The 56,973-nt window shown below is 70.0% G+C and carries 54 protein-coding genes (2 of these 54 running past the window's edge); 35 read left to right on the top strand and 19 right to left on the bottom strand.

Translation table 11 applies throughout. The features are described from left to right. On the bottom strand, positions 1 to 1,002 hold the 5' portion of the coding sequence (locus tag NS3_RS12150) for an alpha/beta fold hydrolase (protein ID WP_067858395.1). The gene continues 66 nt to the left of window position 1, outside the view; the window shows 1,002 of its 1,068 coding nt (coding positions 1-1,002); the start codon lies at positions 1,000 to 1,002; its stop codon lies beyond the left edge, outside the window. A 309-nt stretch (positions 1,003 to 1,311) separates the two neighbouring features. On the opposite strand from NS3_RS12150, the gene NS3_RS12155 reads away from it, so the two are divergent. Together NS3_RS12155 and NS3_RS12160 are read left to right on the top strand one after the other, a co-directional pair. Further along, positions 1,312 to 1,800 carry a DUF2752 domain-containing protein gene (locus tag NS3_RS12155; protein WP_067858799.1) on the top strand — a complete coding sequence of 163 codons (489 nt, stop codon included), beginning with the start codon at positions 1,312 to 1,314 and terminating at the stop codon, positions 1,798 to 1,800. A 43-nt stretch (positions 1,801 to 1,843) separates the two neighbouring features. Further along, the gene (locus NS3_RS12160) at positions 1,844 to 2,113 is read left to right on the top strand and encodes a hypothetical protein (RefSeq protein ID WP_373865296.1); all 270 of its coding nucleotides are present in this window, start codon (positions 1,844 to 1,846) and stop codon (positions 2,111 to 2,113) included. 25 nt (positions 2,114 to 2,138) lie between these two features. Here the strand turns inward: NS3_RS12160 and NS3_RS12165 are convergent, their stop codons facing one another. From NS3_RS12165 to NS3_RS12175, 3 genes are all read right to left on the bottom strand, one after another. Then, positions 2,139 to 3,527, bottom strand: a complete 1,389-nt coding sequence (locus NS3_RS12165; RefSeq protein WP_067858806.1) for a M1 family metallopeptidase — start codon at positions 3,525 to 3,527, stop codon at positions 2,139 to 2,141. Then, positions 3,527 to 7,537 carry a Pls/PosA family non-ribosomal peptide synthetase gene (locus tag NS3_RS12170; RefSeq protein ID WP_067858398.1) on the bottom strand — a complete coding sequence of 1,337 codons (4,011 nt, stop codon included), beginning with the start codon at positions 7,535 to 7,537 and terminating at the stop codon, positions 3,527 to 3,529. The genes NS3_RS12165 and NS3_RS12170 overlap by 1 nt, the downstream gene beginning before the upstream one ends. 239 nt (positions 7,538 to 7,776) lie before the next feature. Further along, complete coding sequence (locus NS3_RS12175) at positions 7,777 to 8,244, bottom strand: flavin reductase family protein (protein WP_084495458.1); 468 nt, start codon at positions 8,242 to 8,244, stop codon at positions 7,777 to 7,779. Positions 8,245 to 8,560: 316 nt separating this feature from the next. Between NS3_RS12175 and NS3_RS12180 the strand changes: the two genes are divergently transcribed. Together NS3_RS12180 and NS3_RS12185 are read left to right on the top strand one after the other, a co-directional pair. Next, positions 8,561 to 9,382 (top strand): crotonase/enoyl-CoA hydratase family protein, encoded by an 822-nt coding sequence (locus NS3_RS12180; protein WP_067858403.1) that lies wholly within the window; start codon positions 8,561 to 8,563, stop codon positions 9,380 to 9,382. A 290-nt stretch (positions 9,383 to 9,672) separates the two neighbouring features. Beyond that, positions 9,673 to 9,927, top strand: coding sequence for a hypothetical protein (locus tag NS3_RS12185; protein WP_067858404.1), 255 nt, complete (start codon positions 9,673 to 9,675; stop codon positions 9,925 to 9,927). 164 nt (positions 9,928 to 10,091) lie between these two features. Here the strand turns inward: NS3_RS12185 and NS3_RS12190 are convergent, their stop codons facing one another. Continuing rightward, a complete protein-coding gene (locus tag NS3_RS12190; RefSeq protein ID WP_067858406.1) occupies positions 10,092 to 10,583 on the bottom strand; it encodes an inorganic diphosphatase in 492 nt (163 codons plus the stop codon). 182 nt (positions 10,584 to 10,765) lie between these two features. On the opposite strand from NS3_RS12190, the gene NS3_RS12195 reads away from it, so the two are divergent. From NS3_RS12195 to hpt, 4 genes are all read left to right on the top strand, one after another. After that, positions 10,766 to 12,241, top strand: a complete 1,476-nt coding sequence (locus NS3_RS12195; RefSeq protein WP_084495460.1) for a D-alanyl-D-alanine carboxypeptidase/D-alanyl-D-alanine-endopeptidase — start codon at positions 10,766 to 10,768, stop codon at positions 12,239 to 12,241. A gap of 13 nt (positions 12,242 to 12,254) precedes the next feature. Further along, positions 12,255 to 13,379, top strand: a complete 1,125-nt coding sequence (locus NS3_RS12200; protein ID WP_084495427.1) for an Rv3626c family coenzyme F420 biosynthesis-associated protein — start codon at positions 12,255 to 12,257, stop codon at positions 13,377 to 13,379. A gap of 94 nt (positions 13,380 to 13,473) precedes the next feature. After that, the gene (gene tilS, locus NS3_RS12205; RefSeq protein WP_245649582.1) at positions 13,474 to 14,490 is read left to right on the top strand and encodes a tRNA lysidine(34) synthetase TilS; all 1,017 of its coding nucleotides are present in this window, start codon (positions 13,474 to 13,476) and stop codon (positions 14,488 to 14,490) included. A gap of 36 nt (positions 14,491 to 14,526) precedes the next feature. Beyond that, the gene (gene hpt / locus NS3_RS12210; RefSeq protein ID WP_067858410.1) at positions 14,527 to 15,084 is read left to right on the top strand and encodes a hypoxanthine phosphoribosyltransferase; all 558 of its coding nucleotides are present in this window, start codon (positions 14,527 to 14,529) and stop codon (positions 15,082 to 15,084) included. A gap of 3 nt (positions 15,085 to 15,087) precedes the next feature. On the opposite strand, the gene NS3_RS12215 is transcribed toward hpt, so the two are convergent. The 3 genes from NS3_RS12215 to NS3_RS12225 form a co-directional block, all read right to left on the bottom strand. Beyond that, positions 15,088 to 17,463 carry a protein kinase domain-containing protein gene (locus tag NS3_RS12215; protein WP_067858412.1) on the bottom strand — a complete coding sequence of 792 codons (2,376 nt, stop codon included), beginning with the start codon at positions 17,461 to 17,463 and terminating at the stop codon, positions 15,088 to 15,090. Next, complete coding sequence (locus NS3_RS12220; RefSeq protein ID WP_373865299.1) at positions 17,460 to 19,502, bottom strand: serine/threonine-protein kinase; 2,043 nt, start codon at positions 19,500 to 19,502, stop codon at positions 17,460 to 17,462. The genes NS3_RS12215 and NS3_RS12220 overlap by 4 nt, the downstream gene beginning before the upstream one ends. A 1,286-nt stretch (positions 19,503 to 20,788) precedes the next feature. Next, positions 20,789 to 21,685, bottom strand: coding sequence for a LysR family transcriptional regulator (locus tag NS3_RS12225; RefSeq protein ID WP_067858415.1), 897 nt, complete (start codon positions 21,683 to 21,685; stop codon positions 20,789 to 20,791). A 68-nt stretch (positions 21,686 to 21,753) separates the two neighbouring features. Between NS3_RS12225 and NS3_RS12230 the strand changes: the two genes are divergently transcribed. After that, on the top strand, positions 21,754 to 21,984 hold the full coding sequence (locus NS3_RS12230; RefSeq protein ID WP_157101290.1) for a hypothetical protein: 231 nt from the start codon (positions 21,754 to 21,756) through the stop codon (positions 21,982 to 21,984). Positions 21,985 to 22,146: 162 nt separating this feature from the next. Here the strand turns inward: NS3_RS12230 and NS3_RS12235 are convergent, their stop codons facing one another. Next, positions 22,147 to 23,676: an aldehyde dehydrogenase family protein gene (locus NS3_RS12235; RefSeq protein WP_373865300.1), complete on the bottom strand. Its 1,530-nt coding sequence runs from the start codon at positions 23,674 to 23,676 to the stop codon at positions 22,147 to 22,149. A 350-nt stretch (positions 23,677 to 24,026) separates the two neighbouring features. Between NS3_RS12235 and NS3_RS12240 the strand changes: the two genes are divergently transcribed. Further along, a complete protein-coding gene (locus NS3_RS12240; RefSeq protein ID WP_084495431.1) occupies positions 24,027 to 25,418 on the top strand; it encodes a PucR family transcriptional regulator in 1,392 nt (463 codons plus the stop codon). Here NS3_RS12240 and NS3_RS12245 read toward each other — a convergent pair. Then, positions 25,349 to 25,612 (bottom strand): DUF2277 domain-containing protein, encoded by a 264-nt coding sequence (locus tag NS3_RS12245; RefSeq protein WP_067858422.1) that lies wholly within the window; start codon positions 25,610 to 25,612, stop codon positions 25,349 to 25,351. The genes NS3_RS12240 and NS3_RS12245 overlap by 70 nt on opposite strands. A gap of 141 nt (positions 25,613 to 25,753) precedes the next feature. Here NS3_RS12245 and NS3_RS12250 point away from each other — a divergent pair, with 141 nt between their 5' ends. Continuing rightward, positions 25,754 to 26,689, top strand: a complete 936-nt coding sequence (locus tag NS3_RS12250) for a DUF1266 domain-containing protein (RefSeq protein ID WP_245649583.1) — start codon at positions 25,754 to 25,756, stop codon at positions 26,687 to 26,689. A 1-nt stretch (position 26,690) separates the two neighbouring features. Here NS3_RS12250 and NS3_RS12255 read toward each other — a convergent pair whose 3' ends face one another. Then, positions 26,691 to 27,644, bottom strand: coding sequence for a hypothetical protein (locus NS3_RS12255; RefSeq protein WP_067858425.1), 954 nt, complete (start codon positions 27,642 to 27,644; stop codon positions 26,691 to 26,693). 324 nt (positions 27,645 to 27,968) lie between these two features. Between NS3_RS12255 and ftsH the strand changes: the two genes are divergently transcribed. The 17 genes from ftsH (at position 27,969) to NS3_RS12340 (ending at position 45,395) form a co-directional block, all read left to right on the top strand. Continuing rightward, positions 27,969 to 30,410, top strand: coding sequence for an ATP-dependent zinc metalloprotease FtsH (gene ftsH, locus NS3_RS12260; RefSeq protein ID WP_067858428.1), 2,442 nt, complete (start codon positions 27,969 to 27,971; stop codon positions 30,408 to 30,410). 72 nt (positions 30,411 to 30,482) lie between these two features. Then, positions 30,483 to 31,157 (top strand): GTP cyclohydrolase I FolE, encoded by a 675-nt coding sequence (folE, locus tag NS3_RS12265; RefSeq protein WP_067858436.1) that lies wholly within the window; start codon positions 30,483 to 30,485, stop codon positions 31,155 to 31,157. A 74-nt stretch (positions 31,158 to 31,231) separates the two neighbouring features. Next, positions 31,232 to 32,071, top strand: a complete 840-nt coding sequence (folP, locus tag NS3_RS12270) for a dihydropteroate synthase (protein WP_067858820.1) — start codon at positions 31,232 to 31,234, stop codon at positions 32,069 to 32,071. Beyond that, positions 32,068 to 32,499 (top strand): dihydroneopterin aldolase, encoded by a 432-nt coding sequence (gene folB, locus NS3_RS12275; RefSeq protein ID WP_084495433.1) that lies wholly within the window; start codon positions 32,068 to 32,070, stop codon positions 32,497 to 32,499. The genes folP and folB overlap by 4 nt, the downstream gene beginning before the upstream one ends. Further along, positions 32,496 to 33,047 carry a 2-amino-4-hydroxy-6-hydroxymethyldihydropteridine diphosphokinase gene (folK, locus tag NS3_RS12280; RefSeq protein WP_067858439.1) on the top strand — a complete coding sequence of 184 codons (552 nt, stop codon included), beginning with the start codon at positions 32,496 to 32,498 and terminating at the stop codon, positions 33,045 to 33,047. Before folB ends, folK begins: the two co-directional genes overlap by 4 nt. Next, positions 33,044 to 33,511, top strand: a complete 468-nt coding sequence (locus NS3_RS12285; RefSeq protein WP_067858823.1) for a DUF3180 domain-containing protein — start codon at positions 33,044 to 33,046, stop codon at positions 33,509 to 33,511. Before folK ends, NS3_RS12285 begins: the two co-directional genes overlap by 4 nt. A gap of 70 nt (positions 33,512 to 33,581) precedes the next feature. After that, positions 33,582 to 34,769: a DUF6779 domain-containing protein gene (locus NS3_RS12290; RefSeq protein ID WP_157101291.1), complete on the top strand. Its 1,188-nt coding sequence runs from the start codon at positions 33,582 to 33,584 to the stop codon at positions 34,767 to 34,769. 135 nt (positions 34,770 to 34,904) lie between these two features. Next, the gene (locus tag NS3_RS12295; RefSeq protein WP_067858445.1) at positions 34,905 to 35,852 is read left to right on the top strand and encodes a Rossmann-like and DUF2520 domain-containing protein; all 948 of its coding nucleotides are present in this window, start codon (positions 34,905 to 34,907) and stop codon (positions 35,850 to 35,852) included. Further along, on the top strand, positions 35,849 to 36,805 hold the full coding sequence (gene panC, locus NS3_RS12300) for a pantoate--beta-alanine ligase (protein WP_174550465.1): 957 nt from the start codon (positions 35,849 to 35,851) through the stop codon (positions 36,803 to 36,805). The genes NS3_RS12295 and panC overlap by 4 nt, the downstream gene beginning before the upstream one ends. 13 nt (positions 36,806 to 36,818) lie before the next feature. Next, positions 36,819 to 37,238, top strand: a complete 420-nt coding sequence (gene panD, locus NS3_RS12305; RefSeq protein WP_067858451.1) for an aspartate 1-decarboxylase — start codon at positions 36,819 to 36,821, stop codon at positions 37,236 to 37,238. A 47-nt stretch (positions 37,239 to 37,285) separates the two neighbouring features. After that, complete coding sequence (locus NS3_RS12310) at positions 37,286 to 38,080, top strand: type III pantothenate kinase (RefSeq protein WP_067858826.1); 795 nt, start codon at positions 37,286 to 37,288, stop codon at positions 38,078 to 38,080. Between the two features lie 370 nt (positions 38,081 to 38,450). Further along, positions 38,451 to 39,011, top strand: a complete 561-nt coding sequence (locus NS3_RS12315; RefSeq protein ID WP_084495462.1) for a cysteine dioxygenase — start codon at positions 38,451 to 38,453, stop codon at positions 39,009 to 39,011. A gap of 5 nt (positions 39,012 to 39,016) precedes the next feature. Further along, positions 39,017 to 39,439, top strand: a complete 423-nt coding sequence (locus NS3_RS12320) for a rhodanese-like domain-containing protein (protein ID WP_084495464.1) — start codon at positions 39,017 to 39,019, stop codon at positions 39,437 to 39,439. A gap of 226 nt (positions 39,440 to 39,665) precedes the next feature. Continuing rightward, complete coding sequence (gene lysS / locus NS3_RS12325) at positions 39,666 to 41,132, top strand: lysine--tRNA ligase (RefSeq protein ID WP_067858831.1); 1,467 nt, start codon at positions 39,666 to 39,668, stop codon at positions 41,130 to 41,132. Positions 41,133 to 41,281: 149 nt separating this feature from the next. After that, complete coding sequence (locus tag NS3_RS12330; protein WP_067858458.1) at positions 41,282 to 41,641, top strand: histone-like nucleoid-structuring protein Lsr2; 360 nt, start codon at positions 41,282 to 41,284, stop codon at positions 41,639 to 41,641. Positions 41,642 to 41,930: 289 nt separating this feature from the next. Beyond that, a complete protein-coding gene (locus tag NS3_RS12335) occupies positions 41,931 to 42,554 on the top strand; it encodes an FHA domain-containing protein (RefSeq protein WP_067858461.1) in 624 nt (207 codons plus the stop codon). Between the two features lie 291 nt (positions 42,555 to 42,845). Further along, positions 42,846 to 45,395 (top strand): ATP-dependent Clp protease ATP-binding subunit, encoded by a 2,550-nt coding sequence (locus tag NS3_RS12340; protein ID WP_067858464.1) that lies wholly within the window; start codon positions 42,846 to 42,848, stop codon positions 45,393 to 45,395. Positions 45,396 to 45,491: 96 nt separating this feature from the next. Here NS3_RS12340 and NS3_RS30565 read toward each other — a convergent pair whose 3' ends face one another. Both NS3_RS30565 and NS3_RS12350 read right to left on the bottom strand, forming a co-directional pair. Further along, positions 45,492 to 45,734 (bottom strand): winged helix-turn-helix transcriptional regulator, encoded by a 243-nt coding sequence (locus NS3_RS30565; RefSeq protein ID WP_373865301.1) that lies wholly within the window; start codon positions 45,732 to 45,734, stop codon positions 45,492 to 45,494. Between the two features lie 244 nt (positions 45,735 to 45,978). Beyond that, positions 45,979 to 47,391: a sensor histidine kinase gene (locus NS3_RS12350; RefSeq protein WP_084495437.1), complete on the bottom strand. Its 1,413-nt coding sequence runs from the start codon at positions 47,389 to 47,391 to the stop codon at positions 45,979 to 45,981. 70 nt (positions 47,392 to 47,461) lie between these two features. Between NS3_RS12350 and NS3_RS12355 the strand changes: the two genes are divergently transcribed. Next, a complete protein-coding gene (locus tag NS3_RS12355) occupies positions 47,462 to 47,914 on the top strand; it encodes an SRPBCC family protein (RefSeq protein WP_067858467.1) in 453 nt (150 codons plus the stop codon). Positions 47,915 to 48,102: 188 nt separating this feature from the next. Beyond that, a complete protein-coding gene (locus NS3_RS12360) occupies positions 48,103 to 48,543 on the top strand; it encodes an OsmC family peroxiredoxin (protein ID WP_067858841.1) in 441 nt (146 codons plus the stop codon). A 111-nt stretch (positions 48,544 to 48,654) separates the two neighbouring features. Here the strand turns inward: NS3_RS12360 and NS3_RS12365 are convergent, their stop codons facing one another. From NS3_RS12365 to NS3_RS12375, 3 genes are all read right to left on the bottom strand, one after another. Beyond that, on the bottom strand, positions 48,655 to 49,452 hold the full coding sequence (locus NS3_RS12365) for a CbtA family protein (RefSeq protein ID WP_067858469.1): 798 nt from the start codon (positions 49,450 to 49,452) through the stop codon (positions 48,655 to 48,657). Further along, entirely contained in the window at positions 49,443 to 49,640 is a 198-nt protein-coding gene (locus NS3_RS12370) for a CbtB domain-containing protein (protein ID WP_067858472.1), read from the bottom strand. Before NS3_RS12370 ends, NS3_RS12365 begins: the two co-directional genes overlap by 10 nt. Positions 49,641 to 49,885: 245 nt before the next feature. Then, positions 49,886 to 50,209, bottom strand: coding sequence for an antibiotic biosynthesis monooxygenase family protein (locus tag NS3_RS12375; protein WP_067858475.1), 324 nt, complete (start codon positions 50,207 to 50,209; stop codon positions 49,886 to 49,888). 35 nt (positions 50,210 to 50,244) lie between these two features. Between NS3_RS12375 and NS3_RS12380 the strand changes: the two genes are divergently transcribed. Beyond that, entirely contained in the window at positions 50,245 to 51,039 is a 795-nt protein-coding gene (locus tag NS3_RS12380) for an alpha/beta fold hydrolase (protein WP_067858478.1), read from the top strand. 64 nt (positions 51,040 to 51,103) lie between these two features. On the opposite strand, the gene NS3_RS12385 is transcribed toward NS3_RS12380, so the two are convergent. Next, positions 51,104 to 52,015, bottom strand: coding sequence for an HhH-GPD family protein (locus NS3_RS12385; protein WP_084495439.1), 912 nt, complete (start codon positions 52,013 to 52,015; stop codon positions 51,104 to 51,106). A 112-nt stretch (positions 52,016 to 52,127) separates the two neighbouring features. On the opposite strand from NS3_RS12385, the gene NS3_RS12390 reads away from it, so the two are divergent. Together NS3_RS12390 and NS3_RS12395 are read left to right on the top strand one after the other, a co-directional pair. Beyond that, positions 52,128 to 52,751, top strand: a complete 624-nt coding sequence (locus tag NS3_RS12390; protein ID WP_067858846.1) for a carbonic anhydrase — start codon at positions 52,128 to 52,130, stop codon at positions 52,749 to 52,751. 123 nt (positions 52,752 to 52,874) lie between these two features. Continuing rightward, the gene (locus NS3_RS12395; protein WP_067858485.1) at positions 52,875 to 53,528 is read left to right on the top strand and encodes a hypothetical protein; all 654 of its coding nucleotides are present in this window, start codon (positions 52,875 to 52,877) and stop codon (positions 53,526 to 53,528) included. A 79-nt stretch (positions 53,529 to 53,607) separates the two neighbouring features. Here NS3_RS12395 and radA read toward each other — a convergent pair whose 3' ends face one another. Both radA and NS3_RS12405 read right to left on the bottom strand, forming a co-directional pair. Further along, a complete protein-coding gene (radA, locus tag NS3_RS12400; RefSeq protein WP_067858488.1) occupies positions 53,608 to 55,002 on the bottom strand; it encodes a DNA repair protein RadA in 1,395 nt (464 codons plus the stop codon). A gap of 98 nt (positions 55,003 to 55,100) precedes the next feature. Continuing rightward, complete coding sequence (locus NS3_RS12405) at positions 55,101 to 55,739, bottom strand: copper chaperone PCu(A)C domain-containing protein (protein WP_169811637.1); 639 nt, start codon at positions 55,737 to 55,739, stop codon at positions 55,101 to 55,103. Positions 55,740 to 56,125: 386 nt separating this feature from the next. Between NS3_RS12405 and carD the strand changes: the two genes are divergently transcribed. Together carD and ispD are read left to right on the top strand one after the other, a co-directional pair. After that, entirely contained in the window at positions 56,126 to 56,614 is a 489-nt protein-coding gene (gene carD, locus NS3_RS12410; RefSeq protein ID WP_011206964.1) for an RNA polymerase-binding transcription factor CarD, read from the top strand. 19 nt (positions 56,615 to 56,633) lie between these two features. Beyond that, positions 56,634 to 56,973: the 5' end (the start) of a 2-C-methyl-D-erythritol 4-phosphate cytidylyltransferase gene (gene ispD / locus NS3_RS12415; protein WP_067858491.1), read on the top strand. 347 nt of this gene lie beyond the right edge of the window; the window shows 340 of its 687 coding nt (coding positions 1-340); it begins with the start codon at positions 56,634 to 56,636; the stop codon falls past the right edge of the window.

Consider the following 56,973-nt stretch of genomic DNA (forward strand, 5'->3'; position numbering starts at 1 on the left):
GTCGGCGGCCTCGACATTGGCCAGATGCCCGGTCGGCCAGATCTGGTAGTCGGCCAGCGAGCCGGTGGAGTGCAGCGCGTCCACGATCGGGCGGTTCATCCGCTCCGGCAGGAGCTTGTCGTGCAGGCCGGAGATGACGGTGGTCGGCACCGTGATGTGCTTGGCCGCATCGCCGAGGTGCATCATCGCCAGCGCGGCCGCGTGCAGGCCGCGGGTCAGTGGGCGGCACGACCGGACGATGTTCATCGCGAAGGCGACCTCGTCGGCGGTGGCGTGCTTGCCCACCACCCGGCCGCGCATCGCGTTGTGGAGCAGCGGGTTCACCAGCGGACCGCCCGGCATCGGCACCGGGGCCGACAGCAGGGTCTCGCCGACGACGAGCGGCAGCCGCAGATCGCGGCCGAGCAGGGTGATCGGCCTCTTGCCCACCACCAGGGGCTTGTTCAGCAGCGGAATGAGATCGGTTTCGCCGCGGATGTTCTGGGCGGCGGTGTTGGCGAGCACGACCGAGGCGGCGCGCTCGGCGACCTGCTCGGGGTAGCGTGCGGCCCAGGCCTGCACGGTGAGGCCGCCCATGCTGTGCCCGACGAGCACGGCGCGGCGGCCGCGCGGCAGGGTGGCGTCGAGGACGGTGTGGAGATCGTCGGCGAGGGTCTGCTCGCTGGGCGCGATCCGGCCCAGGCTGGATTCGCCGTGTCCGCGCTGATCGTAGGCGACCACGCGGAACCGATCGGCCAGCGCGTCGATCTGCGGGTTCCAGTACTCGATGCAGCAGCTCCAGCCGTGGATGAGCACGATGACGTCGCCGTCGGCCGGACCGTAGCTGCGCACCCGCAGACGCGCGCCGTCGACAGTGGTGACGCGGGTCTTCTCCGAGGGTGTGCTCGGCTTGTTCAGCGCGGGCGTCGAGTACTTCCGGGACCGCAGGGCGGCCCGGTAGGCAGCGGTCAGCGGCTCGGCGTCACGCACCCCCGCCAGAGTCTTCATCGACGTCACCAGCATCGCACACTCCTTTGTGTCTACGGTCACGGTACCGCGCGAGCAGGGGTGCTTGCTAGTGCAAGCGCTCGGTCCCGGAAAACCTGACCTCCGATACTGGGGTACCCGATAATCGGTCCTTCGAAATTTCCGATCAGCCCACAATTTGTCCGGTGGTTCGATGGCGTTCCCCAATGGTTCATCGTGGCGCGGTTCCGCGGTGCTACCGGCCGTCCGACGACTGTTACCGAGTCGTGAGCGCCGCGGTGTCGCGGTTTCGGGACACGCGCGGTCGGTGGCGCCCGGCCCGGACGCCCGGCTACCGTGGGGGAGGTGGAGCCCCCCCTCGAATCTCTTGCCTTCCAGTCACCGGAACCGCAGCCGTGGGGTTCCGCGGGTCGGTCGGCGCCGGAGGGCCGGGGCGGCTGGAAATCGCTGAGTCTGCCGTTGCTGACCGGCGCCGCGGGCGTGGGCGCGCTGGTGCTGCTGCACGTGCGCGACCCGCATGTCGAGAACTCCTACGGCATCTGCCCGACCTGGGGACTGTTCGGGGTCTACTGCCCGGGCTGTGGCGGAATGCGCGCGGTGCACAACCTCACCGACGGTCGCGTGCTCGATTCGTTGCACAGCAACCTGCTCGCGCTGCCGCTGATCGTGCTGTTCTTCTGGTTCGTCGTGGACTGGGCGATCCGGGCCCGGCGCGGCCAGGGGCCTCGGCTGCCCGCCATCGACCGCACCGTCACAGTGTCGATCTTCGTGTTCATCGCCGCGTACGCGGTACTGCGCAACACCCCGTGGGGGACCTGGCTCACCCCCGTGTAGAGCACCTCGCACACACCTCGACCAGAGGAAGGATCGCTCGCCCATGAAGGATTCCGTCGAATCCCGGTCCGAGGACCCCGCCGCCGAACCCGCCGCGATCAACGGCCACGAGTTCGCCGACGGCGCGGCCGACTCGCTCCGGGAGCGGGTGCGGGCGAAGCTGCTGCGACAACTGCGCGAGGACGGGCCGCCCGACACCGAACACGACGATCCGCGCCGCATCTCGGTGGAAGCCGATCTGGACGCCCTCGACAGTGTGGCCGACGGCGACCCGCTGATCGAGGAGCTCGCCGAGCGCTACCTGGTGTTCTGAAGCCGCATCCCCCGAAAGCCGCGCGCTAGCGGAACGCGCGGGTGCCCGTCCCGCCGTGCGGCGGGAGTTCGGGCAAGGCGAATTCGCTCAGCCACGCGTCCCACAGCGGGCGCAGCGGCAGGCGGCTGTAATGCCCGGCCAGATCGGTGAACTCCACGGTGGTGACCGAGGAATGCCGATAGCGGCGGGTCCACTCCCTGAGCAGATCGAAGAACGCGACATCGCCCAGCTCGGTGCGCAGGGCGTGCAGGGTCAGCGCGCCGCGCTTGTAGATCCGGTCGTCGAACATGAGCGCCGGGCCGGGGTCGCCGAGCAGGATGTTCTGCGGCTCGCGCGACAGATTGTGCCGGGCGGCGCGGGCCAGCCGGTCCGCGCTCGGCCCGCCGGAGGCCTCCGACCACAGCCATTCGGCGTAACAGGCGAAGCCCTCGTGCAGCCAGATGTCGCGCCACTGCCGGATGGTGAGGCTGTTGCCGAACCACTGGTGCGCGAGCTCGTGGGCGACCAGTCGTTCCGAACCCCGTCTGCCGTCGCAGTGATTGGCGCCGAAGACCGAGATGCCCTGCGCCTCGATGGGGATCTCGAGCTCGTCGTCGGTGACCACGACGGTGTAGGCGGCGAAGGGATAGGGACCGAACGCCTCGATGAAGACCTCCATCATGCGCTGCTGGCGGCCGAAGTCGTGGTCGAAGGCGCTGCGCAGGCGGGGCGGGAGCACCGCCTGCATGGGCACCGGGGACTGGGCGGTGCCGATCCGGTGCTTGCGGTAGGGCCCGATCTGGATGGTCGCCAGATAGCTCGACATCGGCTCGGCCTGCTCGTAGACCCACGTCGTCTGGCTGGCCTTGATCTGTTTGCGCACCAGCTCGCCGTTGGCCAGCGCGAAGTAGGGGCTGTCGGTGGTGATCGAGATGCGGTAGCTGGCCTTGGAACTGGGGTGGTCGTCGCAGGGGAACCAGGACGCCGCGCCGTTGGGTTGGCTGGCGATCAGCGCGCCCTCGGTGAGTTCCTCCCAGCCGACCTCGCCCCACGGGCCGCGCACCGGCCTGGGCGTGCCCGCGTAGAGCACCGTCACCGAGAGCACTCCGCCGGCGGGCACCCGCTGTTGCGGAGTGAAGACCAGCTTGCCGTCGCGGTGGGTGTAGCGAGCGGCCTTGGCGCCGTTGACGAACACCTTCGACACGCTCAGCGACTGCGCCAGGTCCAGCGCGTAGCGCGGCCGCACCGAGGTGGTCACCGCGGTGATCTCGGCGCGCCCGCTGAGCCGGTTGCTCGCGACCTTGTAGATCAGCTCCAGCTCGTAGCGCGAGACCCGATAGCCGCGGTTGCCGTTCTGCGGGAGATAGTCGTCGATCGGGTCGTCGTAGAACTTCTCACCGGTCGAGTACTTCTCGTCGGTCGACTTGCCACCCATCAGCGTCCCGGCTCCGGCGCGGAGGCCTCCGGGTGCGAGCGGGCCCACGGCGCGATCGGATTGCCCCACCAGCTGGTGGACGCGGGCACGGTGTCACCGCGCATGACCAGCGAGGCCGGGCCGACGGTGGCGCCGGCGCCGATGGTCGCGGCGGGCAGGGCGACGCAGTGCGGGCCGAGGGTGGCGCCCGGTTCCAGGACGACGGTGTCCATGGCCATGATGCGGTCGTGGAACAGATGGGTCTGCACCACGCAGCCGCGTTCCACGGTCGCGCCGTCACCGAGAGTCACCAGGTCAGCCTCCGGAAGCCAATAGGACTCGCACCATACCCCGCGCCCGATCGTCGCGCCGAGTCCGCGAAGCCACAGATTGAGCACCGCGGTACCGGTCGCGGCGCGGGCGAACCAGGGCGCGGCGACGGTCTCGACGAAGGTGTCCGAGACCTCGTTGCGCCACACGAACGAACTCCACAACGGATGTTCTTCGGCTCGGATCCGGCCCACCAGAAGCCATTTCGCCGCCACCGCGATGGCACAGGCCACCGCGCCCGCGACCAGCAAGGTCACCCCGCTCAGCAGCGCGGCGACCGGATGACCGAAGGTCCCGGCCAGCCAGGCCAGCGCGAACAACACGCCCAAGCCGATGGCGAAGGTCACCACGACCGGGATCAACCGGCAGGTCTCCACGATCGCGCGCGCCACCTTCAGCCGCGGCGACGGGTCGAAAGTGCGCCGGGTGTCGGCGGATTCGGCGGCGCGGCGCAACCGCACCGGCGGACTGCCCACCCACGACGAACCTGCCTTGGCCTTGGAGGGCGCGGCCGAGAGCACCGCGACCAGACCGTTCTTCGGCACCCGGCGACCGGGCGCGGTCATCCCGGAATTGCCGAGGAAGGCGCGCTTTCCGACCTTGGCCTCGCCGATGCGCAGCCAGCCGCCGCCGAGTTCGTAGCCGGCAATCATGGTGTCGTCGGCCAGGAACGCGCCGTCGGCGACGGTGGTGAACTTCGGCAGCAACAGCACCGTGGAGGCCTCCACGTGCTTGCCGACCTTCGCGCCGAGCAGCCGCAGCCAGATCGGGGTGAGCAGGCCCGCGTAGAGCGGGAAGAGGAACGTCCGCGCGCCGTCGAGCAGCCGTTCGGTGGCCCAGACCTGCCATCCGATGCGGCTGCGCACCGGATGGTAGCCCTCGGTCAGGCCGAGGGAGAACAGCCGCACCAGCACGATCGTCACCCCCGCGTACCCGGCCAGCGTGATCAGCACCGCGGGCGGCAGCGCCCCGTACGCGCCGAGCAGCGCGTCCTCGAGAGTGGTGGTGTCGCGCACGCACCAGGCCAGCCAGCCCGCACCCGCGACCAGCGCCAGTACGGGCAGCGACGCCAGCCCCATCGAGGTCAGCGCGAAGACGACGATCCAGTGCCTGGCGCGGGCCGGGGTCTCCTCCGGCCAGCGATGGCGGGCCTTGCCGACCTTCGCCGCGGGTGAGCCCGCCCATTCCTGCCCGCCCTTGATCTTGCCCGCCACCGCCGAGCCCGGCGCGATCTCGGCGCCCTTGCCGATCCTGGCGCCGGGCATCACGATCGAGCGGGAGCCGACGACCGCGCCCGCGCCGATCTCGATCGGGCCGATGTGCACGATGTCGCCGTCGATCCAGTACCCGGACAGGTCGACCTCGGGTTCCACGCAGGCGCCGTCGCCGAGTTCGAGCATGCCGGTCACCGGCGGCAGGGTGTGCAGATCCACGCCCCTGCCGACCCGGGCGCCGAGCGCCCGCGCGAACGGCACCATGAACGGCGCGCCGGACAGGCTCTCCGCCCCGCTGGCCTCCGACAACCGCACCGCCGCCCACAGCCGCAGGTGCGTCGAGCCGCCGCGCGGATAGCGGCCGGGCCGCACGCCGCGCAGGAGCAGTCGCGCGCCGAGCACGCACAGCGTCATCCGGCCGATCGGAGTGATGAACACCAGGAACGCCAGCAGCGCCCACCACCACGACAGCCGGGGCAGCCAGGGCAGCGAATGCGACCAGGCCGCGACATTGCCGACGATGGCCAGCCAGGTGAACCATTGCAGGCCGGTCAGCGTGGTCAGCGGCACGGTCGCCAGCAGCTGGACGAGCTGGGCGCGGCGCGGTGTCGGTTCGACCGTGCGCGTCTCGACCGCCGCCGCGGGGGCGGACTGCTCCAGAAAGGTCACCAGCGCGCCGAACCTGGGATGGTCGTAGAGGTCGGCGACGGCGACGGTGGGGTAGCGCTCGCGCAGCGCGGTGACCAGTTGCGCGGCCGCCAGGGAACCGCCCCCGAGGTCGAAGAAGTCGGCGTCGGGATCGGCGACCTCGGCACCGAGGATCGCGTCCCATTGCGCGGCGACCCAACGGGCCGTCTCGGAGAGCCCGCCGTCGTGGTCGCGTTCGCGTCGCGGCAACGGCCAGGGCAGGGCGTCGCGGTCGACCTTGCCGGAGGTGCGGGTCGGCATGTCCTCGACCAGCGCCAGTCGCGGTACCAGCGGCGCGGGCAGCTGTCCGGCCAGGATCTCGCGGGCCGCGTGCAGGTCGTAGTCCTGGTCCGGGCCGGTGAGGTAGCCGATGAGGATCTTGTTGCCCGCCTTGGTGGTTCGGATCGCGGCGGCGGCGGCGGTGACGCCGGGCAGATGCTGCAGCGCGTTGTCGATCTCGCCGAGTTCGATGCGACGACCGCCCAGCTTGATCTGGTCGTCGGCGCGCCCGAGGAAGACCAGGCCCGCGGCCTCGTTGCGCACCATATCGCCGCTGCGGTAGGCGCGGTCCCAGCCGAGTCGCGGTGCGGGGGCGTACTTCTCGGCGTCCTTGGCCGGATCGAGGTAACGGGCCAGGCCGACGCCGCCGATGACGAGTTCGCCGGATTCGCCCTCCCCGACCGGGGCGCCCTCGGCGTCGACCACCGCGAGATCCCAGCCGTCCAGCGGCAGGCCGATGCGGACCGGGCCCTCGCCGGTCAGCGGCGCCGCGCAGGCCACTACGGTCGCCTCGGTGGGGCCGTAGGTGTTCCACACCTCGCGGCAGGTGTCGCCCTCACCCACGACCCGCTCGGCGAGTTCCGGTGGCACGGCCTCGCCGCCGAAGATCAGCAACCGCACGGCTTCCAGCGCTTCCGGCGGCCAGGTCGCGGCCAGCGTCGGCACCGTCGAGACCACGCTGATCTCGCGGCGCACCAGCCACGGACCCAGATCCGCGCCGGTGCGCACCAGCGTGCGGGGCGCGGGCACCAGGCACGCACCGTGCCGCCAGGCCAGCCACATCTCCTCGCAGGAGGCGTCGAAGGCCACCGACAGGCCCGCCAGCACGCGGTCGCCCGGGCCGATCGGCGCGTCCGGCAGGAACAGTCGCGCCTCGGCGTCGACGAACGCCGCGGCGCTGCGATGGGTGACGGCCACGCCCTTGGGGGTGCCGGTGGAACCGGAGGTGAAGATGATCCAGGCGTCGTCGTCGAGGGATGGGGGCGCCGGTTCCGGCACGCCGGAACCGACGGCAGGGCGGTCGGCGGGCCGGGAGTCGCCGGCCGCCGCGGCGCCGTCCCGCCGGGTGTCGATGTGCGTGGTGTCGAACTGCCGGATCTCGGAACCGGTGACCAGGACCCGGACGCCGGCCTCGCCGAAGACGAGCGTCGCGCGCTCCTCGGGGTCGTCGGCGTCGACCGGGACGTAGGCCGCGCCCGCGGAGAGGGCGGCGAGAATCGTGACGTAGAGGTGGCGGCTGCCCGAGGGCATCCTGATGCCGACGCGGTCGCCGCGACGGACCCCGGCTTCGGCGAGTTCCTTTGCCCTGGAAACGATTTCGCTGTGCAGTTCGGCATAGGAGAGAACGGTGTCGCCGTCGTCGATCGCGGGTGCGTCCGGGTGCGCGGCGATGGTGGCGTCGAGGATGTCGACCAGCGTGCGCGGAGCGGGTGCGCACGCTGCGCGCGAGAGCGGGTCGGGCCGTGACCCCGGCTCCTGCGGCGCCGCTTCCGTCGCCGCATCGACCTGTGGGTGGAGCATCACGTCCTGCCTGCCTCTCCTGAAAACGGTTCGCGTTGTCGTGATCCTTGCGTGCTCTTGTTGTTCCACAGCAGGGTTACCGAATGGCAAACAGCATGATGGCCCTCTGCCACGGTACCCGTGACGTCTTCGGGAAACAGCCTGCGACCTGGTGTTTTGACACGCAGATCACAGATCCGCGAGTCTCGGAGAGGGCAGGAGTGCGGACCGGTGGGACGGACCGGCAGGCAGCTGGGGGCTCAGCCCTCCAGTTCGGAGGGCCGGTGGTAGCGGCCGTTGTAGTACAGCAGCGGAGAGGCGGCGGGGCGCTCGCCGGTCTCGTCGTGCACGCGGGTGACCAGGCCGATGAAGATCGTGTGATCGCCGATCGCGATGCGCTGATGCACCGCCGCGCGCACCCAGATGGGGGTGCCGTGCAGGACCGGCTCGCCGCTGTCGAGCGTCGTCCACAGCGAGGTGTCGGAGAAGCGCTCGGTGGCGGCGCGGGAGAAGCGCTGGGCGATGTGGCGCTGGTGCTCGCCGAGAAAGTGGATCACCACCGACTCGGCGGCCAGCAGGGCCGTCAGGCTCGACGAGGTGTGCGCGATGTTGAACGACACCAGCGGCGGCTCCAGCGACAGCGACGCGAACGAGGTCGCGGTGAAGCCCACCGGTCCGTTCGCCGAATCGAGGGTGACGACCGTGACGCCGGCCGGGTAGTGCCGCATCGACGCCCGGTACTGGTCGGCGGTGATGCCGCTGACATCGTCGGGGACTGTCAGGCCCGTCTCGGGCGGGGGTACTTCACTCACATCACGAAAGCTACGCCGGTTGCCGTGGTCCCGGACGAACCCCGTGTGCTCCGGCCGTCGCCTGTGGCGTCGGTATCGTCGCGCCGACCTCGGCGGACGCGTCCGGCGCTGCCGTGCGTCGAGGATTCGATCCACGCGGAAGGAAAACCACCCGCAGCGGCGTGGGGTGCGGGAGTCCGTGGCTGCGGGAGTCCGCGTTTGTACGCCGTCAGGCAGCCGATACGCTGGGCGGATGACTGATTGGCAGGCTTTCACCGTCGAGATCGACGGTCATGTCGCCCGGGTGACCTTGACCGGCCCCGGCAAGGGCAACGCGATGGGACCGGACTTCTGGCGCGAACTCCCCGAGATCTTCGGCCGGCTCGATGCCGACCCGCAGGTGCGCGCGGTGGTCCTCACCGGCAGCGGCAAGCACTTCTCCTTCGGGCTGGACCTGCCCGCGATGTCGGGCACCTTCGGCCAGTTGCTGGCCGACCGGGCGCTGGCCGCGCCGCGCACCGACTTCCTCAAAGAGATCCGCAGGATGCAGGGCTCGATCAACTCGGTCGCCGACTGCTCCAAGCCGGTCGTCGCCGCGGTATCGGGCTGGTGCATCGGCGGCGGCGTCGACCTGATCTCGGCCGCCGACATCCGGCTCGCCAGTGCCGACGCAAAGTTCAGCATCCGTGAGGCGAAGGTCGCCATCGTCGCCGACGTGGGCTCGCTGCAGCGGCTGCCCGGCATCATCGGCGAGGGCCACCTGCGCGAGCTGACCTACACCGGCAAGGACATCGACGCCGCGCGCGCGGAGAAGATCGGCCTGGTCAACGATGTGTACCCGGACTCCGAAGCGCTGCTCGAGGCCGCGCACGCGCTGGCGAACGAGATCGCCGCCAACCCGCCGCTGGTGGTCCAGGGCGCCAAGGACGTGCTCGAACAGCGGCGGGTGAACGAGATCGCCGAGGGCCTGCGCTACGTCTCGGCGTGGAACGCGGCGTTCCTGCCCTCGGAGGACCTGACCGAGGCCATCCAGGCCGTGTTCGAGAAGCGGGCCCCGGAGTTCAAGGGCCGCTAGGGTTTTCGCGCGCCGGGCGGCCGGCGTGCAGTGCCGTGCCGAGCCGAGCCGAGCCGAGCCCGCCGGGGTTTCTCCGGCGGGCTCGGCACGTGTTCGAGGTGTGGTGGGGGACGCTCGGAAGGGGACCGCGGGGTGGTTCCGGGGCCGCCCGAGGGTGGGGGTGGTGAGTACCGCCAGGGTGTGCCCGAACGCCACCTCGGGGTGGCTGTGCAGGGCCTGTCCGCTCCCTAACGTTGTTCTCAGCAAGCCGAGATCGACAACTCACCGAGAACACCACCCAGGAGCACGACATGCGCATCAAATCCTTCATCGCCGCCGCCGCGCTGGCCACCGCGACCGTCGCCGGGGTGTCGACGGCCGCGACCGCCACCGCCGCCGCGCCGATCGAGACCACCTACCAGGCCGCCTACTACGGCGGCACCTACATCGGCACCTACGCCACCCTGGAAGCCTGCCGCGCCGACGGCGTCTCGCCGAGCACCGGCGGCTACTACTGGGAGTGCATCGAGAACTGGGACGGCTGGGACCTCTACATCTACTACTGATCCCCAGCTCTACCGAAAGACCCTCTCGGCCACCGAGCACGGTTCCCCCACCACCGTGCTCGGACAAAGGGAAAGGGACGTCCGGCACCGTGCCGGACGTCCCTTTCGCCGTTCAGGCCGAGCGCCGCTCGCGAGGAGGGAGCTCGGTTCGCGCCAAAGGGGGCTCAGTGGCCGCCCTTCTCCTCCAGGCGCTGGAAGGAAGCCGTGACCTCGGCCTCGGCCTCGGCGCGACCGACCCACTCCGAGCCCTTCACGTACTTGCCCGGCTCGAGATCCTTGTAGCGCTCGAAGAAGTGCTTGATCGCGGCCAGCTCGAACTCCGGGACGTCGGCGAGGTCCTGGATGTGGTCCCAGCGGGGGTCGCCCGCGGGCACGCACAGCACCTTGGCGTCGCCGCCCGCCTCGTCCTCCATCTTGTACATCGCGACCGGACGGGCCTCGACGATCACGCCGGGGAACACCGAGTCCGGCAGCAGGACCAGCGCGTCCAGCGGATCGCCGTCCTCGCCGAGGGTGTTCTCGATGAAGCCGTAGTCGGCGGGATAGGCCATCGACGTGTAGAGGAAACGGTCGAGACGGACCCGGCCGGTCTCGTGATCGACCTCGTACTTGTTGCGGGAACCCTTAGGGATCTCGATGGTGACGTCGAACTCCACGCCATCTCCTTCTGTGCTGCATCTAGGGGCGCGAGCAGGCGCGCTGCCGACTCGCCCGACTGTCGGGGAGAACGGTAGCCGAACACCGATAGTGTGAGTGGTGCGGATACGGGTGCGCCGGGCGGGTGCGCGGTGGGTGGAGTCAGGGAGACGACGGGCACGTGGTTGGGAACGACAAGAGGATCGGGGACTTGGCCACCCGCAGGCGCAGACGCCTGTGGATCACGGTGGTCACGACCTTCGCCGTGATCGCGCTGCTGGCGGGGACGGTACTGCTGGTGGTCCGGCCGTGGACACCGGAATTCCGGCACGGCGGACTGACCATCGCCGAATCGCCCGCGCCGGTGAAGGCCTTTCCCCGGCTGCAGCCCGCCGACGACAACGGCGCGCCGAGTCCGGCCGGTGTGGCGGCCGCGCTGGCGCAGCCGATCACCGATCCCGACCTCGGTGATTTCTCCGGCGTGGTCACCGACGCCGAGACCGGGACGACGCTGTGGAGCTCGGACGCCGACGAGCCGCGCATCCCGTCCTCCACGAACAAGATCCTGACCACCGCGGCCGCGCTGCTCGCGCTGCCCGCCGACCAGCGGGTGATCACCAAGGTCGTCGCGGGCGCGGCGCCGAACGAACTGGTGCTCGTCGGCGGCGGCGACCCGACGCTCACCGCGCAGCCCGACGGCAAGGGGTATTACCCGAATTCGGCCCGGCTGTCGGATCTGGTCGGGCAGATCCAGTCCTCCGGCCGCGCGGTCGACACCATCGTGGTGGATACCTCGCTCTACGCCGGTCCGACGATGGCCCAGGGCTGGGAGGACATCGACGTCCCGCAAGGATCGATCGCGCCGATCGAATCGGTGATGATCGACGGCGGTCGCGCCGAGGCGCTGGTCGAGTACTCCCCACGCACCGTCACGCCTGCGCTGGACGCGGGTCGCACGCTGGCCGCCGCCCTGGGCCTGGACCCGAATCGGGTGCGGACCGGAACCGCCGACCCCGCGGCCGCGGAGGTGGCTTCGGTGCGCTCGGCGCCGCTGGGCGATCGCCTGCACGCGATGATGCTGCACTCGGACAATGTCCTCGCCGAGACCATCGGCCGTGAGATCGCGCTGGCCACCGGTCACGAACCGTCCTTCGCCGGCGCGGCGACCGCGGTGCGCGCCACCCTCGAGGGCGCGGGCTTCGATCTGACCGGAGTGGTGCTGCACGACTCGAGCGGCCTGTCGACCGACGACCGGCTGCCCGCCCGGCTGCTCGACGACATTCTCGCCGCCGCCGCCCGGGCCGGGGGCGAGGTTCCCGAGAGCGCCGAGGACAGTGACAAGAGCGGCAAGGCCGGTGCGACCGGCGCGGCCGGCAGCGGCGCGGACGAGGGAGCCGCCGACTACGCCGCGCTCTCCCCGCTGCTGGACGCCCTTCCGGTCGCGGGCGCCACCGGCTCGCTGAGCTCGCGCTATGTGCAGCAGAACCGGGAGGGCGCGGGCTGGGTGCGGGCCAAGACCGGAACTCTCACGGTTGCCAGCACGTTGGCCGGGTATGTGCTCGACAGAGATGGACGGGTGCTGACCTTCGCGTTGATGTCGAACGATCGGCCGCCGGAGCTGAGCCGACCGGCGCTGGACGCCATCGCGCGCACATTACGCAACTGTGGATGCTCGTGACGGGTGGTTGACCATGTTCGAAGGCGCTGACGGGGCAGACGAGACGACGGCGGGCGCGGCAGACTCCGGGCCGACGGTGCCCGGCACACGCGGACCCGGCCTGTCCGCGCCGGTCGACTGGCGGCTGGCCGCGCGCACCGGCGCCGCCTTGGTCCCGGCCGGGCCCAGCACGACCAGAGCGGCCGCCGAACAGGTGGTCGCCGAACTCGCCGCGGCTTCGGTGCGCGCCGAACAGCCGGTGCGCGAGGTGAGCGGACTGCTCGACGACCAGCCGATTCCCGAGGCCAGGATCGTGGACCGGCCCGGCTGGATCAGCGCTGCCGCCGACTCGATGGCGGTGCTCACCGGTCCGGCCGCGACGCCGACCGGCTTGCAGGCCAAGCTCACGGGCAAGCCCGCGGGCGTGCAGGCGGGCGCGATGCTGGCGTTCCTGTCCACCGCCATCCTCGGCCAGTACGACCCGTTCACCGGGCCGGACGGCACGCTGCTGCTGGTCGCGCCGAACATCGTCGCGGTGGAACGCACCCTGCGCGTCTCGCCGAGCGACTTCCGGTTGTGGGTCTGCCTGCACGAGGTCACCCACCGGGTGCAGTTCTCCTCCGCGCCCTGGCTGGCCGACTACATGCGCGACACCGTCGATGTGTTCGGCGACATCGGCGACGACACCGTGACCCAGATGCTCTCACGGCTGCTCGACGAGGTGCGCGACCGCAGGCGCGGCCTGGTCTCCGAGGATCCGGCCTCACGCGGTGTCATCGGCCTGCTGCGCGCGAGCCAGGCGCCGCCGCAACGCGAGGCGCTCGACCGCCTGCTGATGCTCGGCACGCTGCTGGAAGGGCACGCCGACCACGTGATGGACGCGGTCGGCCCCGCGGTGGTCCCGACCGTCACCCAGATCCGCGCTGCCTTCGACCTGCGCAGGCAGCGCCCGGCCAATCCGGTCCAGCGGCTGTTGCGGGCGCTGCTGGGCATGGATGCCAAGATCGCCCAATACGTGCGGGGCAAGGCGTTCGTCGACCACGTGGTGGGCCGGGTCGGGATCGTCGAGTTCAACGCGGTGTGGACCGACGCGACGACACTGCCGCGCACCGACGAGATCGAGGATCCGGAGCGGTGGATCGCCCGAGTGCTCGGATGACCCGACCCGATGCTCGACGCCGCGGATCCCCGTGTGCTCGGCCGTCTTGTCCGGATGCCTCGCCCCGCACGGCAGCTCGGACGAGTAGCGCGGCGTGAGCGGCGCGTCGTTCCGGTTGCCCGAGACCCCGGCGGCACTGGTCCTACGCCGTGCCGTGCGGTCCTGGCTGGCCGAGTTCCTGCCCGCCGACGCGCCCGCGGTGGCGGTCGCCCTGTCCGGTGGCCCTGATTCGCTGGCGCTGACCGCCGCGACGGTCGTGGAGGCGGCCGCGAGAGATCTCCCGGTGGACGCGCTCGTCGTGGACCACGGATTGCAGGCGGGCTCCGATCGGGTAGCCGCGGAGGCCGCGGCCACCGCCCGCACCCTGGGCGTCCGCGAGGCCCGGGTACGCACGGTCCGCGTCGGCACCGAGGGCGGCCCGGAAGCCGCCGCCCGCACCGCCCGCTACACCGCCCTCGAATCCGCCCGCGACGGCTGCCCGGTCCTGCTCGGGCACACCCTCGACGACCAGGCCGAGACCGTGCTGCTCGGGCTGGCCCGCGGTTCCGGCGCCCGTTCGATCCAGGGCATGGCCGCCTGCACGCCGCCGTGGGGCAGGCCGCTGCTCGGTGTGCGCCGCGCCGACACCCGCCGCCTGTGCGCGGACCTCGGGCTCGTCCCGTACGACGACCCGCACAATGCGAGCGCGGAGTACACCCGGGTGCGGATACGCGCCGAGGTCCTGCCGCTGCTCGAGGAGGTGCTCGGCGGCGGGGTGGCCGAGGCGCTGGCCCGCACCGGCGCCCAGCTGCGCGAGGATTCCGCGGTCCTCGACGCGCTCGCCGCCGAGTTGCTGGCGCGGGCGAGCGACGATACGGGCGCGCTCTCGGTCGAGATCCTCGCCACGGCGCCCGCCGCCCTGCGCCGGCGGGCGCTGCGGACCTGGCTGCTCGCCGGTGGCGCGAATGCCCTGACCGGCAAGCACCTCCACGCCGTCGACGCGCTGATCGCCGACTGGCGCGGCCAGGGCGGCGTGGCCGTGGGCGGAGGCACCCCCCAGGCGAGGTTGGTTGCCGCGCGCGAACATGGCAGGCTGACACTGCGCAGGCACGACCGATCGCCCGCGCGGTGAACGTGCCGCGAACACAGGGAAGGGAAACCATTACACGTGTACGGGGACGACATCGCATCGGTGCTGATCACCGAGGAACAGATCGCCGCCAAGACCGGTGAGCTGGCCGAGCTGATCGCCAAGCGCTACCCGGAGGGCTCCTCCGCGGACGACCTGCTGCTGGTCGGCGTGCTCAAAGGCGCCATCTTCTTCATGACCGACCTGGCCAAGGCGCTGTCGATTCCGACCCAGATGGAATTCATGGCCGTCTCGTCCTACGGGTCCTCCACCTCGTCCTCCGGCGTGGTGCGGATCATGAAGGACCTGGACAAGGACATCGCGGGCCGCAATGTGCTGATCGTCGAGGACATCATCGACTCCGGTCTGACGCTGTCGTGGCTGATGCGCAACCTGTCCACCCGCAACCCCGCGTCGCTGGAAGTGGTCACCCTGCTGCGCAAGCCCGACGCGCTACGCACCCAGGTGGAGGTCGCCCACGTCGGCTTCGACATTCCCAACGAGTTCGTCGTCGGCTACGGCTTGGACTACGCCGAGCGCTACCGCGACCTGCCCTACATCGGCACCCTGAACCCCAGGGTCTACGGCGGGGCCTGAGCCTCATACCCGGACGGTGAGAGCGCCGGTGTCCAGCGTCGGCGTCATCACCCGTTCCAGCGCGGCCAGATCGCGTTCGATCGCGCGGAAGAGCAGATAGCTGGCCACGAACATCACGATGCTGCCGATGCACAGCATCCGCACCACCACGATGATCTGCCCGATGTCGGCGACCGGCAGCAAGGTCACGCCCGCGACCGCCAGCAACGGAATCGACGCCGCGACCAGCAGATATCCCACGCAGCGTCGCTGCAATCCGCGCAGCAGCGCCACATCCGCTTCGCCGGGCGCGTCGTATCCGAGCAGCATCGGGTACACGCAGCGCACGATGTAGAAGCCGACCAGGAAGAACGGGTACGCCAGCGCGATCGCCCCGCACACCGCGTGCGAGGCCAGGAAATGCGCGAAGGCGTGCGGCGCGAGTTCCTCCCCGGCCAGCGACACCCCCACCGGGTAGCTCGCGGCGCTGATCATCCAGAAGGCGAACGCGACCAGCACGCTGCGATCACCCAGCAGGATCGCCGCCTTGCGCGCCCGCGCCAGCTCGCGGGGCGAGTACTCCACACCCCGGCTCAGCCCGTGCGGGACCGTGACGACCCGGCGTGACCAGTACGTCAGCAGGATCGTGGCCAGCCCGAAGAACAGCACGTTGGTGATCAGCGTCGACACGGCGAACAGTTCCTGGGTCCGCTGCGACAGCCGTCCGGTGACCAGCGACTGGTTGTGGTCGATGTTGTAGAGCGATGCCAGCAGATTCGGCACCGCCACCGCGGCGGCCACCAACGGCACCCGCCACGCCCGCAACCGCCGCCGCCAGCTGTCCCGGGGCGGGTCGACCAGGTCCCTGGCCCGCTGATCCAGGCACAGATCCAGTTGCCGGGCGAGCACCCCCGCGTTCGCCCAGCGACGTCGCGGATCGGGTTCGAGACAGGTCGACAGCACCCGGCGCAGCGCGGGCGGGCAGTCGGCGGGCACCCGCCGGGAGGCATCGGCCGCGACCGTCCGGCTCGTCTGCGCGCGGTCGGAATCGGAACCGTCCGCACGACAGGGCGATTCGCCGGTGAGTAGTTCCCACAGCAATCCGCCGAGCGCGTGGATGTCGTCCTCGGCGCCCGGCGGTGTGTCGTGTGCGGGCGTCGAGTGCCGTGCGCTCGTGGGCGGCCGGATCTCGTCCCGGACCCCGGTGGGTCCGGGGGCGACGCTCGGAGTCCGCACCGCGACGTCGGCGAGCGCGGGCTTCGGCTGCGGTGCGTCTGCGGACGACCGGTGAGGGGCCGGCAGGGCGAAATCGGCCAGCTTCGGCACACCCTCGGCGGTGAACACGATATTCGCCGGTTTGATGGCGCGATGCGCGGTGCCGTGCCGGGCGGCGTAGTCGAGGGCGGTGGCCAGGCCCCGGCCGATCCATGCGACGGTCTCCGGCCAGCTGAGCTCGGCGAGCGCGCGACGGACAGGCGAATTCGCCGGGGGGATCTCGCCTTTCGACTCCATCGCGGCATCGACCGCCGCGAGCAACAATTCGCCGCTCGCCGGTTCACGGCATCGCCTGCGCAGTGCGAGCAGTTCTTCGGCGGTGCCGCCGGGCAGGTACTGCATCCACACCAGTGCGGCGGTGTCCGCGACGGGCAGCCGCTGATCGAAGACGCGCACGATGTGTGGATGGTCGAACCGAGCCATCGTGCGCGGCGCCCCACCGGCCCGGTCGGTCAGCCGCAGCGCGACCAGGCGTTGCATGGAGATCTGCCTGGCCAGAAAGACCCGACCGGAGGCGCCGGCGCCCAGTTCGGTGCGCAGTTCGAAATCGTCGATCCGATCGCCGGGGCGCACGTGGGCGATGTCCTCGGCCCTGAGTTCCGATGCCGCCTCCGTCGTCCCGGGTGCCGCCGGACTCGAACTCTTCGGCCCGGCATCCGCTACTGCGGTATCCACCGGATCGGCTGTGCCCGAGACCGCTCGCTCCCGAGTGTCCGGAGGCGTCGTCCACCCGGTCGCCTCGCCGGATGCGAGGGACCGACCGGGAGACGTGCGGGTTGTCGCGTAGAGGCCGGTCGCCTCGCCGGGAACCGCGTGCGCGGTGGGGTCCTCGTGCGGAGCCGGGGAGGCGGGGTGGGGCGGGTGCTCGTGGAGCAGGTCGAGCAGCGCGGAGGGGCCGGACAGTTCGGGGAAATCGCGGCGGTAGTCGTCGATGTCCTTGGCGAGTCCGGGACGAGCGGCGCGCTCGCGTAGGTCGGCGCGGATGAGGGCGATCAGGACCGCTCGGCGGACGCGGGACGCGGGGGGGACGAAATCGGCCGGGCGGGGTGGCTCGCCCCCCTGGCGAAGGTACTCGCGCCACTGCTCGTGGAATCGGACGAGGGCGTCGGCGACCGGATCGGTCACGAGGGCGGGTCCGCGGGGCCGGAGCGATCCGTGTCGCGGTGCAGCGAATCGGGCGCGACCACCCGCTCGAGGGCGTGCAGGTCGGCCTCCAGTGCACGGAACAGCAGATACGACCCCACGAAGGCGACGATGGCGCCGACGGACAGCACCCGTACCGCGACGATCACCTGCGGGATGTCGGCGGGCGGCAGGAAGGTCACCCCGGCCACGGCCAGCAGTGGCACCGAGGCGGCCACCGCCAGGTAGCCGTTGCAACGCCGGTCCAGCGCCCGCAGCCGGACCGCGTCCCCCGCGCTGATCTCCCCGTGCCGCAGGAAGATCGGATAGATACAGCGCACGATGTAGAAGGTCGCCAGGAAGAACGGATACGAGGCCGCGATCGCGCCGCACACCACCAGCGAGGCCAGGAAGTGGACGACCGCGTTCGCGGTGATGCCGCCGGTCGACAACTGCAGTGCCAGCGGGAAGGTGAGCCCGGCCAGCACCCACAGCGCGAACGGGATCACCACCGCGCGCTCGCCGAGCAACAACGCGTCGTTGCGTGCTCTCCGTAGCGTTTCCGCGTCGTAGCGTTTGCCCTTGCGCAGACCTCGCGGCACCGCGAGCACCGACCGCGACAGGTAGGCCACCACGATGAATCCGAGCGGGAAGAAGACGCTGTTCACGAGGCCGGTGATGATGAGGAAAGTGCGCTCGGCATCCTCGTCCATCCGGGAGACGATCAGGGTCTGGTTGTGCTGGATGTTGTACAGCGAGGCGAGCAGATTCGGCACCCCGATGGCGATCACCAGCACCGGGATGATCCACGGCCGCAGCCGCAGCCGCCAGCTGCCGGGCTTGGGGTCGACCAGATCCCTGGCCCGCTGATCCAGGCACAGATCGAGCTGTTTGGCGAGTACTTCGCCGCTCGCCCAACGGTTCTCGCGGTCGGATTCCAGGCAGGTCAGCAGCACCCGGCGCAACGCGGCGGGGCAGTCCGGCGGAACCCGTTCCAGTGCGGCCGGGTCCACGCCCATCCTGCGGCGCTCCAGCATCGCCTCGAGCGTCGTGTCGTCGCTGCGTTCGCCGACGCCCGCGGTGGAGTCGTCGAAGGGTTTGGCGCCGGTCAGCAGCTCCCACAGCACCACGCCGAGGGAGAAGATATCCGCGCGGGTATCCAGATCGGCCGCCGAACGAGCCCGGCCGGGATGGCAGGCCTCGAGCTGCTCGGGCGACATGTAGGACAGCGAGCCGCCGAAGTAGGCGACCGGGCTGGTGCCGGACACATTGCGGCTGAAACTGATGTTGAAATCGGCCAGTTTCGGCACTGCCTCGGCGGTGAGCAGCACATTCGCCGGCTTCACGTCCCTGTGCAGCACCTCGTGCGTGGAGGCGTACTCCAGCGCCTCGGCGAGCCTGCGGCCCAGCCAGGCGACCGTCTCCGGCCAGCTCAGCGCCGCGATCTCGGTGCGCACGCTGGAATCGGTGGGCCGGATCTCGCCCTTCTCCTCCATCGCGGCGTCCACCGCGGCCAGCAGCAGCTTGCCGTCGCGTTCGGCGGGCTGGGTGGCGCGCACCCAGCGCAGCACGCTCAGCAGCGTGCCGCCCGGTAGGAACTGCATGTACAGCAGCCGCAACCGCCGCGTGGCGGCCCCCGATCCGCGCTGGGCGTCCATCAGCCGCTGATCGAAGACGCGCACGATGTAGTCGTGGTCGAGTTGGGCCAGCGTCTGCGCCTCGGTGCCGTGATCGGCGGAGATCTTCACCGCGACCAGCCGTTGCATCGACCGCTGCCTGGCCAGGAACACCCGCGCGAACGCGCCGCGGCCCAGCCCGGTGAGCAGATCGAAATCGCCGACCCGCTGGCCGACGTGGATGCGGTCGAGCGGGTCGAGATCCTTGTCCGGGCCGCGCCCGGTCGTCGTCGCCGGTGCGGTCGCCGGGTCGGCGGCAACGGTGGGATCGGCGTCATCCGGGGAGTAGGCGCCGGTGGCTTCGGTATCGAGCGATGCCAGGGCGTCGACGTCGGTGTAGAGGGTGAACGCGGTGGCTTCGAACACGGTGGTCTCGAACGCGGTGCCCTCGAACACGGCGGTGCCCTCGAACGCGGCGGTGCCCTCGAAACCGGCGGTGCCCTCGAGTTCACCGGCGGCGAATGCGGCACGGCCTTCGAGCTCGGTGGTTTCGAGCTCGGTGGTTTCGAGCGCTGTGTTCGCTACGTGTTCGGTGGTTTCGAGCGCTGTGTTCGCTACGTGTTCGGTGGTTTCGAGCGCTGTGTTCGCCTCGCGCTCGGTGGCTTCGAGCGCAGCGGTTGCCTCGGTATCGGGTGGGCGGGTCGACGGTCTGCTCTGTGGCTCCGTCACCTCGGACGTCGCCGCTGCCTGTGTCGCGTCGAGTGCGTCCGCCGTCGGGCCGGTCGCCGCGGGGGTGGTCGACGACGCGCGGGTGGTCGTCGCGGGGGTGGTCGTCGCGGGGGTGGTCACGGCATGCGCGTCCGGCGGGGTGGAGTCGGTGGCCCCGTTTCCGGTCAGATAGGTGGTGTCGTCGGTGGGCGCGTCCTCGTCGGGTCCTGCGCGCCGGGTGCTCTGGTCCAGGTCGTCGGCATTGAGCAGCTCGCGCAGGACTTCGGCCTGAGCGGGGTATTCGCGCAGGCATGCGCGCGGGTCGACGTGCTCGCCGCTGTGCCTGCGGACGACGAATTCCTCATAGACGAGCCCGGCCGGGAGCCGGTCGCGATCGAGTTCGGGGAATTCGGCGCAGTACTCGGCCAGCCGTTTGCGCCGAGTGGCCGGGTCGGTGTCGGACGATCCGGCCCGCGGTCGTCCCAGCCAGCGGTAGCGCAGATCGACGCGGATCAGTTCGACCAGCGCCTCGGTGCGCAGGGTCCGCGCATCGGGGAGGAAGTCGGTGATTCGTGGCAGCGGGGCGGCACTCTGCGCCTCGGGCAGGTGGACAGCGGCTGCCCAGGCGGCGGTGAAGGCGCTCACCGCCGCGGCTTCACTCTCGAGCGCCCGGCCGTTTCCGCGCAGACCGGGGCTCGTCGGAACACTTCTCTCGGACTCGGCACTCATTCTCGGACCTCGAGGCTGAGCGGGTGGCGCGTACCCCCCGCGCTGGTCGGCAACGAGCTGTGCCGGATTGCGACCACCCGACGGATGCGTCCCCGCGTGGTACTTCGAATGATACGTGCCCGAAGTCGGTGGTCCGGCAGTTCAGCCAGGATTCGGCGGTTCAGCCAGGATCCGGCAGTCCGGCACCGAACCGGCATCCGGCCAGGATCCGGCCGTCCCGGCACGGGGGCGACGCGGCCCCTTGCCGTGGACAGCGACCGCATCCGTGCGGGTCGTCAGCTCGCGACCGGCTGAGGCTGGTGCTGAAGCGTGGCGAAACCGCCCTCGGTCGCGCGGCCGGCGAACTCGAGAATGGTCGGACGGGTGTCGTCGGCGCGCCAGGCGACTGCCAGTTCGCAGGGCGCGATACCGCTGAGCGGGCGCGCGGTCAGACCCGGCCACCGGTACATCGGCACATTGTTCTCGGCCAGCAGGCACACGCCCAGGCCCAGGCTGACGGCTTCGAGCTTGTCCTCGGGGGTGGCCGCCTCGGCTCCGACCTTGGGCGCCCGGCCGCCGCGCGCGTCGTTGCCCAGCCAGAAGTCGCGGATCGCGCCGGCTTCGGCGGGTAGCGCGATGAACGGCTCGTCGAGCAGATCGGCGAAATCGATGACCTCGTGGCCGGCCAGCGGATGGTTCTCCGGCAGCAGCACCCAGCGCGGCTCGGTGCGCAGCACCTGCCAGCGGTAGCGGTTGGAGTCGGGCAGTGGGAGCCAGACCAGCGCGAGATCAGCCTGTCTGCCCGCCAGCCCGCTGGAAGCGTCGTTCCAGGACGCGGCGTGCAGCGCCAGCCGGTACCCGCTCGCGCTCTCCAGATCGTTGAGCAGTCCGCGGCCCATCGCGGACTGGATACCCACGCGCAACACTTCGCCCGCTTCCTGCAGCGAGATGTTGGTGACCTCCCACAACTCCAGGATCTTGCGCGCACCGTCGAGCAGTTCCTTGCCCGCGACGGTCAGCGCCACGCTGCGCTGATTGCGATCGAACAGCACGACGTCGAGCTGACGTTCCAGCTGACGGATCTGCCGGGACAGGGTGGGTTGAGCGATGTGCAGCCGCTGAGCGGCGTTGGTGAAATGCAGTTCCTCAGCGACGGCGACGAAATACCGCAGGTCGCGCAAGTGCGGGTCCATAGCCCTTTGCTATCAGAATCGGTCTTGAATTTCCAGCCTTATCAAGCCGAGAAGTCTGGATAGTGCGAGTGAAACCGTCCAACGGTTTGTTACTCGACAGCATAGAGGCTTCTGTGGTGATTCGCACCATGCTCTTCGGCGAATTGTGGGCAGCCTCGCTGCCGCTGGGAATCGCGGATCAATTTGGACGCTCGACCAGCGTGAATGACGCCCTCCGGTCCCGGTCGGACGCCTCGGGGTCGATGCGATCGGCGGTTCCGGTAATCGAACAGAGAATGAATCCGGACGGAAAGATGTGAGACGGGAATATTATGAGTGATCTTCATCACATTATGTGTATCGAGCACGCGTAATGGGTCCCGAGACGACGAAAGCGCTGTGATCCACGACCGAGTCGTGAACCACAGCGCTTCGCGCGGAGAGGGTGGGCGAGGCTGGTCCGCCCCGAGCCGGCTCGCCGCCTAGGATTCGCTGTTGCGCTTCAGTTCGAGCAGTGCGGGGACGTTGAAGCGACGCAGGCCGCGCGCGCCGGCCAATCGCATCGCGCCGACGGCGGTCAGCAGGTTCGGCAGCTTGACCGGGTACCAGAACAGCTCACGCTCCTGGGTGGGCATGATCGGCTTGGTGATCGCCTTCTGCCTGCAGTACTTGCGCACACCGGCGGCGCCGCCCCAGCGCGCGCCCACACCGGACAGGCCCCAGCCGCCCATCGGCAGCGCGAAACTGAACAGGTTGGCGAACACGTCGTTGATGTTCACCGCGCCCGCGTTCAGCTGGCGCGCGATGCGCTCGCCGCGATCCTTGTCGCCGGTCCAGACCGAGGCCGACAGGCCGTAGATCGAATCGTTGGCCAGCCGGATGGCCTCGGCTTCGTCGGCCACCTTGATCACCGGCAGCGTCGGGCCGAAGGTCTCCTCGGTGATGCAGGTCATGCCGTGATCGACGTCGACGAGCACGGTGGGCTCGAAGAAGGTGCCCTGGCCGGTGCGCTTGCCGCCGGTGAGCACCTTGGCGCCCGCCGCCACCGCCTCGTCCACGTGGCGCTGCACGATCCGCACCTGGTTCTCGTTGGCGAGCGCGCCCAGATCGTGCTCGACCGCGCGACCGTCGAGGCCCTGACGCAGCGCGGCGACCTTCTCGGTCAGCTTGGCGACGAACTGGTCGTAGACCGGCTCCTCGACGTAGACCCGCTCGATCGAGATGCAGACCTGGCCGGCGTTGAACATGCCACCGAAGGCGATGCCGTTGGCGGCGCGCTCGAGATCGGCGTCGGCCAGCACGATCGCCGGATCCTTGCCGCCGAGTTCCAGGCTGTAGGGGATCATCCGCTCGACACAGGCGGCGGCGATCTTGCGACCGGTCGCGGTGGAGCCGGTGAACTGCACGTAGTCGACGTTGTCGATCACCGCGGCGCCGGTCGCGCCCGCGCCGGTGACCACCGCGAAGACCGGAGGCGCGCCGATCTCCTCCCAGCCCCTGGCCAGTTCCAGCGCCGAGAGCGGGGTGACCTCGGAGGGCTTGAGAACCACGGTCGCGCCCGCGGCCAGCGCCGGGAACACGTCCATGATCGGCATCGCCAGCGGGAAGTTCCACGGCGTGATCACGCCGACGACCGGGTAGGGCCGGTAGGCGACGGTCAGCTTCTTGACCCGGGCCAGCGGGCTGTGCGGCGAGGGATGCTCGTCGGCGAGGAACTTGGCCGCCCGCCGGGCGTAGAAGCCGATCAGGTCGGCGCCGAAGGACGGGTCGATCAGCGCGTCGCCGCGCGCCTTGGCGGTCTCGGACTGCAGCACGTCGGCCAGGTGCTCGGTGTTGTCGATGATCCAGTCCTGGAACGCCAGCAGCCACTTCTTGCGGCCGTCGGGGCCGAGCGATTCCCAGCCGGGCTGATGCCTGCGCAGTTCGGCCACGGTGGCGGCGATCTCGTCGGCGCTCCGTACCGGTACCGAGCCGACGATCTCCCCGGTGCCGGGGTTGCGCACCTCGATCACGTCCGGTGCCGCCGCCTTGTCCGCGACGGCCTTCGTTTCGGCGGCCTTCTTCCCGGGGGCGTTCTCGGAGGCGCTGCCGTTCGTGGCCTGCTCCGTCGAGGCCTGCTCCGTCGAAGCCTGCTCTGTCGCGGCCTGCTCCGTCGCGCTCTGCTCGGTCACGCTCTGCTCGGTCACGGCCTGCTCGGTCGCGGACTCGGTGTTGGTCACTGCTGTTTCTCCCACTGACGTCGTGCTGTGGACATCGCCGTGTGCCGACCGCTGTGAGTCAGCTCACTGAACTATGATCGTGACACAATACAGGGGGAGTTTCTTGGCCCATTTTGTCAATAAGATCGGGTCGATTTGTGGCGATGAAACAAAAACCGGACGCAGACCGGCTGGAGACCCGGACGCTGGTGGGCAGCACCAGCCCGGTGGTCCTGGCCTGGCTGGCCGACTACGTCTCGGACACCATGCGCTCGGACACCCTGGAGGGTGTCGTGGCCAGGCTCGACAGCGTCATCGTGGCCAAGGTGCCCGAACTCGCCGACCGGGACATGAGCCGCGATCTGGCCGCCAGCACCCGCGCGCACGCCCGGACCCTGCTGAGCAATCTGACCAGCGACACCTTCGAGTTCAGCCTGCCCGCCGAGGCACACGCCTTCGCCCGCACCATCGCCCGGCGCGGCTTCGACATGCGGGTGCTGCTGCGCACCTATCACGCCGGGATGGAGGCCGTGCTCGAGTACATGAACGAGGCGGTCGAACAGCGCGAGGTGCCGCGTGAGATCGAACGCGCGGTCATGCTGCGGATGTTCGACCGCACCACCAAATGGATCAGCATGTCGGTGGAACTGCTCACCGACACCTATGTCGAGGAACGCGAACGGGTGCTGCGCGCGGCGCTCAACCGGCGCACCGAGACCGTGCGGGCGCTGCTGGCCGGGGAGGAACTCGACGCCGACCAAGCCGCGGTGCGGCTGGGGTACCGCCTCACCGGACATCATCTGGCCTTCGTGCTGTGGACCGACCAGGGCGAGCCCGGTGGCGACGCGGAGGTGACCGATCTGCTCGACCGGGTCGCCGCCCGGATGGCCGCGGATCTGGGCAGCGCCCGGCTGCTCACGGTGTCTTCGGGAGCGAGCGGGATGTGGGCATGGGCCGGACTCGACGACCAGGCCCACGCCGCCGAACTCGCGCTCCCCGGCCGGATCGAACAGTTGCTGGCAGGCTCGGTCGACGAACCCGTGCGGGTCGCCTTCGGGGTGCCGGGCGCGCGGGTCGCCGGGTTCAGGTCCGGGCACCGCGAGGCGATGGCGGCCCGTCAGGTCGCCGAGCGCGGCGACGCCGGGCGCCGCGTCACGGCCTATCGGGACGTGGAGATCGCCTACCTGGCCGGCGTCGACGCCGAGGCCATGCGGGGACTGATCGAGCGGGAACTGCGCGCGCTGGCGGGCGCCGAGGAGAACGCCGTCCGCCTGCGCCGCACCCTGTACGCCTATCTCGCCCAGCACCGCAGCCCCGAGGCGACCGCGAAAGCGCTCGGCGTGCACAAGAACACGGTGCGCTACCGGTTGCAGCGCATCGAGGAACTGCTCGGACATCCGATCGAGCAGCGCGGCCTGGCGCTGGAGGTCGCGCTCACCTGCCTGGCCGCCTACGACGAGGCGGCGGGCCTGTCGCCCGATCCGCCTCAGTCCGCGGCCGCCTCCCTGACCCGCACCCGGCGCGCGGGCGGTTCGACACCGTCGGCGACCGGGTGATGCGGGAGTTCGGCGAGCAGCGTGGTCGTCGCGGCCGCGATGGTCGCCACGGCCTTGTCCACGGCGGCCTTGGTGGTGGTGGACAGGCCGGACACACCACCGACCTTGCGCACGTACTGCAGTGCGGAAGCATAGATTTCCTGCTCGGTAGCGGCTGGTTCCAAACCGCGCAGGCGGGTGATGTCACTACACATGCGTGCACATTAGCCCCCCGAAAGCCGATGTGGCACCGCGAGAATCTGCTGGGCGCGAAATCGGTCGCGATGACGGCGAAGAAATCCCCCGCTGGACGATAACGGCGCTCCCGCACCGGTCCATGGTGAACAATCGTGGGCATGCCTGCCCGCGGTATACCCACATTGACGACCTTCCCGTACGAAGAGCTCGACAAGCGGGAGGAGGACCACTGGTCCGGCGCCGCCATCTCCGACGACGAATTGCGCGCGCTGGCGCTCGGTGGCTACTACTCGACCCGCTGGGATGCGTTCCACGACGCGCTGTTGCTCGGCCCGGAACGCGAGCACCCGCTCGGGGATCGCCGCGAACTCGCGATCGACACGCTGACCGGCGCGTGGGGCATCACCGACGGCACCGAGGCGCAGGCCTCCATGGAGCAGCTGCTCGACGGCATGCACGCCCCGCTGTACGCCCTGGTGAATCCGCTGGTGAAGGCCTCGATCAATGCCAGTGAACGGGACCGCTTCGGCGAGCGCGCCGACCGGCACCGGGCGTTCCTGCGCCAGATCGCCTCGTTCCGCGGGATGGAGAACCCGGAGTCGTTGGTGCGTGACTACGACATCTGGGCCCAGGCCATCAAGATCGGCTTCACCGATCATCTCGCCCGCCCGCTGCCCGCCGACATCCACGCCTGGGATCTGGCCAGGGTGGTCGCGGTCGCGCGGATGGCCTTCACCGCCGGATACATCGAGGCCGACGTGGCCTGGGGCTATCTCATGCGAGCGCTACCGCTGGCCCAGCGCAAATACCGTAACTGGCGGCAGTTCGGCGACGCCTATCTCACCGGCTGGACCTACTGGCAGGCGTGCGAGGACCTGGCCGAACTCAAGAACGGCGGTGTCGACCGGCGGCTGGAACTGCTGCGGTTGTGGATCCGCCCGACCAGCCCGTGGCGTCGCATCGAACTCAACGGCCCGAAGCCCGAGGGCGGTCCCGACCTGCTCGAGGAGATCGACCGGGATGGCGAACCCGGGGAGCCCGGCGCGGCCGGGGACACCGGAGCATCCGGCGACCCCGGCCCGGCCGGGGGCTGAGTCAGCCCGCGTCCGGCAGCGAGCGCAGGATGCCGCGCCCGTAACGCTGGAACTGCACGTCGTCGACCATGCCGAGGGAGTGCCGCTCGACCAGCAGCTCCCACTCCGCGTACAGCTGGGCGACACCCGGGTCGGACGGGCCTGCCGCGCCGTCGACGGCCTCGCGGCGCACCGCGAAGGTCACCGCGCACGCGACGCGTTCCATGTCGGCCCGGTCCGCGCCGGTGAAGCGCAGCGTGAGGTGGCCGTCGTGGATGTCGAGGCCGGTCTCGCCGCGTGCCGCGCCGATTTCCCCGGGCGCCCCGGCGGGCGTCTCGGTCGCGTGTGCGTACAGCACCGCGGCGACCGGGAATTCGTAGGCGAAGCCGTTCTCCGGGTCGAGAGAGACGAACAGCACCCGGCAGGTGGTGGCGGCCAGCAGACCGGGACCGGCGGCGGGACGGGCGGTGGCCACGGCCGTCTCCAGGACGTATTCGTCGGGCCGGACGAAATGGTGCAGCGCGGCGATCCCGGCCTCCGCGTCCGCTCGCGGGGTCATCCGCGACACCGCGCGGTCGACGTCGCCGCGGGTGGGCCCGTCCTCGGTCCACACCGGTGCGGGCGGATCCAGCTCCGGGGCGGCGATGTCGACCCGCCGCGCGTTCAGGATCTGGTCGTTGATGCGCTCGACGATGCGGCCTGCCGCGGGGACGTCGTGCTCGGCGATGAGCACCGGCAGCGGGGTGCGGTCGGCCGGTACGCCGGTGAGTACCGGGGCCGGATGGCGCAGATAGATCTCGATCACGACGGCGTCGTCGGCACGCCTGCTCAGGCGGACCTTCAACAATTCGTCGACCGGGACATCCAGGACGCGCTCACCTTCGGCGTCGCCCTCGCCGCCCGGCCGGAGAACGATCAGACGTCCGTGCCCGTGCCGCACGATAGCGGTGGGTGTTCGTAGCTCGACTATGTCCATACCCCCTGCGCTCCGTTTTTGTGTCGTCGCTCACGATAGGCCGAACATGACATGCTTGTGTCCACTCGAGGTAAACCGGAGCGAGGAATCGGGAACCTGAGCTGTTCTCCGGTCGTTTACCTGTCGAACCGCACCGATTGCCGAACGGCGCGATGTATCGAGTAGACCGTACGCGGTAACCTGGCATGTCCGCATCCGATTCCCCCAGCGGACGGAACCCGGGTGCGTAATGCCACACGCTGTGCTCGATGTATCGCTGCTCGATGGATCACTCGGCAAGTACCCGGAGAAACCGGAAAGGACTGGCCGCCCGGCCTACGCTCTATGAACCGCAAGACAGTGTTTCGCACCCTGGCGATAGTCTCCGGCATCTTGCTGGTGATCTATGCGTTCAGCTACTTCGGAGACGACACGCGCGGCTGGCAGGGCGTCGACACGTCGGTGGCGTTGAGTCAGCTCCAGGACAAGGCCAACGTCGAGAACGTCCAGATCGACGATCGCGAGCAGCAGCTGCGCATCGATCTGAAGAACGGCAACGACGCCACCAAGGGTTCCGACAAGATCATCGCCAAGTACCCGGGCGGCAGCGAGACGTCGGCGAAGATCTTCGACGCCGTGCAGGAGTCCGGCGCGCCCTACAACACGGTGGTCAAGCAGGACAGCTGGCTGGCCCAGATCCTGTTGTTCGTGCTGCCGATGGTGATCCTGCTCGGCCTGTTCATCTTCGTGATGGCGCGCATGCAGGGCGGCGGTCGCGGCGGCATGATGGGCTTCGGCAAGTCCAAGGCCAAGCAACTGTCCAAGGACATGCCCAAGACCACCTTCGCCGATGTGGCGGGCGCCGACGAGGCCGTCGAGGAGCTCTACGAGATCAAGGACTTCCTCCAGAATCCGGTTCGGTACCAGGCGCTCGGCGCGAAGATCCCCAAGGGCGTGCTGCTCTACGGCCCGCCCGGCACCGGTAAGACCCTGCTGGCGCGCGCGGTCGCGGGCGAGGCGGGCGTGCCGTTCTTCACCATCTCCGGTTCGGACTTCGTCGAGATGTTCGTCGGCGTCGGCGCCTCCCGGGTACGCGACCTGTTCGAGCAGGCCAAGCAGAACAGCCCCTGCATCATCTTCGTCGACGAGATCGACGCCGTCGGCCGCCAGCGCGGCGCGGGCCTGGGCGGTGGCCACGACGAGCGTGAGCAGACCCTCAACCAGCTGCTCGTCGAGATGGACGGCTTCGGCGACCGCACCGGCATCATCCTGATCGCGGCGACCAACCGCCCCGACATCCTCGACCCCGCGCTGCTGCGCCCCGGCCGGTTCGACCGGCAGATCCCGGTCGGCAACCCCGACCTGGCCGGTCGCCGCGCGATCCTACGGGTGCACTCGCAGGGCAAGCCGATCTCCCCGGAGGCCGACCTCGAGGGCCTGGCCAAGCGCACCGTCGGCATGTCCGGCGCCGACCTGGCCAATGTCATCAACGAGGCCGCGCTGCTCACCGCGCGCGAGAACGGCTCGGTCATCACCGGCGAGGCGCTCGAGGAATCGGTCGACCGCGTCATCGGCGGACCGCGCCGCAAGAGCCGCATCATCAGCGAGCACGAGAAGAAGATCACCGCCTACCACGAGGGCGGTCACACCCTGGCCGCCTGGGCGATGCCCGACATCGAGCCGGTCTACAAGGTCACCATCCTCGCGCGCGGCCGCACCGGTGGTCACGCCATGACCGTGCCCGAGGACGACAAGGGCCTGATGACCCGCTCGGAGATGATCGCCCGCCTGGTCATGGCGATGGGCGGCCGCGCTGCCGAGGAATTGGTGTTCCACGAGCCGACCACCGGCGCCTCCTCCGACATCGATCAGGCCACCAAGATCGCCCGCGCGATGGTCACCGAATACGGCATGAGCGCGCGTCTCGGCGCGGTCCGCTACGGCCAGGAGCAGGGCGACCCGTTCCTCGGCCGGTCGATGGGCGTGGCCTCGGACTACTCGCACGAGGTCGCCCGCGAGATCGACGAGGAGGTGCGCAACCTCATCGAGGCCGCGCACACCGAGGCCTGGTCGATCCTCAACGAGTACCGCGACGTGCTCGACGATCTGGCCGTCGCGCTGCTGGAACGCGAGACGCTGCACCGCAAGGATCTCGAGCAGATCTTCACCGGGGTGACCAAGCGCCCGCGCATCACCGCGTTCAACGACTTCGGCGAGCGAGTTCCCTCGGACAAGCCGCCGGTGAAGACCCCGGGCGAACTCGCCGCCGAGCGCGGCGAGCCTTGGCCCCCGGAGCAGCCCGTGGACCAGGCGGCGGTGCAGGTCGCGGCCAAGCAGCTGCAACCGGTGCCGGCCAACGGGCACGCGGCGGGGCATCCGCAGGGCGGTCCGTCCGCCCAGGGCGGCTACCACGCGCAGCCGCAGTACGCCCATCCGCAGCCGGGCGGCTACACCCCGCCCACCGAGAGCTACCCGCGGCCGGGCGCGCCGACCCAGGGTTCGCGACCGGACTACGGCGCTCCCGCCGACTGGTCGGCTCCCGGCTGGCCGCCGCGGGAAGAGCCGACGCAGCAGGCAGGCGCCCCCGGCTACGGCGGATGGAACAGATCCCAGCCGCAGTCCCCGCCGGAAGCGCAGCAGCCGCCGCAGGGGTTCCAGCCGTGGGGTGAGCCGCCGCAAGGCGCGACAGCAGGCCAGGAAGGTCAGGCCTACGACGAGCCGTCGCGTCCCGGGCCGGGACACGACGACGACCGCCGTGACTGGGACGGACCGAACGGTCGGCCCTGATCGGGTGACGATTAGGCTCGACCCACGCCGGTGGGCGAAGGACCACCGGCGCGGATTTGGAGGTGTCCTCGATTGTCGGCCAACCATGACACGGCGTTCGACGCCGTGACCGGCGCGGAATTCGACGGCGCGAACGGCGCGGCGCCCGAGCCGGTGTTGCGCGCGCAAGAGACCGGTCGCCCCTTCGACCAGGACCGGGCGGAAGCGGCGGTCCGCGAACTGCTGCTCGCCGTCGGCGAGGACCCGGATCGCCCCGGCCTGATCGACACCCCGGCCCGGGTCGCTCGCGCCTACCGCGAGATGTTCGCCGGGTTGTACGTGGAGCCCGACCGGGTGCTGGACACCACCTTCGACGAGGGTCACCAGGAACTGGTGCTGGTGCGCGACATCCCGATGTACTCGACCTGCGAGCACCACCTGGTGTCCTTCCACGGTGTCGCGCACGTCGGCTACATCCCCGGCCCGGCCGGGCGGGTGACCGGGCTGTCCAAGCTGGCCAGGGTGGTCGATCTCTACGCCAAGCGCCCGCAGGTGCAGGAACGGCTGACCAGTCAGATCGCCGACGCCGTCATGCGCAAGCTGGAACCGCGCGGCGCGATCGTCGTGGTGGAGGCCGAGCATCTGTGCATGGCGATGCGCGGCATCCGCAAGCCCGGCGCGAGCACCACCACCTCGGCGGTGCGCGGCCTGCTGCAGACCAATGCCGCCTCGCGTTCCGAGGCGCTCGATCTGATTCTGCGGAAGTGAACCAGGCCGCAGGGAAGGCGGAACCGGTGTCCGTCCCGACCGTCACCGCGCGCGGCGACCGCCGCTGCGTGGTGATGGGCGTGGTGAACGTGACCGGTGACTCCTTCTCCGACGGCGGGCGGTACCTGGACCCCGACCGCGCCATCGCGCACGGCATCGAGCTCTACGCGGCGGGTGCCGACATCATCGACGTCGGCGGCGAGTCGACCCGGCCGGGCGCCGATCGCGTCGATCCGGTCACCGAGGCCGCGCGGGTGACCCCGGTGATCCGCGGCCTGGTCGCCGCAGGCGTGCCGACGAGTGTGGACACCATGCGCGCCGCGGTCGCCGAGGCCGCGCTGGCCGCGGGAGTCGGGGTGATCAACGACGTCTCCGGTGGTCGCGCCGACCCCGACATGGTGAAAGTCGTCGCCGACGCGCGGGTTCCGTGGATCCTCATGCACTGGCGCGCGGCGGCCGACTATCGGCACGCGGGCCCCGCCGAGCACTACGACGACGTGGTGGCCGAGGTGCGCGCCGAACTCGGCGCCCAGGTCGAGCTCGCGGTGGGCGCGGGGGTCGATCCCGGCAGGCTGATCCTCGACCCGGGTCTGGGCTTCGCCAAGAACGCCGAGCACAACTGGGCGTTGCTGGCCGCGCTTCCTGAGTTCGTCGCGGCCGGCCTGCCGGTGCTGATCGGCGCGTCACGGAAGCGCTTCCTGGGTACCCTGCTCGCCGACGCCGACGGTCCGCGCCCGCCCGACGGCCGCGAAATCGCCACCGCGACGGTCTCCGCCCTTGCCGCCCAGAACGGGGCCTGGGGTGTGCGGGTGCACGACGTGCGCTCCTCGCTGGACGCGATCGCCGTCGTCGACGCCTGGCAGCGGGCGAGAACCGCGACCCCGTCCGAGCGGCCGGGAGGAGCCACCCGATGACCCAGCCGAGCGCACCGGCCGGTGCCGCCGGACCGAGACCGGCCGGACCGGACCGAGAACCGGACCGGATCGAACTGCGCGGCCTGCGCGTGTTCGGCAGGCACGGCGTCTTCGAGCACGAGCGCCGCGACGGCCAGGAATTCGTCATCGATCTGACCGTGTGGGTGGATTTCACCGTCGCCGCCGCCTCCGACGACCTCGCCGCCACCGTCGACTACGGCGCGCTCGCCGAGCGGGCGGTGCGCATCGTGGCCGGTCCGCCGCGCAATCTGATCGAGACGGTGGTCTCCGAGATCGCCGACGACGTGATGACCGATCCGCGCATCCTGCGCGCCGACGTGGTGGTGCACAAGCCGTCCGCGCCGATCCCGCACACCTTCACCGATGTCCGGGTGGTCACCTCCCGCACCAGGCAGGAGGCCGGGTGAGCCGGGCGGTGCTGTCGATCGGCTCGAACCTCGGCGACCGGCTCGCGCACCTGCGCGGCGTGGTCGACGAGTTCGCCGACTGCCTGGTCGCGGTCTCGCCGGTGTACTCGACCGCGCCGTGGGGCGGGGTCGAGCAGGACGACTTCCTGAATGCGGTGCTGGTGGTCGACGACGACGCGCGCGAGCCCGCCGATTGGCTGGCCGCCGGGCAGCGCCTCGAGCAGGCGGCGCATCGGGTCCGGGAGATCCGTTGGGGTGCACGTACTCTCGATGTCGACGTGGTGTGGTGCGCCCGCGGCGGGGAGCCGGTGATCAGTGCCGATCCGGTACTGACTCTGCCGCACCCGCGTGCCCACGAACGCGCCTTCGTGCTGATCCCGTGGCTGGCTGTGGAGCCGGAGGCGGTCCTGGCCGTGTCCGGCGTCGAGCGGCCGGTGCGGGACTGGCTTGCCGATCTGGAGACCGCCGACCGTGCGGGCGTGCGACGCACCGAGTTGTCGTTGAGTGCCCGCGGCCTCGCGGGGGAGGGATCGTCGGAGTGCAACTGAAGCCGACCAAGGCATGGGACCTGGTGGCCACGGTCGTGATCGCGGCCCTGCTGGCCTGGGTGGCGACGCGGTTCGCCTATGGCAGCTTTCCGCCGATCTCGGTGTTCGCCGGCGCCTCGCTCTATCCGGTGGCCGCGATCGAGGTGGCGCTGGCGTTCGTGATCCGGGCCAGGGTGCGCGACGAGGAAGTGGGCACCGGCCGAAAACTGCACCCGATCACCGCCGCCCGCGCGGTCGCACTGGCCAAGGCCTCGGTGCAGGTGGGCGCGATCGTGGCGGGCATCTGGCTCGGTTTCCTGTTCTGGGTGTTCCCGCAGCGCGGTGAGCTGACCGCGGCCGCCGCGGATTCCCCCGGGGCCCTGGTGGGCTTCTTCGCGGGGGTGGCGTTGGTCGCCGCCGCGTTGTGGCTCGAGTATTGCTGTCGGGCCCCCGACGACCCCACCGACGAGACCGCTACCACATAGCGAATTCCGGGACAGGAATCACTCCGGCGCATCGTGGGCGGAGCTGCGCGCGCAGGCTACCCTGGCGGGCATGGTTGGACCGTCCCTCAGCAGCGCTTCCCGTCCCCGGCGGGATCAAGCGGGACGCTATTTCATCGGCACTCTGGTGCTGCTGGGACTGGTTGCCAGTGTGTTCCTGATCTTCAGCAACAGTCTGCAGCTGGTCCGCGTGGGCATGGTGGCCGCGCTGTGGGCCGCGGCCATCGGCGCGATGGCCGCCACCAAGTACCGCAAGGACGCCGCCGTCGATCAGGCGAAGGTCCGCGACCTGCAGAAGGTCTACGAGTTGCAGCTGGACCGGGAGATCTCCGCGCGCCGCGAGTACGAGATGGGCGTGGAGGCCAGGGTCCGCGAGGAGGTCGGCGCGGATGCCGCCGAGATGGCCGCCCTGCGCGCCGAACTGTCTGTCCTGCGCCAGAGCCTGCAGCGGCTCTTCGACGGCGATCTGCCCGTCGACCGCCCAGCCCTGCGCGCCGACGCCGTGCGCGTCCACGCGCTGCCCGGCAGCTCCGGCAGCGCGGCCGAGCCCGATGCTTCGGCGAACGGTAGCTCGCCGAATGCCGAAATCGCCTCCCGCGCCCGCGTATCGACCCCGGTGTTCGAACCGGGCCACCCCCACCCCGCCGCCTTCGCGGGCCCCGACGACGAACCGGTGACCGCCGAGACCTCGATCGTCCCCGCCGACTACGACCCGTCGGCCCCGACCCGTCTCGGCCCGAGCAACTGGCCGCACGCGTTCCACGCCCTCGGCGACACCGGAGCCTGGGCCGACGTCTACGCCGCCTCCGAAGCCGACGAGTCGTCGACCGAGTCCGATGCCTCCCCGGCCGGGGGCGCGGCCCCCGCGTCCGATGCTGTCGGTGCCGCCCCGGCCGTCTCATCCAGCGCCGCCGCGCCCGTCGGTACTGCCGCGCCGGTCGGTACTGCCGCGCCGGTCGGTACTGCCGCGCCCGTCGATACCGCCGCGCCCGTCGATACCGCTGCGCCTGCGATCCGGACACCCGCGACGTCCTCCGCCTCGCCCGCCGCGGCCGACGCGAGCACCGCCGGTTCCATCCCTGCGATCGAGCCCACCCCGGCGCCCGAGCCGAAGTCGGTCGTCGGCACCCCCTCCCGCCGCCGTCGTCGCGGGGAATCCGGTGACGGGGCCGGTGGGCGCAAATTGTCCGTCGCCGAGATCATGGCCAATCTCGCCTCCGAACAGCAGCGCGGCAACTGAACCCCACCGCCGGAGCGGGTGAGCGATAAATCACGTCCGGTCCCGGTAGCTCTGGCAAACGACGGGCGGATATTCTCGACCACGAAACGTCCGGTACCCGCAGCGCGGGACTGGAACGACATCGAGAGGACAACGTTGACCTCGGCAAGCCCGACTTCCGACAGCGCCGCGTCGGGATTCGACCCCGCGCCCGCACGCCTGACGGTGGGAATCGTCTCGGCGGGACGCGTCGGATCGGCTCTCGGCTCGGCTCTGGAACGCGCCGGACACGTGGTGTTCGGCGTCGCCGCCATCTCCGATGCCTCCAAGCATCGGGCGCGCACCCGGCTGCCCGACTCGGAGATCCTGCCGGTCGAGCAGGTCGCCGCGCGCGCCGAACTGTTGCTCCTCGCCGTCCCCGATGCCGAGCTGCCCGGCCTGGTTCGCGGCTTGGCCACCGCGGGCGTGGTTCGTCCCGGCACGCTGGTGGCGCACACCTCCGGCGCGAACGGCGTCGCCGTGCTGGAACCACTCACCGCCCTGGGCGCCCGCCCGCTGGCCATCCACCCGGCCATGACCTTCACCGGCCACGACGAGGACCTCAGCCGCCTGGCCAACGCCTGTTTCGGCGTCACCGCCGCCGACGACATCGGCTACGCCGTCGCGCAGTCGCTGGTGATCGAGATGGGCGGCGAGCCGGTCCGGGTGGCCGAGGAGAACCGCACGCTCTACCACGCCGCCCTCGCGCACGGCAGCAATCACCTGGTGACCCTGGTGCTCGACGCGGTGCAGGCGCTGCGGGAGTCGCTGGCCGGTCCCGGCCTGCTCGGCCAGCAGATCGTCGACGATCAGCCCGGTGGCCTGGCCGAACGCCTGCTCGCCCCGCTCGCCTCGGCGGCCCTGGACAACGCTCTGCGCCGTGGCCAGTCCGCCTTGACCGGCCCGGTGGCCAGGGGCGACGCGGACGCGGTGGCCGCCCATCTGGACGCGCTCGACGCCGCCGACCCCGGCGTGGCCCAGGCCTACCGCGCCCTTTCGCTGCGCACGGCCCGCCGGGCCGCCGCCGACCCCGCCCTGATCGACCTGCTGGAAGGACGCCGATGATGAACACCGCACTGCGTGGCGCGTATCGCCCCGGCGAGCTGACCGTGCACCACGATCCGGAGGTGCTCGGGTCGGTGGCCAAGGCGCTGCGCGGCGTCGGGCGCACGGTCGCGCTCGTCCCCACCATGGGCGCGCTGCACGACGGTCACCTCGAGATCGTGCGTCAGGCGAAACGGACCAATCAGGTCGTCATCGTCTCGATCTTCGTCAATCCCCTGCAGTTCGGCGCGGGCGAAGACCTCGACACCTACCCCCGCACCCTGGACGCCGATGTGGAACTGCTGCGCGCCGAGGGCGTGGAGCTGGTCTTCGCGCCCAGCCCGGCGGACATGTACCCCGACGGCCCGCGCACGACCGTGCATCCCGGCCCGCTCGGCGCCGAACTCGAAGGCCGCACGCGGCCCACGCATTTCGCGGGCATGCTCACCGTGGTCGCCAAACTGCTCCAGATCGCGCGCCCCACCCAGGCGTTCTTCGGGGAGAAGGACTACCAGCAGCTCACCCTGATCCGGCAGATGGTGCGCGATCTGAACTTCGACGTGAAGATCGTGGCGGTGCCGACCGTGCGCGAGGCAGACGGTCTGGCGCTGTCCTCGCGCAACCGCTACCTCGACGACGCCCAGCGCGAGACGGCGCTGACGCTCTCGGCCGCCCTGTCGGCGGGCGCGCACTCCGGTGGCCTGGGCGCCCAGGGTGTGCTCGACGCGGCACGCGCGGTCCTCGACGCCGCCGACGGCATCGACCTGGACTACCTGGAACTGCGCTCGTCGACGCTCGGCCCGGCCCCGGCCACCGGCAACGCCCGCCTGCTGGTGGCGGCCAAGGTCGGCGCCACGCGCTTGATCGACAACATCGCCGTCACCCTCGGCGCCCCGATCGACGGGCACCCGAACCACAGCGCCGCGCCGCAACCGGCGCCCGCCGATCCCGCTCTCGTTCCCCCCGCGCGCTAGAAAGGCGACGACGATGCTGCGCACCATGATGAAGTCCAAGATCCACCGGGCCACCGTGACCCACGCGGACCTGCACTATGTGGGATCGGTGACGGTGGACCAGGACCTGCTCGACGCCGCCGATCTGCTCGAGGGCGAGCAGGTCTGCATCGTCGACATCGACAACGGCGCCCGCCTGGAGACCTACGTCATCGCGGGCGAGCGCGGTTCCGGCGTGATCGGCATCAACGGCGCCGCCGCGCACCTCGTGCACCCCGGCGACCTGGTGATCCTCATCGCCTACGGGATGATGAACGAGCAGGAGATCGCCGCCTACGAGCCCAAGGTGGTCTTCGTCGACGAGCGCAACCGCGCCGTCGAGCTCGGTGCGGACCCGGCGCACGCGCCGGAGGGGTCGGGTCTGACCTCGCCGCGCGCGCTCACCTTCGTCTGATGCCCGAACCTTCCTCCACGACCGAGGAAGCCTCGACCGGGGGACCGATGCTGCTGACCATCGACGTCCGCAACACCAGCATCGAGCTGGGCCTGTTCACGGGCAGCGGATCGCACGCGCGCCTGCACCGGCACTGGCGCATGCACACCAACCCGCTGCTGACCGCCGACGAGTTCGCCATGCAGCTGCGCGGCCTGATCGGCGCGCCGCTGGAGCAGGTGGTCGGCCTCGCCGCACTGTCCACGGTGCCACCGGTGCTGCACGAGCTGCGCGCGATGCTGGACCGGTACTGGTCGCACGTGCCGCACGTGGTGGTCGAACCCGGCGTGCGGACCGGCATTCCCTTGCTGGTCGACAATCCGAAGGAGATCGGCGCGGACCGCATCGTGAACGCGCTGGCCGCCTACCAGCAGTTCGGCACGGCCGCGATCGTCGTCGACTTCGGCACCGCCACCACCGTGGACCTGGTCTCGGCCAAGGGCGAGTTCCTGGGCGGGGTGATCGCCCCCGGCGTCGTCATCTCCGGGGAGGCGCTGATCGAGAAGGCGGGTCTGCGCCGCGTGGAGCTGGCCCGGCCGCGCTCGGTCGTCGGCAAGAACACCGTGGAGGCGATCCAGTCCGGCGCGGTGTTCGGGTTCGCCGGCCTGGTCGACGGGCTGATCGATCGCATCCGCGACGAGTTCGACGCCTTCGCGGGCGACGATGTCACCGTGGTGGCCACGGGCAGCAGCGCGCCGCTGATCGTGCCCGAGTCCGAGACCATCGACAAGCACGAACCGCACCTCACGCTGACCGGCCTGCTGCGCGTCTACGAGCGGAATCAGCAGCGGCGCAAGGGATGACGGTGCGGCAGCGGCGGACCGAGGCGAGCGCGGCGTGGATCACTCTTTCCGGGGCTGTCGTCCGGGCGGACGACGCTGCTACACTCGCTGACGTGTTCCACCGTGTGCGCACCCAGGAGTGTTGTCGAGGCTGATCCGGCCTCGACCGTTCGAGGCCGACTTCCGATAGTCCCCTCGACCGTTCTCCCCTTCTGGAGTATCGCTCATGCGTTCCTCTGTTCTTCCTTCCTCTGATTCCGCGCAGGCCCCCGCCGAGCCGACGGCGTCTTCTCCGACGGCTTCTTCTCCCGCGGCGGACACCCTGATTGCGGACGTTGCCCCGCTCGTGACGAAGTCCCCGCTGATCACGCCGCGTCGTCGCGCCACCACCGTGCGCCTGTCCGACGACCCTCGCCTGGAGCGCCCGGTCGCGCCCGCGTTGCCGACCCGGCTGCGTCCGGCCGACCTGCTGCGCATCACCGACGAGGGCGCCGAGGACGTGCTCGACGGGCGCTACGACCACCTGCTGCCCGAGGGTGGCATCCTGCCCGCCGGTGAACGCTGGTCCACCCGGATCCACGCCGACGACGAAGTCGACGTCTGGCTGATCAGCTGGACTCCGTCGAAGACCACCGAATTGCACGATCACGCGGGCTCGCTCGGCGCGCTCACCGTGCTCAGCGGCGCGCTGTCGGAATTGCGGTGGAACGGAACGGAATTACGCGCCAGGACACTCTCGGCGGGTGACCAGGCGTCCTTCCCGATCGGCTGGGTGCACGAGGTGATGCGCGCGCCCGCGGCGATCGAACCCCACACCGCCGAGCCGACCCTGAGCGTGCACGCGTATTCGCCGCCGCTGACCGCCATGTCCTATTACGAGGTCACCGGTCACGGCACGCTGCGCCGCACCCGCACCGTTCTCACCGATGAGCCCGAAGGTGATATCCGATGAGCCGTCTGACCGTCGACCAGATGCTCGACCACGCCCGCGCCGCCCTCACCCGTATCTATGCCTGGCAGCTTCCCGAGGCTCTGGGCCGCGGCGCGATACTCGTCGACATCCGCCCGCAAGCCCAGCGCGATCGCGAGGGAACTCTGCCCGGCGCCTTGGTCATCGAACGCAATGTCCTGGAATGGCGACTCGATCCGTCGAGTTCCGCGCGATTGGCGCTGGCCACCGATCACGACGTGGAATGGATCGTGGTCTGCTCGGAGGGATACACCTCCAGCCTGGCCGCCGCCTCGCTGCAGCAACTCGGTCTGCACCGGGCCACCGATCTGGTCGGCGGTTATCAGGCGTTGAAGGCCGCCGGGTTGCTCGCCGTCGCCGCGGGAACCGCGCATTTCGCCCGTGAGGTCGCCGCGCTGGCGTCGCTGTAACCGCCTCGCCTGCCCCGCTGGAAATACGACTTTCGACACCGGATTCCACGCCGGCCGCTCGCCCTCGCGCGTGCGGTCGGCGAGGCGTTCCCGGCCTGTTCGCACGGTGTCCGGGCGCTCGCGGACGGATTTGCGGGCCACGCTAGGGTTACCCGATGTGAGCACCCCGAATGCGCCTGCAGGCAAGAAGAACGCTGCCCAGCCCGTCGCCGACGTGCCCGAGCAGATGCGGATTCGCCAGGACAAGCGTGCGCGGTTGCTCGCCGAAGGCGTCGAGGCCTACCCCGTGGTCGTTCCGCGCACCCATACCCTGGCCGAGATCCGGGCCGCCTATCCCGATCTGCCCGCCGACACCCAGACCGGGGAAAAAGCCGGTGTGGCCGGCCGTGTCATCTTCGTGCGCAATACCGGCAAGCTGTGCTTCGCCACTCTGCAGGAGGGCGACGGCACCAAATTGCAGGCGATGATCAGTCTCAACGGGGTCGGCGCCGACGCGCTCGCGGCCTGGAAGTCCGATGTGGATCTCGGCGACTACGTGTTCGTACACGGTGAGGTGATCGTTTCCCGCACCGGTGAATTGAGCGTCATGGCCGATTCCTGGACGATGGCGGCCAAGTCGCTGCGCCCCCTGCCGGTGGCGCACAAGGAGATGAACGAGGAATCGCGGGTCCGCCAGCGTTACGTGGATCTGATCCTGCGCCCGGAGGCCAGGCAGATGGCCAGGACGCGGGTCGCGGTGGTGCGGGCGCTGCGCAATGCGCTCGAACGCCGCGGCTTCCTCGAGGTCGAGACGCCGATGCTGCAGACCCTGCACGGCGGTGCGACGGCGCGGCCGTTCGTCACCCATTCCAATGCCCTCGATATGGACCTCTACCTGCGTATCGCGCCGGAGTTGTTCCTCAAGCGCTGTGTGGTCGGCGGCCTGGAGAAGGTCTTCGAGATCAACCGGAACTTCCGTAACGAAGGCGCCGATTCCACGCATTCGCCGGAGTTCGCGATGCTGGAAACCTACGAGGCCTACGGCACCTATGACGACTCCGCGACGATGATCAGGGAATTGATCCAGGAAGTCGCGCAAGAGGCCCTCGGCACACTGGTGGTAACCCTTCCCGACGGCAGCGAATACGACCTCGGCGGCGAGTGGGCGACCGTCGAGATGTATCCGTCGCTGTCCGAGGCGCTGGGCCGTCCGGTGACTCCGGAAACGACCGTCGAGGAATTGCGTTCGATCGCCGCGCATGTCGGGCTGGAAATTCCGGAGGGCAAGGGCTACGGCCACGGCAAACTCGTCGAAGAACTCTGGGAACACCAGTACGGCGACAAGCTGTACGCGCCGACTTTCGTGCGCGACTTCCCGGTGGAGACTTCTCCGCTCACCCGGCAACATCGCAGCAAGCCCGGCGTGACCGAGAAGTGGGATCTGTATGTGCGCGGCTTCGAGTTGGCCACCGGTTATTCCGAACTCGTCGATCCGGTGATCCAGCGGGAGCGGTTCGTCGATCAGGCCAGGCTCGCGGCCCAGGGGGACGAGGAGGCAATGGTCCTCGACGAAGACTTCCTCGCGGCGATGGAGTACGGTATGCCGCCGACGACCGGAACCGGTATGGGAATCGATCGCCTGTTGATGGCGCTCACCGGATTCGGAATCCGGGAAACGATACTGTTCCCAATTGTTCGTCCTGCTGCCCGATGAGTCGCAGTAGTAGATCGGAAGTAGTAGAGCGGCAGTAGTTCGGTGGTGCCGTTCGGGTCCCGTCTTGGAATTTTTTGACTTCAAGGTATTCTTATCACGGGTAATCGGCCTAGTCGCGGGTCGCACGATTTCGAGAGGACGTTCAGCTCATGGCAAAGAAGGTCACCGTTAGCCTGATCGACGATGTCGACGGTGAGTCCATCGCAGACGAGACCATCGAGTTTGCGATCGACGGAGTGTCGTACGAGATCGATCTGTCGTCGGTCAATGCCGCGAAGCTGCGTGACGGGCTGGAAGAGTGGGTTTCCAATGCGCGCCGGGTGAGCGGCCGTCGTCGCGCGAAGGCGGTGTCCGGCGGCGCCGCGGCGCCGAAGAGCCGAGTTTCGATCGATCGTGAACAAAGCGCCGCAATTCGTGAGTGGGCGCGCCGCAATGGCCACAAGGTGTCCGCGCGCGGCCGCATCTCCGCCGACATCACCGACGCCTACAACAAGGCTTCGAAGGGCTGACACGAAGAGCGGGATCTTTTTCCCACTGCCGCCCGGGTGAATCGTGCGACACCCGGGCGGCAGTGTGTTCGTGATCGGTCGCGCTCGTGACAGGACACGTCCCGGCGGGACAGTCCTGACAGGACGGCCCTGATAGGGCCTCGACATATTTCGGCCCGCCCCGTGGCAGCCGGCATCGGCAGGGGTGGGCGGCGCGGGCGATCTGTGCGATCGTTCCACTGGTGGTTCGTCGGTGATCGCCGGTGCGTTCCAGCGGCCGGTGATGTGGGAAAGATGAGGTGGCGGCGCGGTGACAGCATTCGTCGGTTCGTTGTTGCGGTACGTCGACGACAACGGACGGCAGCAGGAGTTCGAGCTGAGCGCCGAGCGTCAGCGCATCACGATCGGCCGTTCCCCGCAGGCCGACCTCTCGCTGAGCTGGGATGCCGAGGTCTCGCGGCTGCACGCGGCGGTCGAATACCTGGGCACGCACTGGACCATCGTCGACGACGGCCTCTCCCGCAACGGCACGTTCGTCAACGGCGAGCGGCTCACCGGCAGGCACCGGCTGCAGCCCGGCGACCGTATCCGGGTCGGCACCTCACTGGTCTCCTTCCACGAGTTCGGCACCCCCGCCGAGGACATCACCCGGGTGGCCACCGGCAGCACCCCCACCCTGCGCTCGCTCACCGAGACCCAGCTGGCGGTGCTCATCGCGCTGTGCAGGCCGTACAAGAACGGGGCGGGCTTCGCGACGCCCGCCTCCAATCAGCAGATCGCCGAGGAACTGTTCCTCAGCGTCGACGCCATCAAGACCCATCTGCGGGCGCTGTTCGCCAAGTTCGGGGTGGAGAACTTGCCGCAGAACCAGAAGCGGGTACGGCTGGCCGCGCTGGCCATGCAGAGCGGCATCATCTCCGACCGCGATCTGTGACCCGGCGTGCGGGGGCCGGGCGTCATCCCGGCCCGCTCGGGCGGGTGTAGAGGTGTTCGCTCTGGGCAAAACCCACACGGAAACGATTCGCCGACCGCTCGCGTTGTGAGTGAATGACCATGTGACCGCCGGTTCCCAATAGGGTGGACCGCAGGCGGCCGGAACCCCCGCCAACTAGAGTGGAGGCAGGGGCCGCAACCCCCGGGCTTCATGGCAGGCTGACGACCGACAGGCTGAAGAGCACTGAGTGTCGGATGCCACTGAAGGTCTGAGCAGGAGAGTGAGGGAGCGATGTTCGAGAGGTTCACCGACCGCGCGAGGCGCGTCGTTGTCCTGGCCCAAGAAGAGGCCAGGATGCTCAACCACAACTACATCGGCACCGAGCACATCCTGCTTGGCCTGATCCATGAGGGTGAAGGTGTCGCGGCCAAGTCGCTGGAGTCGCTCGGCATCTCGCTGGAGGGCGTGCGCAGCCAGGTCGAGGAGATCATCGGGCAGGGCCAGCAGGCCCCGTCCGGGCACATCCCCTTCACTCCGCGCGCCAAGAAGGTGCTGGAGCTGAGCCTGCGCGAGGCGCTGCAGCTGGGCCACAACTACATCGGCACCGAGCACATCCTGCTCGGCCTCATCCGCGAGGGCGAGGGCGTGGCGGCGCAGGTGCTGGTCAAGCTGGGTGCCGACCTGAACCGGGTCCGTCAGCAGGTCATCCAGCTGCTGTCCGGGTACCAGGGCAAGGAGCCGGTCGAGTCCGGCACCCGCGGCGAGACGGGCACCCCGTCGACCTCGCTGGTGCTCGACCAGTTCGGCCGCAACCTCACCCAGGCCGCCCTGGAGGGCAAGCTCGACCCGGTCATCGGCCGCTCGAAGGAGATCGAGCGGGTCATGCAGGTGCTGAGCCGCCGCACCAAGAACAACCCGGTGCTGATCGGCGAGCCCGGCGTCGGCAAGACCGCCGTGGTCGAGGGCCTGGCCCAGGCCATCGTCAACGGCGAGGTCCCCGAGACGCTCAAGGACAAGCAGCTCTACACCCTCGACCTGGGTTCCCTGGTCGCGGGCAGCCGTTACCGCGGTGACTTCGAGGAGCGCCTGAAGAAGGTGCTCAAGGAGATCAACACCCGCGGCGACATCATCCTGTTCATCGACGAGCTGCACACGCTGGTCGGCGCGGGCGCGGCCGAGGGCGCCATCGACGCGGCCTCGATCCTCAAGCCGAAGCTCGCTCGCGGTGAACTCCAGACGATCGGCGCCACCACTCTCGACGAGTACCGCAAGTACATCGAGAAGGACGCCGCCCTGGAACGCCGCTTCCAGCCGGTGCAGGTGGGCGAGCCGACCGTCGAGCACACCATCAACATCCTCAAGGGTCTGCGCGACCGCTACGAGGCGCACCACCGGGTCTCCATCACCGACGGCGCGCTGGTCGCCGCCGCCACCCTGGCCGACCGGTACATCAACGACCGGTTCCTGCCGGACAAGGCGATCGACCTCATCGACGAGGCGGGCGCGCGCATGCGCATCCGCCGGATGACCGCGCCGCCGGACCTGCGCGAGTTCGACGACAAGATCGCCGACGCCCGCCGGGAGAAGGAGTCCGCGATCGACGCGCAGGACTTCGAGAAGGCCGCGCGGCTGCGCGACAAGGAGAAGCAGCTCGTCGCCAAGCGTGCCGAGCGCGAGAAGCAGTGGCGTTCCGGTGATCTGGACGTCGTGGCCGAGGTCGACGACGAGCAGATCGCGGAGGTGCTGGCCAACTGGACCGGCATCCCGGTGTTCAAGCTCACCGAGGAGGAGACCACTCGTCTGCTCCGCATGGAGGACGAGCTGCACAAGCGGATCATCGGTCAGGAGGACGCCGTCAGGGCCGTCTCCAAGGCGATCCGCCGCACCCGCGCCGGTCTGAAGGACCCCAAGCGCCCCTCCGGGTCGTTCATCTTCGCCGGCCCGTCCGGTGTCGGTAAGACCGAGCTGTCCAAGGCGCTGGCGAACTTCCTGTTCGGCGACGACGACGCGCTCATCCAGATCGACATGGGCGAGTTCCACGACCGCTTCACCGCCTCGCGCCTGTTCGGTGCCCCTCCGGGCTACGTCGGCTACGAGGAGGGCGGCCAGCTCACCGAGAAGGTGCGCCGCAAGCCGTTCTCGGTGGTGCTGTTCGACGAGATCGAGAAGGCGCACCAGGAGATCTACAACACCCTGTTGCAGGTGCTCGAGGACGGCCGCCTGACCGACGGTCAGGGTCGCACGGTCGACTTCAAGAACACCGTGCTGATCTTCACCTCGAACCTCGGCACGCAGGACATCTCCAAGGCGGTCGGCCTGGGCTTCTCGGCGAGCAACAACGCCGGCTCGAACTACGAGCGGATGAAGCTCAAGGTCAACGACGAGCTCAAGAAGCACTTCCGCCCCGAGTTCCTCAACCGCATCGACGACGTGATCGTGTTCCATCAGCTCACCACCGACCAGATCGTCCAGATGGTGGACCTGATGATCAACCGCGTCGCCACGCAGCTGAAGAACAAGGACATGGCGATCGAGCTCACCGAGAACGCCAAGAACCTGCTGGCCAAGCGCGGCTTCGACCCCGTGCTCGGCGCCCGGCCGCTGCGCAGGACCATCCAGCGCGAGATCGAGGACCAGCTGTCGGAGAAGATCCTCTTCGGCGAGATCGGCCCCGGCCAGACCATCCTGGTCGACGTCGAAGGCTGGGACGGCGAAGGCTCCGGCGAGGATGCCCGCTTCACCTTCACCAGCAAGGCGAAGCTGACCAAGGCCGAGGACAAGCCCGAGGTCGTGCTGACCGGCGCCGCCGAAGGCGCCACCGAGGCCGCCTCCGGCGAGTAGCCCGCTCGCGAACACGACACGAGGCCCGCTCCGCTCGGAGCGGGCCTCGCTCGTTACTCCGGGTATTCAGGCGATCCACCGAGCCGTCGCGGCCTGCTACGCGGGTTGCGACACGGCGCTTTCCTGGGCGGCGAGCAACTCGTCGCCGTGCTCCACGATCCAGTCGGCGAGCGCGCGCATCGGTCCGTTCATCAGACTGGAACCCAGTGCGGTGAGCGCGTATTCGACGTGCGGCGGCGCCGTGCGGCGGCGCTCCCTGGCGATCAGACCATTGGCGAGCAGCCGCTGCAGGGCTTCGGTGAGCGCCTTGTCGCTGACCGGGCCGATGGTCGCGCGCAGCGCGTCGGCGCAGCGGACCTTCGTTCAGGGCGGCGATCACCACAGGATCCCAGCGGTGGGTGAACAGGTCGGTGGCAGCCCGTACGGGGCAGTCGACCGCCAGGAGCGGTACGGAGTCGAAGCCGATCATGTCTCGATGATCCCCCTCCCGTTGCGCACCGATCGGTGCGCAACGGCGGATCTACGGTGGCGATCACCCGAGCGGAGTCGCCGCACGGAGCCCCCGCGTGACCGCTCGGAACGGCTACTCCGGCGCGCTCGCGTCGGCGGCAGCCGGTTTCTGGTCCGCGGACCGGTCTTCGACCGCCTTCAGCGTGGGTGTCGCGGTGGCGGGACGGATCGGCAGCCTCGCCGCGACACGGTAGCCGCCGCTGGGCCGGGGGCCCGCGGTCAGCGCGCCGCCGAGGGCGTGGGCGCGCTCACGCATCGCGATGATGCCGTTCCGGCCACCGGGAGAACGGGTTTGGGTGCCCAGCGGGCGACTGTTGTCGATGGTGAGGTCGATCGACTCGGCGGTGTAGCGCACGCTGACCGTGGCGGTCGCGCCCGCCGCGTGCCGGATGACATTGGTCAGTGATTCCTGCACGATGCGGGCGGCCGCGGCGTCGATGTCCTCGGGCAGGGTGACCGGAGTGCCCACGACCTTGATCTGCACCGCCAGGCCGGTGGAGCGGGCCCGGCGCACCACCGAGTCCAGATCGGCGATGCTCGGCTCCGGCGGGCGCGGCGGGGGAGGGGGCGCGGGTTCGGCCGGTGCGCTGCGGGTGGTGTGGCCGCCGTCGCGATCGGCGCGGGCGGAGGGCGGCGGCATCCCGAGCCGACCGCTGACGCCGCCGCGTTTTCCGCTGCGGCGCGGGCGATCCGGATCGGCGGTCTTGTCGTCGGCCAGGGGGCCGGAGACCAGGCCGCGCCGGATGGTCGGCAGCATGGCGTGCACCTCGTCGAGCGAATCCTTGCTCGCCTTCTTGATCGCTGCCAGCGCCGACCGAGCCTGCATCGGCTTGCGCTCGAACAATTCCAGCGCCACCGAGGACTGCACGTTGATCAGCGAAAGGCTGTGCGCGAGAACGTCGTGCAGTTCGCGCGCCGACTGCAGCCGCTCCTCACAGGCGAACCGCTCGCGCTGGGCGTGCTCGGCCCGCCTGGCCGCGTCGAAACGTCGCTCCCGCAATTGCGCGATGAGCTTGCGCACCCGCAGCGCCTCCGCCGCGCCGACCACGACCACCAGCCAGCCCAGCACGGCCAGCGCCATCCAGCCGCTCACCGGCCGCCCCAGCAGCGCGGGCAGCGGCCAGGCGAACAGCAGGAAGCTCACGGGCGCGAAAGGGTATGTCCACCACCGCGACCCGTTGACCGCGGCGGTGAGGAAGGCGATCACGGGGGAGAGGAAGACCGGGCCGTAGCCGTAGTCCAGCGCGAGGTAGATCCCGCAGGCCGCCAGCGTCACCACCAGCACGGCCAGGGGTTCGACCTGGCGCAGAGCCAGGGCGATCGGTCCGGCCAGCAGCAGCACGCAGCCGAGCACGTCCAGCGAACGCACCCCAGACTGCCCCACATTCGCCGCCCGACCCCCCGCGACCTGGATCATCGCCACGATGAGCGCGATGGCGCAGTCGCGCACGATCGAGTCCCGATTCGCTATGGCTGGCACTGTCACCCCTGCAGCCTATTCGGCCATGCCGCCGAGGCTCCGGTCATGCGGTGATTTCGGCGGGTAAGGTCCGGGCATGGTCGACCAGTCCACTCGCCTTCCCGATCTGTCCGCCCGCCCGCACGAACTGTCCGTGGAGCGGGTGATGACCGCGCCCACCGCGCTGGTCTATGCCGCACTCACGCGCGGTTTCGATATCTGGCTGGCGGCGCCGGATTCGGTGCGAATGCGGCCCGAAGTCGGTGAACCGTTCTATTTCGAGACCGAATTCGAGGGCAAGCGCAATCCGCACTACGGCCGCTTCCTGCGTCTGGTCCCTTCGCGCGCGGTCGAGTTCACCTGGGTGACCGCCGCCACCGAGGGGGCGGAGACCGTGGTGCGCGTCGAGCTGGTGAAGCAGCCGCGCGGCATCAGATTGCGCTTGCGCCACAGTGGATTCGCCAGCGCCGCGGTCCGCGATCTGCACGAGCAGGTCTGGCCGAGGATGCTCGAGCAGCTCGAGGAGCGCACCGCGGCCGCGGTCGGTTGAGCCCGGTCATGTGAGCACCCGCCCGGAGTCGGCCTGTCGCGCCGGGCCTGGAAGGTCGGGCGGGGCGGGAACCGTCGGGCCGGAGGGGACCGTCGCGAAGCGGCCCGCACGATCCGGCACGCGAGTAGGTTCGACCGTGCAGGAGTTCGGCCCCAACAGCAATTCGGTCTCATCGTGAAAGGACAATGATGCCAACACGTACCGCGCGTACCGCTTGGTCCGGTGGTCTGCAGGACGGTTCCGGGCAGGTGGAGCTCGCCAGCTCCGGTGTCGGCAAGTACGACGTGTCGTTCCCGAAGCGCGCCGCCGACAACGCCGACGGGACCACCAGCCCCGAGGAACTGATCGCCGCCGCGCACTCGTCCTGCTACGCCATGGCGCTCTCGGCGCAGATCGCCGCCGACGGCGGCACTCCGGAGAGCCTGGACGTGACCGCCGATGTCACCCTCGCCCCCGACCCGGCGGGCGGCTTCCGCATCAGCGGCGTCAAGCTGACCGTGCGCGGCCGGGTGCAGGACCTGGATGCCGTCGGCTTCCTGGCCGCCGCCGAGGCCGCAAAGGCCGGTTGCCCGGTATCCAAGGCGCTGGCGGGCGTCGACGAGATCAGCCTCGACGCGGCGCTCGCCTGAGCCGACGAGACAGCCGGCGGCCGGGCCACGAGCACGGCCGTACCGGATCGAGTGGTGAAACGAGAAAGGGGCAGTGCGGGTCGGCCGACCCGCACTGCCCCTTTCTCGGCTCTACGCGACAGCCGGTTCCGGAGTCCGCGTACGGCCCGCGATGTCGGTGAGCGCCGCGAATCCGAGCCCCAGCGCCGCCCACAGCGTGGCCGACACCGCGAGCGAGGACACCCGGAACTGCCACAGCAGGCTCGGCGGGAAGTCCGCGGGTACCTCGTCCACACCCGGCAGCAGCACGTAGCCGACGGCCGTCACGGCCACGAACGCGAGCACGCCGCCGATCAACCGGACCGTCGACAGCTGCCCGGCCAGCACCTTGAACACATACAGGCCTGCCCCGACCGCGGCGATGCCGAGCAGCACGACCGCTACCCACAGCAGGGTGCGGTCGTTGATGGTGTCCGGATCGCCCACCGCGGGTGGGTTCGCCGGATACTTGAAGAACGGCACCGCGGCGACCGCGGCCCAGCCGCCGACACCGAGGAGCAGCCCCAGCGCGGGACCCGACAGCGAGGTGAAGCGGCGCGCGTAGTGCGCCACCGCGCCGAAGATGGCCCCGAGCGCCAGCCCGTAGAGGCCGAGCGCCAGGAACTGACCGAACTTCTGGCCGGTGCGGCTCACCGCCGCATCGTCACCGTGGGAGTGCCCGGCGGCGTCACCGTGGGAGTGCCCGGCGTCGCCGTGGGCGTGGCCGTCGGCGGCCGCTTCCGATGCCGCCATCGCCTCTTCGAGCGCGATCGCGGCATCGACATGGGGTTCACCGACGAAGTGGCCGACCGTGGCGGCCAGCAGACCGGCGATCACACCGGCCAGCAGACCACGCAACAACAGGGTTTTCAGTGATCCCGTCAGTGGCACGGGACGCCCAGCAGATGCCGTCCGTCGTGCATCAGCTCGTGCAGGAACATCCCGCCGCGCGAGATCGCGCCCTGATCGAAGCCGACCAGGTAGAGGGTGAGCAGTGCGAGAAGAACGACACCGACCGTGACGAGCACGGTCGCGACCGAATCGGTCGCCTTGGTGGCGGGGATGTGCGCGATGGCCATCGAGTCCTCCTGAGGGATCTGCGTCCCGTTAAGGGGGTTGTGCGACGGTGTTGGTGTCTGGCTCTCGCCGCCCCGAGAAGCCCCGCCGGTGGGCGGAGACGGACTCGGCACGTCGAATACAGTGGCGCGACCGCTCCGGATTCCCACCGGATTACCGCTCACCCTCGCTTGGTCACCTCGAACTGTGACATCCGTGGTTGTACGCCGTCAATACGGTGCTGACGGCGCAGACCCACGGATATCGCTCATTCGCTCGCGGCGGCCTTCGCGGGCACGTCGAGCACGACCTCGAACTCGAGCAGCGAGGCGCCCGTGGAGACCGGCTTCTTGTCGCCGCTGCCCGCGTGCGCGGTCCGGGCCGGACCGTCGCGCCACGCGGCGAAGGACTCTTCCGAATCCCACTGCGTGACAACGAAGTAGCGGTTGTCACCGGCGACCGGACGCAGCAGCTGGAACCCGAGGAAGCCCGGGGAATTCTCCACCGCGTGCGCGCGGCCCGCGAACCGCTTCTCCAGCTCGGGGCCCGCGCCCTCGGGGACCTCGATCGCATTGATCTTCACAACAGCCATACCGTCGACAATACGGCCGGGGCACAATCGAGTCGATGGTGACAGAGGCGAAGACGGCCGAGCGGGCGCACCGCGTCGGGCCGGTTCACGACGAAGGCGGCACGGGCGCGCCGATCCTGCTGCTGCACGGCCTGATGGGCAGCGCGGGCACCTGGTCCGGCCACCTGCGGTGGTTGCGCGACCACGGCCACGTGCGCACCTTCGACGCCGCCGGTCACGGCAGGCCTGCCCCGGCCGAACCGGCCACCGAGGCGTTCGTCGCCGACCTCGCCGAGTCCACCGCCGACATCACCGAGCCGATGGTGGTGATCGGGCACTCGATGGGGGCGCTGCACGGCTGGGTCTTCGCCGCGCGATATCCCGAGCGGGTGCGCGCGCTGGTCGTGGAGGACATCGGCCCCGACTTCACCGGTCGCACCGCCGCGAACTGGGCGGCCATGATCGAGGCCTGGCCGCAGCCGTTCCCCGACGCCGCGGCCGTGCTCGACTACTTCGGCGAGGTCGCGGGCCGCTACTTCCTGCGCTCCTTCCAGCACGGCGCGGACGGCTACCGCCTGCACGGGTCCGTTGCCACCTTCCGCGAGATCTCCGAGGAATGGGGCCGCCGCCATTTCTGGGACGAATGGAAGTCGGTGCGGGTGCCCACCCTGCTGATCGAGGGCGAGCACACCATCACCGTGCCGGGACAGATGCGTGCGATGGCCGAGGTCAACCCGCACGCCGAGTACGTGTGGGTCGAGGGCGCGGGACACCTGGTGCACGACGAACAGCCGCGGCGCTACCGGTCCGAGGTCGAGCGGTTCCTCGGCCGCGTCCTCGCCGACTGCTGAACTCGCCGACTGCTGAACTCGCCGATTGCTGAACTCGCCGGCCGCTGAACTCGCCGCCCGTCGCTCAGCGCTCGCCCTCGCCCGCCAGTGCGAACAACCCGTCGCCGGTCTGCTCGACGAGCCCGTCGACCAGCAGCGAGTCCAGCGCTCGATCGCGCTGACCGGGATCGCGGGTCCAGGCCAGATCCAGCCGGACCCGCTCGACCGGGCCCGCGGCATCGCGCAGCACGTCCAGCAGCCTGCCCCTGGCCTGCCGGTCGGTGCCCTCGTACTTCTGGGTCCGGCGCACCACCTGCGAGGCGGGCCGACCGGCCTCGACCCAGGCGCAGCGCGGCAGCGGGCAGCGCGAACACTCCGGGCTGCGGGCCGTGCAGACGGTCGCCCCCAATTCCATCAGCGCGGCGGAGAAGCGGGCGGCGGGTTCGACGGCGAGCGGCAGCAGCGCCTCGGTCTCGACCAGATCGCGCGCGGCCGCGTTACCCGCCTCGGCTCGGCCGTGTACCGCCCGCGCCACCACACGCCGGACATTGGTGTCGACCACCGGCACCCGCTGTCCATAGGCGAAGCAGGCCACCGCGCGGGCTGTGTAGTCGCCGATGCCGGGCAGCCCGAGCAGCACCTCGACCTCGGCGGGTACCTCGTCACCGTGCCGCTCGGCGAGCACTCGCGCGCATTCGTGCAGGCGCAGCGCCCGGCGCGGGTATCCGAGCTTGCCCCACGCGCGCAGAACCTCGGCCTGCGTACTGGCCGCCATCGCCGAGGGCGCAGGCCAGCGCCTGACCCACTCCAGCCAGATCGGCTCGACCCGCACCACCGGGGTCTGCTGGAGCATGATCTCGCTCATCAGAATCTGCCACGCGGTCACGCCGGGGCGTCGCCAGGGCAGGTCACGAGCGGTTTCGCCGTACCAGGTGAGTAGGATGTCCGCGGGAATGCTGCTCGTCTCGGCACCCGCTGTTCCGTTCCGTCGATCCACGCCGCCCCGCACCCGTCCTCACCGTCTCGACCGCCGCTGTGACAGTCCTAGTTTGCCCACCCGTAACCGAAGTGACTCGCTGGTAGCGGTCATGCCAGGCACAATGATCGGTATGCCTGACTCGAATCCGTTAAGCGCTTGGAAGTCTCTTCGCGAGGGTAACGAGCGATTCGTCAGCGGCGACGTGCTGCATCCTAGTCAGGGGCTGGTCGACCGGGCCAGGCTCGCGGCGGGGCAACAACCCAAGGCCATTCTCTTCGGCTGCGGTGATTCGCGGGTCGCCGCCGAGCTCATCTTCGACCAGGGCCTCGGCGACATGTTCGTGGTGCGCACGGCGGGCCACGTCATCGACAGCTCGGTACTCGGCTCCATCGAGTACGGCGTGGAAGTGCTGGACGTGCCGCTGATCGTGGTCCTCGGACACGACAGCTGCGGTGCGGTCAAAGCCACCCTCGACGCCCTCGACGGCGGCGAGGTGCCCGGCGGCTTCATCCGCAGCATCGTCGAGCGGGTCACCCCGTCCATCCTCCTCGGCCGTCGCGAAGGTCTGTCCAGCGTCGACGAGATGGAGGCCAGGCACGTGGTCGAGACCTCGCGCCTGCTCATGCAGCGCTCCATGATCATCTCCAGCAAGGTCGCCACCGGCGAACTGGCCATCGCCGCGGTCACCTACAAACTGGCCGAGGGCAAGATCCAGCTGCAACGTGTCGTCGGCAACATCGGGGAAGTGGCCTGAACCAGGCAGAGGCGACATAACAGCAGCTCGACGGCGGCCCGGACGTCGCGTGCCTGCCCCGGCCGGGTCCGACACGCCGAGGTCATGAGACCACGCGCCGCTCGGTGGCCGTAAGTTTGAAGCGTGCTGGAACCGACTGGACCGCTGCCTCCGGAGATCTACTGGCGTCGTCGTGTTTTCGCCGTCGGGGTTCTCGTCGTGGTGCTCGCGCTACTGATCTGGATCGTGCTGATGGTCGCGCGTGGCGGCGATTCCGCCGGCGGTGCGCAGGCCACGTCGACCACTGTCGCCGCACCGGCCGGTGACGGCAAGGTCGAGCCTTCCGGGAGCGCCGCGGCCGGTGCCGCCGAACTCTCGTCCTCCGATACGGCGCAGCCCGCGCGAGCCCAGTGCCCCGACCAGTCGCTCGCGGTCAAGGTGACCGTGGCCCAGCCGACCTACCGCGTCGGCGAGAAGCCGGTGTTCGGAATCGTCATCACCAACATCTCCGCCGAGCCGTGCTCGCGCGACTTCGGTTCCGCCGCGCAGCAGATCTCGGTGCAGACCCTCGACGGCAGCCGCAGGCTCTGGACGAGCACCGACTGCTACCCGGAAGGAAAACCGGACACCCGCACCCTGGACCGCGGCGAGCAAGCCGCCTTCCAGGTCACCTGGTCCGGTTCCACCTCCCAGCCGGAGTGCGCGGGGGAGCGCGTGCCGGTCCCGCCGGGCGCCTACACGGTCGTGGCCCAGCTGGGTTCGGTGCGCAGCACGGCCGAACCGTTCAACATCGCTTGAGCCGACCCGCTCGAGCCGACCCGCTCGAGCCGACCCGCTCGAGCCGACACGGTCTGCGCCGATTCGTCCGGGTTCGGTCTCACCCCTCGGACCTGCGTCCGCGCAGGCCCGCGATGCGCAGGGCCGAGCGCACGTCGCCGACCTCGTGGATGCGAATCCCCTTGACCTTCACCTGTTCCGACCCCGGCGGCACCAGCGCGGTGGTGAACCCGAGGCGCTGGGCCTCGGCGAGCCTGCGCGCCACCCCGGTCACCTTGCGCACCTCGCCGGCCAGGCCGACCTCCCCGAGGATCACCCAGCCCGAAGGCAGCGCGGTATCGCATTCGGCGCTGGCGATGGCCAGCGCGATGGCCAGGTCGGCGGAAGGCTCGACCAGCCGCATACCGCCCACCGTGGCGGCGTATACGTCGTGCTTGCCCAGGAACACCCGTCCCCGGCTCTGCAGCACGGCCAGCACCATCGCGACCCGGTTGTAGTCCAGCCCGCTGACCGCGCGGCGGGGCGCGGGGATCTCGGTCTTGACCGTCAGTCCCTGCACCTCGCCCACCAGCGGCCGCTTGCCGTCCATCGCCACGGTCACCGCGGTGCCGGAGACCGGGTCGGTCCGGTGGTGCAGGAACAGTCCGGACGGGTCGTCGACGCAGGCGATGCCGTCCTCGTGCAACTCGAAGCAGCCCACCTCGTCGGCGCTGCCGAACCGGTTCTTGATGCCGCGCACCATGCGCAGCGTGGAATTCTTGTCGCCCTCGAACTGCAGCACCACGTCCACCAGGTGCTCGAGCGTGCGCGGGCCCGCCACATTGCCGTCCTTGGTGACGTGCCCGACCAGCAGCACCGCGATCCCGCTCGCCTTGGCCAGCGAGGTCAGCGCCGCGGTCACCGCGCGGACCTGGGTGACGCCGCCGATCACGCCGTCGGCCTCGGGCGCGAGCATGGTCTGCACCGAGTCGACCACCAGCAGGCTCGGGCGCACCTGCTCGACGTGGCCGAGCACGATCGACAGATCCGACTCGGCCGCCAGATAGACCCGCTCGTGCACCGCCCCGGTGCGGTCGGCCCGCAGTCTGACCTGCCCCGCCGATTCTTCGGCGGTGACGTAGAGGGCCTTCTCGCCCGGCCTGCGCGCCCACTGATGGGCCACCTCGAGCAGCAGGGTCGACTTGCCCACCCCCGGCTCGCCGGAGAGCAGCACGACCGAACCCGCCACCACCCCGCCGCCGAGCACTCGATCGAGTTCGGACACCCCGCTCGGGCGGGCCTTGGTGATCTGGGAGTCGATGGCCGACAGCGGCGCGGCCGCGGTGCTGGGCAGCATCGCGCGCCTGCCCGGGGCTCCCCTGGACGCCGCACCCACAGCGACCGCCGCCACCTCGTCCACCGTGCCCCAGGCGCCGCAGTCCGGGCATTTGCCCACCCATTTGGCCACCTCGTGCGCACAGGCCGAGCACCGGAAGATCGCCTTGGTCTTTGCCACACCGGCACCTTACGCAGCGGTGCCGACAGAACGAGAAAGGCTGCCGCACCGCGCGACAGCCTTTCTCGTGGTTCGTGTTCCCGGGTGGGAACAGCCGCTCAGTGGCCGCCCGCGCCCTCGGGGGCAGGACCGGACAGCGGCGACTCCTGGCGCTCGGCCTCCAGGCCCGCGTCGACGGGGACCTCGATCTGCACGGTGCCGTTCTCCTTGAAGTTGAAGGAGACGGTGTAGGTCAGGCCGGGGGAGATGTCGCGGGTCAGGCCGGTGATCTCGATCTTGGCGGGCGCCGCGGCGTCCTGACCGTCGGAGCCCTGCTCCGCGGGGCTCGCCTCGCCGCCCTGGTCGCCCGCGGCGGTGGTGCTGCCCGCGGGGCCGGAGGTGACGATCTCCTGCGGGCCGATCTTCAGGGTCTTCTCACCGGCGGCCGGGGTGATGGTCACCTTGCCGAGGTCGGTGGTGACGCTGGTCAGCTCGTCGGGGGTCTCGCCGCTGTTGTTCACGATGGACAGGGCCAGCAGCGCCTTGCCGCCCGCCACATTGGTGTAGCCCTCGCCGGGGTACACGATGTGGACATTGCGCAGTGAGATGTCCTCGACGTCGGCGTGGTTGCCGTTGATGGCCGCCGCCTGGTTGGCGGTCTGCGAGATCTGACCCGCGCTGCAGCCGGACAGCGCGAGTGCGGCGCCTGCGGCGAATGCGGCCACCGTCACCATCAGACGTGAGTTCAGGGCAGTCACGGCTTGTCCTCCATGTCGACCGGGCACACTCCGCTACGGAGAGTAGTAACTAGGCAGCGTAGTAGTCGAGTCCCACGCCGACGCTGGCGGGTGGTCGACACGCGGGGGACTGTCGGCACACGGGTCCGCCGACACGGGGTGGTGCGGGCATCCGTTGGATAACGGTTGGGCCGGGCGTGCGGGTTTGCGCCGTGACCGCCGTGGGGGCGGCCGCGGGGCGGCACTGGTGGTGCCCGGCGATAACTCCTTCTGGCACAACGTGATGCACACCGCGCAGGTTCTGTCAACCCCCGCGGAGTCCTCGTTGTGGCCCTGACCTGCACAGTTGATCGCGCCGTTATCGAGTCGCATGTTAAACTGTGAACATCGAAAGGGGCACGGGACACATGATTTTTAAGGTCGGAGACACCGTCGTTTACCCCCACCACGGAGCGGCGCTGATCGAAGCAATCGAGACTCGCACCATCAAGGGTGAGCAAAAAGAGTATCTGGTCCTCAAGGTCGCCCAGGGCGATCTGACCGTACGCGTTCCCGCGGAAAATGCCGAATACGTCGGCGTCCGCGACGTCGTGGGCCAGGAGGGTCTCGATCGGGTCTTCCAGGTGCTACGCGCGCCGCACACCGAGGAGCCGACCAACTGGTCCCGTCGCTACAAGGCCAACCTGGAGAAGCTCGCCTCCGGCGATGTGAACAAGGTGGCCGAGGTCGTTCGCGACCTGTGGCGTCGTGAGCAGGACCGCGGTCTTTCCGCTGGTGAGAAGCGCATGCTGGCCAAGGCCCGGCAGATCCTGGTGGGTGAACTCGCGCTCGCCGAGGGCACCGACGACGGCAAGGCCGAGACCCTGCTCGACGAGGTCCTCGCCGCGGCGTCCTGACGCCACCGCCGATCGATCGATGAACAACACCGACAGCGACGCTGCCGTCGTTGCCTTGGTGCCTGCCGCCGGCCGCGGCGTCCGCCTGGGAGAGGAATCTCCCAAGGCGTTCGTCCCGGTCGGCGGCACGCCCATGGTCCGACTCGCCGTGGACGGCCTGCTGGCCTCCGGGGTGGTCGACCGCATAGTCGTGATGGTTCCCGCCGAATTCTCCGAGCGCGCAGTCGCCCTGCTGCCGTCCTCGGATGCCGTGCGGGTCGTGATCGGCGGCGCCGAGCGCACCGATTCGGTGCGCGCCGGGCTCGCCGACGCGCCGGATGCCGGATATTTCCTGGTGCACGACGCCGCCCGCGCGCTGA

It is taken from the genome of Nocardia shimofusensis NBRC 100134, from assembly GCF_001613125.1.
In the GTDB taxonomy this organism is placed as follows: Bacteria; Actinomycetota; Actinomycetes; order Mycobacteriales; family Mycobacteriaceae; genus Nocardia; species Nocardia shimofusensis.

Excerpts from the sequence above, each read along its gene's own strand:
- NS3_RS12160 (WP_373865296.1), top strand. The coding sequence starts at position 1,844 with ATGAAGGATTCCGTCGAATCCCGGTCCGAGGACCCCGCCGCCGAACCC.
- NS3_RS12330 (WP_067858458.1), top strand. The coding sequence starts at position 41,282 with ATGGCAAAGAAGGTCACCGTTAGCCTGATCGACGATGTCGACGGTGAG.
- lysS (WP_067858831.1), top strand. The coding sequence starts at position 39,666 with ATGCGGATTCGCCAGGACAAGCGTGCGCGGTTGCTCGCCGAAGGCGTC.
- NS3_RS12370 (WP_067858472.1), bottom strand. The coding sequence starts at position 49,640 with ATGGCCATCGCGCACATCCCCGCCACCAAGGCGACCGATTCGGTCGCG.
- NS3_RS12310 (WP_067858826.1), top strand. The coding sequence starts at position 37,286 with ATGCTGCTGACCATCGACGTCCGCAACACCAGCATCGAGCTGGGCCTG.
- panD (WP_067858451.1), top strand. The coding sequence starts at position 36,819 with ATGCTGCGCACCATGATGAAGTCCAAGATCCACCGGGCCACCGTGACC.
- NS3_RS12390 (WP_067858846.1), top strand. The coding sequence starts at position 52,128 with ATGCCTGACTCGAATCCGTTAAGCGCTTGGAAGTCTCTTCGCGAGGGT.
- NS3_RS12340 (WP_067858464.1), top strand. The coding sequence starts at position 42,846 with ATGTTCGAGAGGTTCACCGACCGCGCGAGGCGCGTCGTTGTCCTGGCC.
- NS3_RS12175 (WP_084495458.1), bottom strand. The coding sequence starts at position 8,244 with ATGCGGCACTACCCGGCCGGCGTCACGGTCGTCACCCTCGATTCGGCG.
- ftsH (WP_067858428.1), top strand. The coding sequence starts at position 27,969 with ATGAACCGCAAGACAGTGTTTCGCACCCTGGCGATAGTCTCCGGCATC.
- NS3_RS12375 (WP_067858475.1), bottom strand. The coding sequence starts at position 50,209 with ATGGCTGTTGTGAAGATCAATGCGATCGAGGTCCCCGAGGGCGCGGGC.
- NS3_RS12185 (WP_067858404.1), top strand. The coding sequence starts at position 9,673 with ATGCGCATCAAATCCTTCATCGCCGCCGCCGCGCTGGCCACCGCGACC.
- NS3_RS12180 (WP_067858403.1), top strand. The coding sequence starts at position 8,561 with ATGACTGATTGGCAGGCTTTCACCGTCGAGATCGACGGTCATGTCGCC.
- NS3_RS12355 (WP_067858467.1), top strand. The coding sequence starts at position 47,462 with ATGGTCGACCAGTCCACTCGCCTTCCCGATCTGTCCGCCCGCCCGCAC.
- NS3_RS12200 (WP_084495427.1), top strand. The coding sequence starts at position 12,255 with ATGTTCGAAGGCGCTGACGGGGCAGACGAGACGACGGCGGGCGCGGCA.
- NS3_RS12250 (WP_245649583.1), top strand. The coding sequence starts at position 25,754 with ATGCCTGCCCGCGGTATACCCACATTGACGACCTTCCCGTACGAAGAG.
- NS3_RS12290 (WP_157101291.1), top strand. The coding sequence starts at position 33,582 with ATGGTTGGACCGTCCCTCAGCAGCGCTTCCCGTCCCCGGCGGGATCAA.
- NS3_RS12380 (WP_067858478.1), top strand. The coding sequence starts at position 50,245 with ATGGTGACAGAGGCGAAGACGGCCGAGCGGGCGCACCGCGTCGGGCCG.
- NS3_RS12240 (WP_084495431.1), top strand. The coding sequence starts at position 24,027 with ATGAAACAAAAACCGGACGCAGACCGGCTGGAGACCCGGACGCTGGTG.
- NS3_RS12255 (WP_067858425.1), bottom strand. The coding sequence starts at position 27,644 with ATGGACATAGTCGAGCTACGAACACCCACCGCTATCGTGCGGCACGGG.
- panC (WP_174550465.1), top strand. The coding sequence starts at position 35,849 with ATGATGAACACCGCACTGCGTGGCGCGTATCGCCCCGGCGAGCTGACC.
- folB (WP_084495433.1), top strand. The coding sequence starts at position 32,068 with ATGACCCAGCCGAGCGCACCGGCCGGTGCCGCCGGACCGAGACCGGCC.
- NS3_RS12245 (WP_067858422.1), bottom strand. The coding sequence starts at position 25,612 with ATGTGTAGTGACATCACCCGCCTGCGCGGTTTGGAACCAGCCGCTACC.
- folP (WP_067858820.1), top strand. The coding sequence starts at position 31,232 with ATGGGCGTGGTGAACGTGACCGGTGACTCCTTCTCCGACGGCGGGCGG.
- NS3_RS12165 (WP_067858806.1), bottom strand. The coding sequence starts at position 3,527 with ATGGGTGGCAAGTCGACCGACGAGAAGTACTCGACCGGTGAGAAGTTC.
- carD (WP_011206964.1), top strand. The coding sequence starts at position 56,126 with ATGATTTTTAAGGTCGGAGACACCGTCGTTTACCCCCACCACGGAGCG.
- NS3_RS12225 (WP_067858415.1), bottom strand. The coding sequence starts at position 21,685 with ATGGACCCGCACTTGCGCGACCTGCGGTATTTCGTCGCCGTCGCTGAG.
- NS3_RS12360 (WP_067858841.1), top strand. The coding sequence starts at position 48,103 with ATGCCAACACGTACCGCGCGTACCGCTTGGTCCGGTGGTCTGCAGGAC.
- NS3_RS12170 (WP_067858398.1), bottom strand. The coding sequence starts at position 7,537 with ATGCTCCACCCACAGGTCGATGCGGCGACGGAAGCGGCGCCGCAGGAG.